The organism is Nisaea sp., from assembly GCF_039990255.1.
Taxonomy (GTDB): Bacteria; Pseudomonadota; Alphaproteobacteria; order Thalassobaculales; family Thalassobaculaceae; genus Nisaea.
Window position 1 is genome coordinate 170,127 of the sequence record NZ_JBDXGG010000022.1, and the last position, 57,671, is coordinate 227,797.

A 57,671-nucleotide genomic window follows, 5' to 3' on the forward strand; every position below is an offset into this window, starting at 1 on the left:
AGCATTTCACCAGCATGCCGTCCGACAGCTTTCGGGCATTGCCGAATTTGCTCTTCAGGTCGTCCAAGGGGGCTGCGCGCACCTGCATAGATCTTCGACGCGTTCAGCTTCGATTAATGCTTCGACCTCATTGGCGGAGCATTAATCGAGGGCGGAGCATTAATCGAGCCAGGTTTTTGCGCTTGCCATTATAACGCGTTCGGGCGTCGGGCGACAAACTCCGCAGCAGGTCGTCGATGTCGCCATGTCTGTCTTGCCGGCAGAAAGCGAGCCCTCTGCCGGCTTATAGGGTCAGCCAGTCTACTCCGTCGCTTCGGGGGCTTCTTTCGGAGCCTTCTTCCCCCCAAAGAGGGTCATCACGAAGACAAAGAAGACCGGCACGAAGAACACCGCCAGAACGGTTGCCGAAATCATACCGCCGAGCACGCCTGTGCCGATTGCATTCTGGCTGGCCGCACTTGCGCCAGTCGCGATCGCCAGCGGAAGCACACCGAAGGAAAAGGCGAAGGATGTCATCAGGATCGGCCGGAAACGCAGACGTGCCGCCTCGACCGTAGCATCCATCAATGATTGACCCTCTTCCCTGAGATCTTTGGCGAACTCGACAATCAGGATCGCGTTTTTAGCCGACAACCCGATGATGGCGATCAGGCCAACAAGGAAATAGACGTCGTTCGGCATGTCGCGGAGCATAACAGCGGCCACCGAGCCGATTGCACCGAGCGGCACTACAAGCATTACCGAAATCGGAATCGACCAGCTTTCGTAGAGGGCAGCCAGAAGCAAAAACACGAAGAGGATACTGAGCCCGATCAGGAGTGGTCCCTGTGCGCCGGACTGAATCTCCTGCAAGGATTGCCCGGTCCATTCATAACCGAAGCCGGGACCGAGATCTTCAGCGATCCGCTCAACTTCGGCGATTGCCTGGCCAGAGGAGTAGCCCGGAGCGGCCTCGCCACTGATCCGGATCGATGGATAGCCATTATAACCGACCACCTGGGCCGATCCCTTTTCCCACTCAATGTTTGCGAAGTTCCGCAGGGGTACCATGCCGCCATGGGTGTTGCGCACCGTAAGGTCCAAAATGTCCTCCGGCTGCATGCGATACCCTTGATCGGCCTGAACCGTGACGCGCTGCATACGGCCGACGTTGGGGAAGTCGTTCACATAGTCGGAGCCAAGGTGCGTCGAGATGGTGTTATTGATATCCGCGAAAGTCACACCGAAGGTGTTCGCTTTCTCACGGTCAACGACCAGGTTCACCTGAGGGGCATCTGGCAGACCCGAGATGCGGACACCGGCAAGCACCGGGCTCCGCTGGGCCGCCGCCATCAGTCGGCCTGTGCCTTCGACCAGTGCCGCGTGTCCGAGACCAGCGCGATCCTGAAGACGGAAGTCGAAGCCGCTTGAATTACCCAATCCGCGGATTGGCGGTGGCGAGAGGGCGAAGACAAAAGCATCCTTGATGCCGAACAACCGACCGTTCGTCCGTCCGGCGATTGCGTCCGCTGAGTCTTTAGAGCCCCTGACACTCCAATCCTTCAGCATCACAAAGGCAAGTCCGGCATTTTCGCCGGTGCCGGAGAAGCTGAAGCCCGACACGGCGATAATCTGTTCCACTCCGGGCTGGTCCATAAAGGCCCCCTCCACCTGCTTGACAACATCCAGCGTCCGCTCGCCGCTCGCGTCGGCGGGGGCCTGTATGCTGGCCAGCAAATAGCCCTGGTCTTCGTTAGGGATAAAGGCTGTTGGTAGCTGGATCCATGCCCAGCCGAGACCGGCCAGAAGGGCGAGGTAGATCACCATGAACCGCCCTGCACGCGAGGCGATCCGGCGAATAAAAGAACTATAGCCGTGTGCGGTTTTGTCGAAACTCCGGTTGAACCATCCGAAGAACCCGCGCTTCGCCTGAGCATGACCTGCCTCCACGGGTTTCAGGATGCTGGCGCAAAGTGCAGGGGTCAGAGAAAGGGCCAGGAACCCGGAGAACAGGATCGAGACCACCATGGTTAGACTGAATTGCTCGTAAATAACCCCGACGGCACCGGGGAAGAAGGCCATGGGAATAAAGACGGCGGTCAATACCAGCGTGATGCCGATAATTGCTCCGGTAATCTGCTTCATTGCCTTGCGCGTCGCGTCGTGTGGAGACAGGCCTTCCTCGCTCATGATGCGCTCGACATTTTCGACCACAACGATGGCATCGTCCACGAGGATACCGATCGCCAACACCATGGCGAACATGGTCAGCACATTGATTGAGAAGCCGGTCACATACATCACGGCACACGTACCCAGAAGGGCAACAGGCACCACAAGGGTGGGAATGATCGTGTAGCGGAAGCTTTGCAAGAAGAGGAACATCACGATGAAGACGAGCCCAACGGCTTCAAGCAGCGTGTGCAGCACCTTCTCGATGGAGATTTCAACGAACGGGGCTGTGTTGTAGGGAATCTTGTACTCCACGCCCTCGGGGAAATACCTGGCGAGTTCCTCCATCTTCGCTTCGATCTCGTTCGCCGTGTCGAGCGCGTTACCGCTTGGAGAAAGCTGCACGCCCATGGCCGCGGATGGATTACCGTTCAGGCGTGCCGAGGAGGTGTATGACTCGCCCCCGATCTCGATCCGGGCTACATCCTTCAACCTTACTGAAGAACCGTCGATATTGGCGCGCAAAACGATGGCGCCGAATTCCTCTGCCGTTCGGAGCTGACCTTTAACCAGTACGCCGACCGAGATTCGTTGGCCGTCGACCAATGGTTTGGCGCCGATCCGGCCAGCCGCCACCTGAGCGTTCTGAGCCTCAATTGCGCCGACGACATCGTCAGTCGTGAGGCTCAGTCCCAACATTTTGTCGGGATCCAGCCAGATGCGCATGGACTGTTCAGTGGAGAAGAGGCGTGTATTTCCGACACCCGGTATCCGGCGAATTTCGCCCTCGATGTTTCGGCTGAGATAATCGCCGAGCATGATCGCATCCATCGACCCGTCTGTGGACGCAAGTGTCATAACGAGCAGATAGCCGGTTCCGGCCCGCTCGATCCGGACACCCTGGCGGGTGACGGCTGCGGGGAGGCGTGCCTCCACGCGGCTTATCCGGTTCTGTACTTCGACTTGCGCTTCGGCGACGTCGGTGCCTGGCTCGAAGGTGACGGTTATGCTGATCTGGCCGGAGGCGTCGGATGTTGATTCGAAATAGAGCAGTCCCGGAACGCCGTTCAGCTCATCCTCCATAGGGCGCGTCACGCTGAGATACATGTCATCGGGAGTCGCGCCGGGATAATTGGTGCTCACCGTGATTTGCGGCGGAGCAACACTCGGATACTGAGCGACTGGTAGAAAGGGAATCGCGAGGGCGCCGGCCAGCATAATGAAAATGGCGACGACCCAGGCGAAGATGGGGCGGTCAATGAAGAAATGTGCCATGTTTGATATGCCTTACTGGGCGCTTGAAATGGCAGCCTGCTGCCATGGTTGCGGCGTAACCTTTGCGCCGGGCCGGATCTTCTGGAAGCCCTCGACGACGATTTGTTCGCCAACGGCGAGTCCGCTCCGGACAATCCAACGATTGCCACTGGTGGCGCCAAGCGAGATGCTGCGCAATTCCAAGATATTATCCGGTTTCACCACATATACTTGGGCGTTTCCGGCTGTATCGCGCTGTATCGCCTGTTGTGGGACGGCAACCGCATTGTGACGAATGCCTTGTTCGATGCGGACGCGGACATACATGCCGGGTAGAAGGGAGAGCTCGGAATTGGGGAATTCGCCACGCAGTATAATCTGGCCTGTGGTTGAATCGACTGTGCTTTCCTGCAGAAGGAGCCGGCCAGTCTGCGGATAGCTGGCGCCATCAGCGTACAACAGGTGAATGGTCGCGGCCCCGTCTTCGGAGACAGAGATGTTCCCGCTATCCATCGCCTTGCGGAGCGCCCGGAGCTGCTCGGCTGACTGGGTGAAGTCAGCATAGACCGGATCGATCTGCCGGATCACAGCAAGAGGATCCTCGCCGGTCGTGGAGACGAGCGCACCTTCCGTAACAAGTGCGCGGCCGATGCGGCCGCTGATCGGCGCCTTGACTGCGGTATATTGCAAATTGAGCTCTGCCGCCGCGACCCCGGCCTGAGCCGATGCGACATCTGCATCCGCTTGAGCGAGCGACGCTATTGCGTTGTCGAGTTGCTGAGCGCTCGTGACTTTGCGGGAGCGCAGCTCTTTTTGCCGATCGGCCTCAAGCCGTGCTTGTTTCTGCACAGCCTTGGCGCGTGCCATGGTCGCCTGTGCGCTGTCGGCCTGGACTTTGTAGGGGGCGGGGTCAATCCGGTAGAGCACGTCACCCCGATTTACCACATCGCCTTGCTTGAAGACGCGGCTGACGATCAGGCCGGAGATTCGAGGGCGGACCTCGGCGATGTTGAGAGGGGCGATCCGACCGGGGAGTTCATTGACTACCGGAATGTCCTCGGCTGCGGTGACGATGGTGCTGACCGGCATCGCTGGACGCGATTTCTGTGCTGTCGCCGCCTGTTTGTCTTCAGTCCCGCCAATATCGCAGGCGGTTAAGGCGGGCAGCACGACTGCAACCAGTGCCACAGCCCGGAAAGTCTTGGAAAGGGGCATAACGAACTCCTGTGAATTGACCCGGCTTCTATCTCTGAGGATGTGCTGCGGGTTTTATGGGCAAAAGGGTGGTGAACAATAAACGGGCGACTCAAGGGGAATCCGTCACCTCGTCGCACGCGCGTTCTTCAGGCTCTTGTTCAACGAGCCACCGAATTTCGGAAAGCAATTGTTTTCGTTCCTCGCTCGGCCACTTGTGAAGGCCTAGCCGTTCCAGTGCTCTTAGGCCTTCAAGAGCCAGAAGAGCAAGCATTGAGCCACGCGGGTTTTCTACTGTTTCCTTCACACGAGTAATACGCTGCGCAATCATTTCCTGCACTGGGTGACGTAAGTCTGCATCCTGTGCGACGACGGCACAGAGGCTGAGCATGACAGCGCCGTCCTCGTCCGAAGGCTCCTGCAGTTCGGAACTCAGTTGAGCGCGAATTGCAGCGTTTGGGATATGGCCGAGCCCGTTTTCGATGTGTCGAAGCTTTGCGTTTTCCGAGGCGATGCGCCGCTCGACCAGGGCTTTGATCAGCGCCTGTTTTGTCTTGTAGTCGTAAAGCACGCTTGCCTTGCTTATGCCGGCTTCAATGGCAACGGCTTCGAGAGTCAGTTTTCCAGCGCCGTCTCGGACTGCAACAGCTTGTGCCGCATCCAGCACGGCGTCACGGTCTATCGATCTGGGGCGCCCAACCATTATAATCCTGCATTGTGTTTATTTCCGACCGGTTGGAAATAAACACAATGCGACAGATGTCAAGATGAGTCCTGAAATTTTCTGTGCTGACACTTGATGCGATCAGGTTGTGTGGTCTCGCTTATGCATTTTGGCAATCGCCTCAAGTATGAAGTTGTTACTTTTGGGTTGTAGGTTTCGTGTCAATCATGATCATGTTCTCTCTTCACCAAAGTATTTGTTCTTATTTAGAATCAATGCCCTTAATAGCTGAATTAATTTAAATTATTGTATTTAGACTGACCAGCGGCCTCGTCTAATCGCGCCTGCGACTGCTAAGGTGCTTTCTAAATCGCAAAGTTCAAAAATTATATAAATCATAATTTTGAAATACTTAGGTTGCATTTTGTTCGAGGGAAACCTACGCCTCCGTGATTGATTTTATGTAAACGTTAATAATATATGGATGTCGGATGTAAGTAAAAATAGATGCGATTAAAATTAAAAATTGTTCACAACTAAATGATTTATTAAGAAATTTCTTGAATAAGCTAAATATAGAAAATTTCCCAATTATTAACCTAGGGTTTTAGAGGGGCTTTGGTGTGTCGTCAGATTTCTTGGAAAAAGAGGACCGTCTCTCGTTTTTTAAAATCGATGAAATTACGTCAACGAACGTGAACGAGTTCAGGCCCGTCGTTGAACGAAACCTTCCTGCTATCCTGGATGTTTTTTATGCTCATGTGATGACCGTGCCCAAGCTGGCGAAAATGTTTGTTTCTGAAGCGCGCATTGAGCATGCCCGTGAGGCACAAAGCCGACACTGGCTCAAACTGTTTTCAGGTAAGTTTGATTCCGACTATTTCGAATCCATTCAAACCATTGGCCGGGTCCACAATCGGCTTGGACTAGAGCCGCGTTGGTATATAGTTGGTTATGCCATTGCGTTGGGGGAGCTCCATCGGCTGGCAGTGCAGCATTGCATCAAAGGGTGGCGGGCCAACGCGGCGACGGGCAAGGCTGCGGCGCTTATCCAGGCGGTCGATAAGGTCGTCATGATTGATATCGAGCTTGCAATATCTGTCTATCTGGACGAGCAGGCGAAAGACTTTAACAAGCGACTTGAGGCGCTTTCGGACCAGTTCCAGGACTCGATTACCGGTGTCTCGACCAGCCTGCTGGAATCGGCTGGAACGTTGTCCGGAAAGTCGAGTGATATGAACTCTCTTTCAAGTACGAGTCTTGATCGAACGGCAAAGGCGACTCAAGGAGCGGAGCAGGCCAGCCGCAATGTTCCGAGCGTGGCATCGGCGGCAGAGGAAATGTCAGCGTCGATCAGCGAGATTTCTCACCAGGTTTCGGAGTTCAATTCAATTGCGGTCGAGGCCACCCAGACGGTCAACAATACAATGGAGACCGTCGAGGCTTTGAACCATGCAGCTGAAAAAATCACAGGCGTTGTCAGCCTGATTCAGGACATTGCGGAACAAACCAACCTGTTGGCACTGAATGCGACAATCGAGGCGGCCCGTGCTGGTGAAACGGGCAAAGGGTTTGCGGTGGTCGCATCCGAAGTGAAGACGCTCGCTAACCAGACATCGAATGCGACGGATGAGATTTTCGAGCAAGTCACGAATATGCAACGTGTTGCGAACCTGACGAAATCAAGTATCGAAAACATCGCGGCATCCATGTCGAAAGTCGAGGATTCTTCTTCGCCAATTTCAGCTGCGGTTGAAGAGCAGGACGCGGTCACACGCGAGATTCACAAAGTGCTGCGGAAGCGCACCATGGGGCAGCGGACGCGCTTGAAGCGATAAACCTTGTTGAGGATGGGGTCCGTCAGTCTGTGGAAATGGATTCTGAAGTCTCCAGCTCATCCGTGAATGTCACGGGTCAGGCGAGCCAATTGCAGCAGGAGAGTGAGCAATTCATCACCAAGATCCGGACGGCTGGTAAACGAACCTAACTCGAAAAACCACTCTCGGCTTTAAACGGGACAAGGTCCCAGCGAGCCACAAACGAGAGTCTGTCCTTACAGCTCGACAGGTCTGCCCTGGTGATCGGAATACCCGGGCCGTGATCGCGCTCGACGAAGATCCTTTGACCAATCCTGTGACCGCTGACGGATATCCGATCGTACCGTAGGCTCGATATGGCATGTATGATCTGTCCCGTTTACGCATGATATTAAGGGGCGGTATTCATGCTCAAAAACAGGATTGTCAACAATCCTGTTTTTGAGCATGAAGGTTTGATACAGCGTTGTTTCTGGGCGTCTCGGATTCTGGGCTGCCAAAAATGAGTCTATTTGTTCAGAATACGTTAACAAATTGGGCCCTATAGGATGGCCCTGATGTGTCTGGAGAGAGTCCTTTTCCGGAGTTTTGGCCGAAATAGAGATGCTCAATCTGGAGCGGCGAATGTTTGGAAATATCGATCATTTTTCCGTCTCCACACCTGTTTCCCGTTGTGGCGGAAGCCTGCTGCGTCGTTTTTTTGTAACCTTTGTATTCTTTGCTGCACTCGTGTCATGGACCTGTGCTGTCTCAGCGGACACGATCCGAATGACAGGAAAAACGGCCTCTGGTGCCGAACAGGATGTCACTCTTGATGAGATCGATCTAATCGGTTTTGTTGCAGAGAGGGTCTACAACCCATACGAAAAGCGCAGGGTTCCATATTCAGGTGTCTTGCTTGACCAGCTAGTCGCGAAATACGGCGATCCTTCAGTGAAATCGGTTAAGCTCACCGCAATTGATGGGTATAGAATTACTTTCGAGCAAGCTGAATGGCAGGAATTCAGAATCCTTCTGGTCACGAAGCTGCGCGGGAAGCGTTTTGACCTGGAGCAAAAAGGACCTGCCCGGATCGTGTTTCCGGATTTCACTCCGGATGAGGAAGTTCATCGCGCGAAGCTCCCTAAATGGCTTTGGATGATTCAGGAGATCAGATTCGAGTGACCTCCTACCGCCATATCATCTTTGCTTTGATCGTTATTGTCTCAGCAATAGCAGCCGGGCTGTACTTCAATCGTGAGTTCAGCCTCGTTCCGTCCAGAATTGCGGAATCCAATGAGGCAATGTGGAAAACGGACTCTATGCGTCATGTGTTCAAGGTCTCCATGCTTGCCAGCCGAGGCTATGAAGCCTTTCTTAGCTATCTTCGTACCGGCGATAAAAACCATCTGAAGAAGGCGGCGAATTTCAGCAAGGCATCGATCGGCTTTGCTTCGAGTGCGTTGACGGACGACCAGGCGCTGGCCGGTGATCTGATCCCGTTCCTTCGCCGTAATGTTGAAATCAGTGAAGCAGTTCAGAGCATTGAAGAAGCTTCCGCCATGGCTGATGAATTTCACGAGAACATGGCCCGGATCCATCGCGGTTCGGAGCATGCCGAGCAGGATATATGGCTCTCATTTCAAAAGGATTTCGTGCGCTTCCAGACGAATGAGCAGCGGGCACTTATCGCCTATCAATTCTCTGCCGGGCTTGCCATTGCGGTTCTTTTGATCGTCGGGTTTTTCTTCCTGCGGCAGCGCTCGCTGCTCAGTGTTATAGAAGCGCGTGAGCATGATCTGGAGCACATGGTAGAACTGCGGAACGAAGAGCTCCAGCTTCTGCGCAAGACACAGGCGGCGGCCGAAGCGGCAGACCGGGCGAAGACAGAATTCCTGGCGCTGATGAGCCATGAGCTGAGGACCCCGTTGAACGCCATTATCGGCTTTTCGGAAATCGTGAAGAGCGGAGACAAGCGTCTGGTTTCGGGAGAGAGAACGACGGAGTATGCCTCCGCGATACACAGCGCGAGCCTGCACCTGCTCAATGTCATCAATGACATTCTCGACCTCGCAAAAATTGAGGCGGGCGAAACCGAGCTGCACGAGACGAAAATCCAATTGATCGCCGTTATTGAAAGATCGGTGAGCCTTATCCGGCAGCGAAGCCAGGAAAAGCATCAGACAGTCAGTATTGAGATGGATCGGTCATTGCCGACGCTGATTGGCGATGAACGTCTCGTTCTTCAAATACTGATCAATCTTTTGTCCAACGCCGTTAAATTTACCGGCGAGCACGGAGAAATCGCCGTGTTCGCTTCTGCCGTGTCAAGTGGCGGACTTGACATTGGCGTGCGCGATAACGGCGTCGGGATTGCGTCCGAACATATCGACACTGTTATGCAGCCCTTTGGACAGTTGCGCCTCAATAGTGCGGTTACACATGAAGGGACGGGGCTGGGACTGCCCCTGACCGGGCGCTTTGCCGAGCTGCATGGTGCGACAGTTACTCTTGAAAGTGAGCTCTCCAAAGGTACCACTGTGACAATTCATTTCCCGCCGCATCGGATCGCCGCGTCGAATATGTCGCTCTCGTAGCATGTCGATGCGCAGTGATCGTTTTCGAGGGGCTGTCAGCCGGGCGTTGTTAACAGGTAAATATGAAAGCAGCCCGGACGAAGCCGGGCTGCTGCGACAGAGCTGATGAGGTGATCTAGCAGATTACTTCGGGCCTTCCCACTCATCCATGATGGCATGTTTCATGGCGCGCTTCTCCGAGCCGGAGGCTTTCCAGTTGTTATTTATTGCTGCACCTTCCCAGGACCCGTAGGTCGGGTTGGCGAACATAATCCACTGCTTGCCCCACATGGCCTGGTGTTTTTCGAAGGTGCCGAGCCGCTCGGAGGGCGAGCCCTTCACATTCTCATCCGTGAAGTCGCCGAGATTGTCGCCAAGTTGCAGAAGCACGCGATAGCTGGACACCACATGCTCCCGTCTTGGAGTCTTGTTGGAGGAGTTCCATTCATCCTTCTCGCCGCGCAGCAGGACCACATCCGTGTCCTCATCGACCGGGTAGCCGAATTTCTTTAGGTTCGCGCGGGTGGCTTCTTCACCGGGTGCCTTGCGGTTGGAGACGTAAATCACTTTCACGCCCTTGGACTTGGCGTATTTGGTGAATTCGAGGGAGCCGGGAATCATTCTGGAAGTCTGGCTCTCGACGAATGGTGCCCAGGTTTTTGAGCTGTAATATTTGTCTTTTTCGACGATCCAGGCCTGGTAGGGGGAATTGTCGAGCACGGTCTCGTCAATATCGAGAATTACGGCCGGTGGTTTGGACTGGTAATCGCCCGACTGCTCCAGTGCAGCGGTCCATTTTTTGTCCGCAAGCGCCTGATCGAGGCGAAGCATGGCGAGCTGATAGAGAGCATAGGCATTGGCTTTGTATTCGACAGAATTCTGCACCCAGTAGGTGGCGTTCAGTCCGTCATGGCCCTTGATATCTTCCGCGTTCGCAGTAGCGGTTGCGCTGAAAGAAAGTGCGACGGCTGTGACGCCGGCGAGTGCGGTGGTCTTCAGAAGGCGTTGCATGGTTCGACCCTTTCGTTACCCGTGGCCGGGGTAAGGGTGAGCCATTCCCCAGCATGGCTAACATGCTGTCATGAATTCGTAGCGGCGTGCTAGTGCGTTTGAACCGATGCCTTGCGGACGGAGAAAGTCGACCAAAGCAGGCCGGGTAGAGCGCTGAATATGCCAGCGACAATATGACCAATGGTTGCATGCAGCGCCTGACCCCATGTTTATGGAGGAAGTTAATGCGCTTGGAAAAGAGTGTGTTCCAGCGGATTGGATCCTCCGAGATTTACTCACAAGAACGGAGACAGATAGCGTTATGGCAAATGAGAAAACCCTGAAAAATCTGCAAACCGCGCTCGGCATGGAATTGACGGCCGCGCACCAGTATCAGCTTCATGCGCATGTCCTCGACGACTGGGGCATTGACCGACTTGCCGTCCAGATGCGTTTGGAAATGCAGGAGGAACTAGGGCATTCAGACGCGTTCATTGAGCGCATTCTGTTCCTGAACGGAAGTCCGGAACTAAAGTTCGAGAAGGCGCCAACAAGGGCCCAGTCCCTGAACGACATGTTTCAGGCCGACCTGGACGATGAGAAGGGCGCGATCAAGTTCTATACGCAAGCGGCTCGTGAAGCGTCGGAAGACGGCGATATAGGATCTCGCGTGCTTTTCGAGAAGATTGCGCTGGATGAGGAAGGGCACATGTCCTGGCTCGATCTGCAGCTCAACCTGATCGCCCGTATGGGAGAGCCTGCCTATATTGCCAAGCACATGTCGGTGCAGGGGGAAGGCGAATAACCACCTGGCACTAAGTATGGCGCTGTCTATAGCCCCGTGTCGGTGTATCGGCACGGGGCCTGTATTTTGACGAAGATTTATTGCTGCGTCGCACACATAAAATCCGCCTAAGTGCCTCAAAAAATTACCAATGCGCGTACCCAGAGCATAGATTGACAACATTTCGTGCTGGTGTGACTGTCATAAGGGCATCACCGTATTGCATTGCAATATTAATAGATGCGGAATAGCGTCGATCAGTCTGGGTTCTGGGAGAGGAACTCGGACTGCATAATTCTTGGGGGACTTCATGCGCAAAACACTTCTTCTCGCAGGCGTAGCTGTCTGCGCTTTTGCGGGATCGGCAATGGCCGATTGCCCGCCAGTTACCATGGCCGATATGAAAGGCGTAAAGGCTGGTGCCTTTCCGCAGCAATATGAACTGGCCGAATTCGAAGCCACAGCTGGCTGCAAGCTGGCCTTCGCAGGTAACCCGAAATCGGCCGATCTGAACGGCAAGATCCAGGGGAACGGTGCATTGCCATCGCTCGCCGAGCGTCTTCCTGCCGAGCCGCTGGTGGTCGTGCCTTATGCCGAAATCGGCACCTATGGCGGTGTTCTCGATGGTTTGTCGAACGCACCGGAAGCCGGCACGTCCGATCTGCTGTCCGTCCGTCACGTCAGCCTGGTGCGTTACAGTGACGATCTCGCGACGGTCGTGCCGAATGTGGCCAAGAGCTGGGAATGGAACAGCGACTTCACGAAGCTGACCATGACGCTGCGTAAGGGCCACAAATGGTCCGACGGCGCGCCGTTCACCTCCGAGGACGTCAAGTTCTGGTACGACGACATGGTGTTCGACGAGAACATCATCAAAAAGCCGAAAGATTATGTGCTGGTCGCCGGCAAGCGGATGACGGTGGAAACGCCGGACCCGCAGACCGTTGTGTTCAATCTGCCGGCGCCGAAGCCGGGCCTGCTGGCCCACTTCGCGACGCATTATTCCCAGCCCTTCATGCCGAAGCATTTCCTCGGCATGTTCCATCCGAAATACAACCCGGATGCTGACGCGAAGGCGAAAGAACTGGGCTTCGAGAGCGGCTACGCGGTGATTTCCGCCTATTACGGCAACTCGGACTGGACCGACACACCGTCGATCATGCTGTCCGATCCGGCGAAAGCGCCGAAAATGCCGAAGGGTGTTTATCCGACGCTTGAATCCCACATCGTCGTAGCTGAATCGACCGAAGGACGTCGCCTGGTGGCGAACCCTTATTTCCACATGGTCGACACGGCGGGTAACCAGCTCCCCTATATCAACGAAATTGATGAAGTGCACATCAACGAGAATGAAGTGCGCATCCTGAAAGCCGTGAATGGCGAGATCGACTACAAGTCGCAGTCCCTGCAGCTTCCGTCGGCGCCGATCATGCTGGAGAACCAGGAAAAGGGCGATTACACGGTCGACCTTAAACCGACCATCGCCATGCCGACCTTCGCTTTCAACGTCACCTCGACGGATGAGGAAAAGCGCAAGGTATTCGGTGATCTGAAGTTCCGTCAGGCCATGTCGGTGGCGATGAACCGGGCAGAGATCAACGAAGTCGCTTTCTTCGATCTCGGTCAGCCGAAGCAGTATGTGGCCTTCTCACCGACCCCGGATTTCGTCGATCCGAAATGGGAAGAACATTACGCCCAGTTTGATCCTGATCTGGCCAAGAAGCTGCTAGACGAGGTCGGCGTGGTCGACAAGGACGGCGACGGTGCGCGCGACCTGCCGAGTGGCGCTCCGCTGGTACTGAACCTGCAGTTCTCGACACAGGGCATGCCCGGTCAGGTCGCCGAGCTGGTTGCTCAGCACTGGACCAATGTCGGTGTCAAGGCAACGGTCAAGGAGGTGACCCCGGATGAGTATCGTTCGGCTCAGTCCTCCAACCAGCTTGACGTGATGATGTGGCAGAAGGGTCAGCCGCTCGCCATTGTGCTCGGCAACGCGGAGCTGTTCCAACCGCCGTTCGAGAATTACTTCGGCGGCCGCAATGGCATGCTCTGGGCCGAATATGTCGATAGCAACGGCACCAAGGGTGTCAAGCCGCCGGAATATGTCGATCAGCTGCTGGCGGATATCGATGCCTTCCAGTCCGCTCCAGTGGGCACCAAGGAATCTGCGGAGATCGGTCAGCGTCTGGTTCAGAACATGACAGAGAACCTGCTGTTCCTCGGAACGGTACAGGCGCCGAACCCGATCTATCATCGGAACGCGCTCAAGAACTTCCCGGAGTTCAAGACCTGGTCCTACGAGTATTACCGGACCTACCCCTATCGTCCGCAACAATGGTTCCTTGCTGACGAAGGCTAATGATCTTCCGCGCGGCGGGACCGGGGCATTGGCTCCGGTCCTGACCGCGTCGGTTTTAGATCGATGACCTGAGAAGATCGGTCGATCTAAGACCGACGGGGGCGGGGATATATGCTGAGATTCATACAATTTGCGTTAACGCGCGCGGCCATGGCCGTGGTCACGCTGCTACTGGTTTCTTTTATTGTCTTCACGTTGATGGAGATGGTGCCGGGGAACTGTGCCGAGCGTTATCTCGCCTTTAAGAATACCCAGGGCGAGCAGATCAGCCTTGAGAATATTCGGGCGGAGGAAATACGCCTGGGCCTCGACAAGCCCTACGTTCAACGTTGGGTCAACTGGGTCGGAAATGTTTTCCTGCGCGGCGATTTCGGCGATAGCTGCATCCTGCGGGTCAATATCAACCAGCTTCTCGGCGAGAAGATCTGGATTTCCCTCGGCATCTGTTTCACGGCACTGCTGTTTGCTTACCTGATCGCTCTGCCCGTCGGCATCATTTCGGCGACCGTGGCAAGCCCGGCCATGAACAATGGTCTGCGTCTGGTCTCCTATCTTGGCCTCGCACTGCCGAATTTCCTGCTGGCGCTGATGATCATGTTGTTCTCGACCATGGTCTTTGGCGACAGCCTGACCGGTATGTTTTCCAAAGAATTCCGGGACGCGCCCTGGTCCTATGAGCGGGTGATGGACTTCTTGTCGCGCGCATGGCTGCCGATCTTCATTCTCGGATGGTCCGCCACGGCTTTCGCCTTGCAGACCGTGCGGGCTCTGATGTCGGACGAATACGGCAAGCTCTATGTAACAGCGGCGCGGGCACGGGGTGTCACCGGCGGCAAGTTGCTTTGGCGCTATCCGGCCCGCCACGCCCTTGGGCCGATCATCAATTCCCTGGGTTTTGACCTGAACCGTGTCTTCAACGAGTTGCCCATTGTCGCGGTGATCCTGACACTGTCGGAGGCTGGGTCTCTATTGCTCGAGGGGCTGGCGCGATCGAATGATCAGCAGCTCGCGGGAGCGATCATCTTCATGCTGACGGCCTCCATTGTGTCGCTCAATTTCGTAACTGACATCCTGCTCTCGCTGATCGATCCGCGAGTGCGTAAAAGCGTGATGGGAGGCTAGGGCGATGGTCGATCAAACACTCTCAGACTCCCCCGCGAAAAGCGCTGACCAAAAGTCCAAGGAAGCCTACTTCACGGCCAGCCAGATGCAGCTCGTCTGGGCGCGTTTCAAGAAGAACAGGGCGGCCATGGTCGCCGGTGCGGTGTTGATCTTGATCATCCTAATGGGCTTCTTCGCGCCATTCCTCTCGCCCTATGATCCGACCATCGCCGGACGGGATAAGGAGTATCAGAACGGCGCGCCGCAGATCCCGATGTTCTGCGATCACAATGGCTGTTCCCTGCGCCCCTTCCTGCACACGCTGGAACGGACTCGCTCGATCAAGACAAACTTCCGCTGGGTCACGTCGATCAATACGGAGGAGCGGCGCTATGTACAGCTGCTGCCGACGGGCTGGGAATACCGGATGTTCAGTTTCGAGCTGAACCTTCCGGGCGAAGCACTGGATATCAAGATCCCGGGATTTCGTATGACCACGCATCTGTTCGGCGTGGATAAGGGCGGCATTCATATCTTCGGCACTGACCATGCGGGCAAGGACATTTTCTCCCGCACTCTGCACGCAATCTATACATCGCTTGCCGTCGGTACCATCGGTGTCTTTATCAGCTTCGTGCTGGCCCTCGTGATCGGCGGCGTATCGGGTTATTTCGGCGGTTGGATCGATGGTGTCTTGCAAATGTTCACGGATGCCATCCGAACGGTGCCGGCCATCCCTCTTTTCATGGCGTTGGCCGCGTTCGTGCCGGATGAGTGGAGCTCGGAAGCCCGGTTCTTCTTCATCTCCATTATTCTTGGCTTCATCGGATGGCCGACCTTGGCGCGGCGGGTCCGAACACATCTGCTGACCGAGCGGAACCAGGAATATGTGCTGGCCGCCAGGATGTGCGGCGCGTCCCCAAGCCATGTTATCCGGCGCCATCTGCTGCCGAGCTTCACCAGCTACATCATCGTCGATCTGGTGATCTCCTTTCCGTACATGGTGTTGTCCGAGACAGCGCTCAGTTTTATCGGCCTTGGCCTGAAAGAACCTGTCAATTCGCTCGGAGTGCTGTTGCAGAGCGTCACCAGCGCCGACGTGCTGCTGAATTATCAGTGGTACTTCATCCCGGTTATTTTCTTCGTCGGCATGGTGCTGGCCTTCGTCTTTGTCGGCGATGGGCTACGCGACGCGGCCGACCCTTATTCGGATCACAAATGATGGCGGCACCTCTTCTTTCCGTCCGCAATCTGACGGTGCAGTTCAAGACCGACGAGGGCCTGATCACGACGGTTGACAATGTCTCCTTCGATATTGCCGCCGGTGAAGTGCTCGGTTTGGTTGGCGAAAGTGGCTCCGGCAAGTCGGTGACCGCGAAGGCGCTGATGAAACTGAATGCGGGCAACACGGTCTATGGTCCGGACAGTAGCATCACGCTCAACCTGGATGACGGTCCGGTCGATATTCTCTCTCTTCAAAAGGCAAAGGACCTGAAAATCGTTCGTGGTGGCGCCATCTCGATGATTTTTCAGGAACCGATGGCGAGCTTTGCCCCGGCCATCACCATTGGCGACCAGATGGTCGAACAACTTCTGCTGCACAGCGCGATGAACAAGAATGAAGCGCGGGAGCTTTCGATCGAGATGTTGGATCGGGTCGGGATCTCCGATGCTTCCAAGCGGATTGATCAGTACGCGTTCGAGTTTTCAGGCGGTATGCGGCAACGGGCGATGATCGCCATGGCGCTCTCGACCAAGCCGAAGCTACTTATCGCAGATGAGCCGACGACAGCGCTGGACGTAACGATCCAGGCTCAGGTCATCGATCTGATGAAGGACCTGATTGGCGAGTTCGGCATGGCTATCCTCTTCATAACTCACGATCTGGGCGTTATTGCTCAAACGGCGGACCGGGTGGCGGTGATGTATCTCGGCCGCGTGATGGAAACTGGCAGCGTGCGGGAAGTGATCCGCACGCCAGCCCATCCCTATACTCAGGGCCTGCTAAACGCTCTGCCTAAACTCGAGCGTCTCGACGAGCCGTTGACGCCTGTTCCAGGTGATATCCCAAGCCCGTTAGAGCGTCCCGACGGGTGTGTGTTTCACACAAGATGTCCGAAATTTATTCCCGGGAATTGCGATGCAGACCGGCCCGGGGAGGTGAGTGTATCGGCAAGTCACCAGGCCGCCTGCGTCGCGGTAGAGTCCGTTTTGGAGGCCGCATCGTGAGTGTTCAGGAAAGCCACGTCTGGGTGAACCATCTCTCCGTTCATTTCGGTGTCGGCAAAGGCCTTCTTGGCGGCAGCACCATATTGAAAGCTGTGGACGAGGTTTCGCTTGAAATCCCGCGAGGGTCGTTCTTCGGTCTGGTCGGCGAAAGCGGCTCCGGCAAAACGACACTCGGCCGGGCGATACTAAAGGCGGCGCCGATATCGGACGGCGAAGTGCGATATCGTGACGAGGATGTCGACTTCGATGTCGGTCTGATGAGCAAGGGAGAACTGAAGGAGTACCGGCGGCGCGCCCAGCTTATATTTCAGGATCCCTATGCGGCACTCAGTCCTCGCATGACCGTGCGAGACATCATTGCCGAGCCACTGGAAGTCATGAAGCTTACAAAATCGCGTGCGGAAACGGACGAGCGTGTCCGCGAGATAGCCGCGAAATGCCGACTCAATCTGGAGCATCTGCGGCGGTTCCCGCACGCTTTCTCGGGGGGGCAGCGCCAGCGGATTTCTATCGCACGGGCTCTTGTATGTGAGCCTAAGTTCCTCGTTGCCGACGAGAGTGTGGCGGCCCTTGATGTGTCCATTCAGGCGGACATCCTCAACCTTCTGAAGTCGCTGCAGAAGGATATGGACATTACCTTCCTATTCATCAGTCACGACCTTAGTGTCGTGGCCCATACCTGCGACTATGTAGCGGTGATGTATCTGGGGGCGATTGTTGAAATGGCGCCGAGCCGGGAGCTGTTCACCGCGCCGAAGCATCCCTATACGAAAGCCTTGCTCTCAGCGATCCCGTCGCTCGATCCGGACGACCGGGGCTCGGCCCAGAAGCTGGAAGGGGAAATTCCTTCTCCTCTCAACAAGCCGTCCGGATGCCGTTTCCATACGCGATGCCCGGTCGCTGTTGAACGTTGTTCTGCCGAGGTGCCGGCTTGGCGGGAGCTTTCAACCGGGCATAAAGTTGCCTGCCACTTCGCTGAATAGTCCCATCGCCTGCCTTCTGCGCATGAGCTGATTTAAGAGCGGCGACCAATATCTGCCGTTTTGACTGCTTTTTATTGGAGTTTTGAGCCTTCTGTTAACAGGCACGAGAGTTGCATGTTATGCCCTGACATCAATTTGGTAGCATTCGCACTTGAGTTGAGACGCAGGACTGTTAAGATTCTATTAGAAATAAATTCGCGCTAATATTGGCCAAACTCGCGAGAGAATATCGCTTCAATGGCCGATTGAAGACAGAAAGTAAGTGCGGGTACACACGTGTTTGGTAGTTCAAATAAAGTATTCGAGATACTGACGCTGCGCGATGGATCGTGGTCAATAATGGCCACCGAGACATCCAAGGATAGCGCGCAAGCTGAAGCGATGAAGATCCTCTCCCAGGCCGGGATCGAGGGTGTTCGGGTCGTTTCAGATACTGGCAAGCCGGTCAACAGTCTGGGCCCGGAAGACATCCTCTTCGAGCGGATCAAGCCGAAGGGTGATGAGAAAGTCTTCATCCAGAATATCGACGATGCGCCGGTCTGCTACACGCTTGAGGATTTTTATGCGACGGATGGCCGGACAACGATCAATCGTCTGTTCCGGACCTACCTCGACAAACATAACCTGACGGCAACTGAAGCCATGCATTCGGCGCGTGAGATGAAGCGCCTGCTGGATGATGGCACGTTGCTTTTCTCGGCCGTGGCAAAAGTAGCGACTTTCCAGGCGGCGAAGTTGGAAGACACGAACGCGAATGAGCGCCGCGAGACGCTGTTCGCTTATGTCGACCAGATCAATCACCTGGCACAGAAGACCCTGCAGCGCCCGATGCCGCGTATCCGGGATGTTGGGCTCAATGAGGGCGTGGCCGAGCTGAAGGCTTCTGCCGCACCGGAAGAACTCGATTATCTGATCAGATCTGCACTCGCGACGGAACTTGTCGAAAACCGGAGTTTCGTCGGCAAACTGGGGCAGGCTGTCGATTGGGCGGTGATCGCAGAGGACCCGGCGACGATCACGGCGCTTGATATCTATATCTCCGATATCCTTCACAATGCGGATGTGTTGCGCGACATGCTGGGACATCAGCGCGATCTTGCCAGCGCGCTGATCACGATGATCTGTTTCGCGAATGGTGAGCCGATCGGTGAGGAGCCGGAAGAGCTGACAATCGAGCATCCCGCCTATACGAACATCCAGCTCAACAGGCTTATCGGTTCGGGCAAGCTTCCCGAAAGCAAGGCCATACTGGTGGATCGTGTCCGGCGCCAGCTTGAGGGCTTGAGTCCTCTCTCCAAAGGGGACCGGGAAGAGGAACGTGAAGTCTTCCACGGTTTGCTGGACAAGCTGATCCCGGACATCAACATCGTTGGCGGCCCGGACATGGCGGAGGCGGTAACCGCCCGTCAGTCGACGATCATTAACAAGGGTGGCCAGAAAGGTATGAAAGAGGCGGCGGCGTCTGTCTTGCCGACGCTGGCCGATCCCGGGCGCAAGGCCGGCTATCTTCTTTCTCTGTTGGAAAGTAAACTTGGCGTCGAAGTGCTTGGCGCAGAGATCGACAATCATCTTGATGCGCTTCTGGTCGGTTCACCCTCGGTGAATCATCTGGTGCGGGAAAAGCTGCCACCGAACAAGAAGATGGCTAAGGTCACGTCGATCTTTAACCAGATCAACAAATCCGCTCTGCCGGATAACCGTAAAGAGCAACTTACCACGCGTATCGACGAGCTGCTCGCGACCTATATCGTGGACGGCAAAATTCTCGATAAGATCGACAAGTCGGATCGGCCGCTGCATGTCCGCGCCTTCATGCTTGTAAGCATGGTGCAACCGGAAATGCTGCCGAAGGGAAAAGCGTCAAATCTGGCGCGCGAAATCATCGTCAATCATCTGAAGCGGCCGAATTTCGAGGCGGACCTGGTCTCGCAAATTCCCGATCCCAAGGATCAGGCAAATACTCTACGGAAGTTCCATGAGCAGCTGCATCGCTGCGGCTTCTTCGGGTGAGTGATCGCCGCGTGTCAGCCCATATCCATTTCGAGTTCGTCGGCGAAGTCGCCCCACTCGTCGTCACTGTCCTCGGCGGTGCGGGCCGTTTCGACGAGAGCCTCCAGAATAGCGTTATAGCGCGCCCAGGTTTCGGCATCGCCACGCGCCCGATTTGCGGCCCAGGCCGCGGCAAGCCCGGTCGCCCGGGCGGCATGAGTGCGGGCAGCCGCAGCACGCGCGGCTTCGGCGGCTGCTGCGGCGGGGACATTGTCGTCCCGGGCATAGGCGCGGGACAGGTCGCGCGCTTCGGCCCTGGCGGCGACACGGAAGTTTTCATTTCCGGTTTCAAGAAATTTGCGGACGCCAGGCGGAATGTCCCAGAGATCGGCGACGTCGAGCGCGACCTTGCGGGCGAATTCCCGGAGCAGGTCTTCGCCGTCGACACGCCACAGCACAGTGCGGGTTGCGCAGACCAGTTTGTCGTCCTGCCGCGTCGCGAGGTCTTCGCACTCGACTCGGCAAATCGTGTTTCCGGGGGCATATTTCAGGGCATCGAGGATGCGTTCCGAGGCATGCAGGCCGGAAACGCAAAGAGAGGGCGCCGCGCCATGAGCGAGTTTCTCTCCATCCGCCGGCACCGGGCGACCGTCGCGCAGCGCTTCGTCGACGAAGTGCCAGGCCAGCAATTCTCCGGAGCCGTTCTGGGTTCCGCTCGGGGATACGTTCTGTTCCATCATGTCATGTCCATCGCAATGCGTGTCATGGTTCGTCCCTATCGTCCTATAGCCGTCGGCAGAGGGCAAGCGCTTGATGGCGCGTTGCTTTCAACAAATCCAAAGTGCTCGCGTGTTCTTCGAGACAAGGAAATGGATGGGTGCTTTCGTCATGGCTTGCCCGGTCGTCTCAGGATGCAAAATTTTCATCCTCGCCGTTGGTTTTCAGGCAATTTGCCGGTAGGCAAAGCCAAGCCGATATGGAACCATGAACCCCTTGATTCGAAGATAGTTTCCACCCCTGGCAAATGGTTTCCGCATGCCTAAGGTTCTGATTGTCGATGACTCGCGTCTGGTCCGCCTGACGATCAAGACCATTCTTGATCGGGCAGAGGGATTTGAGGTCGTCGGAGAAGCCGAAAATGGCCGCGAGGGTGTTGATCTCGCAAAGGAACTGAATCCGGACGTGGTCACGCTCGATATCGAGATGCCTGTGATGAATGGGATCGAATGCCTGCGCCGGCTGCGGATAGTTTCTCCAGCAAAAGTCATTGTGCTGTCTTCGCTGACCCATCCGGCATCGCCCAAGGCTGTGGAAGCCAGGTTGGTGGGGGCCGACGCGGTGATCGGTAAACCCTCAGGTTCCGTCAGCCGGGATGTTGATGCGAGCGGTGGAAGCCTGCTCATCGATACGATCAATCGCCTGATGCAGGCCGACGCGGCAGCCGGGGAGGCGTCGGTATGAGTGCCGTGGAAAGTGTCCTCGAAACCCACAAGATTCCTGTTCTGCTTTTCCAATCTGACGGCCGCCGCTATGGCGTGAGACTATCGAGTGTCCGTGAGGTCGTCGAGATCGAGAATATGGAACCGATCGAGGGCGAGGCGGACGAGTATATTGGCGTTATGGTGCTCCGGAAGGAGCCTATACCGCTGGTGGTGGTCCGGTCCGGGGCAAACGAGCTTGAGACCGATCTGCCGATGTGCATCATCCTGCAACGCGGCCACGCGGTGATCGGCCTCGCGGTTCAGAAAATCATCGGAATCCGGAGTTTCGATCCAGCCCACCCAACAAAGGGGCTTGTGGCGAGCGACCAGCCGCAGCACGCCTATCTTGATGATGACGGCAATCTGGTCCAGGCCGTCGACCCGGACCGTTGGTTCAACGCGCAAAGTGCCCTGCCGCTGATTTCGGATCAGCGCGCCATGAAACTTGCCGACGAGCAGGAAAAAATCGTCGAACGACCGCGTCAGCGCTACATGGCGCTGACCATCCGCGATCATCTGTATGCAGTCGACTCCAGCTTGGTCGAGAGGGCGATCGACGAAGTGGAGACCACACCACTGCCCAAGCGGCCGGGTGTGAAGCTGGATTCTGTCATTGAGGTCAGCGGCACCGTAATGCCCGTTCTGCGTCTCTCGCGTGGTGGGTTCGAGGCGCAGACCATCCATATCATTGTGAATTATTACGGTCAGAAGTGGTCGATCGCGACGGAGACAGTGCTGGGTATCGTTGTTGATGAAAGCCCGGTGCGGCCGTCCGACGACGACACCCAGGCACGTGTGATTTCTCACAAGGGCGCGTTCCATGAGGTGATCGACGTGCCGGCACTGATTGCCCAGATGGTGCCGGATTTCGTCCGCTCCGGCGACGGTAGAGGATAGGCGCATGAGCGGATTCGACGACGGCGCCGGCGGCGCGATGTGGGAACTCTTCGAGCAGGAGAGCGAGGACTATCTTGGTCAGATCGAAGATATTCTTTCCGGAAGTGCGGCCGATCTCGAGAACGGGGAGACCATGAGCGCTCTGTTCCGCGCCATGCACTCCCTTAAAGGTGTTTCCGCTTCGCTTGGCCTTACCGGCATTGAGCTTGTCGCACATCACGCCGAGGATCTGCTCGATATGTTCCGGAACGGGGAAGCCCGACCGGACGAGGCGACGCGCGAACTTCTGTTGCAGACCGCCGATACGCTTGTTGCCTTGCGTGAACAGAGCATCGCTAACACAAGCGATGCGCCAGCCGACATGCAGCTCGTGGGGCAACTGACCGCGGCCAAGGCGCAGTTGAAAAGCGGTGGCGCTGTTGCGGCGCCTGCGCCGCAGGCCGCCCAGCAACAACCGGCCCCGGCTCCAGCGCCAGCCGCCCCAACCACTCCTGCTCCTGCGCCTCCACCACCACCTCCTGTCCAGGAGGCGCCAGTCGAGGCTAACGACGGTGGCGCTGCGAGGCAGATGTCGATGCAAGTCTCTCAGGCACCGGCAGATCCGTCTGAGCCTGAATTCCAGCCGGAAACGGTAGGGCCGTTTGACGAGGTGGTGCGGAGCGAGCTTGGACAGCTTGCGGAGGCGTTGGAGAATCCGACGCTGGAATCGCTCGATACACAGGCCATATCCGGCTCGGTGCTTGCGATCCGTGAGGTGGCGAACGAAGTCGGCTATCTCGGCATTTCGGATGTTCTGAGCGATATTGTAGACCTGCTTCGGGATTCAGATCCACTCGACAAGACGGAGCTGACGCGCGGGCTTTGTATTTTCGTGCATCGGCTGCGGTTGCTGTCGGAACTCGCGAGTTCGGGGCTATCGATGGAGGATGTGGACGATTCAATGTCGCCTCACATCTCTCGGGAAGCGCGTGAAGTGGTCGACCGGCTTTCAGCGGGCGGTGGCACCACGAAGGACTGGGAGCTTGTCGGCATTCTTGCCCGCGCGCTCGGCGTGCAGCGGATTTCCGCTTTGGCGCGACTTTCCAGTGAGTTGACTGCGGAGCCGGACTGGCGGGACCGCTCTGGCGCCTTGGCTGTGGTCGAGGAGATCCGCCGCGAGAGCCAGGTGATCGGGATTGAAGGCCTGAATGTAGCGTCGCTCGATATGCTGCGCGGTACCTATGATCGGCTGCGGGATCAGATGGCCCTGTTGCTCACTAACGCCGAAGCGGCGGTGGCGGAGTTGCGGACGTCTCTCGGCGACGAGGTTTTTAACAGCCTGTCGCCTGACGCACGTCAGCAGATCGCGGATTTCCTGAAGCAGCCGAACGCTAATCTCATCGAGATCCAGGCGATGCTGCCGGACGGTCCAACCTCGACGCAGCAGATCATGGGCCGGATCTATCAGGAAAAAGTGATGTCCAACCGGGTGCTGGTCGATACGCATCCGGACCTCTACCAGTTCCTCGTCGGCGTTATCGGCCCGGCGGATCCGATGATGAATGCCGTGCAGGCGATTGACGGCGCGCGTGCCGCTCTTCAGTCGTGGCAAATTCTGGCAAGCAACGAAGTGCAAAATGCAGGGGCAGCGGCCCAGATGGCTCCAGCGCAACCGGCACCCGCACAACAACCGGCGCCTGCCGCACCGACTGCTGGGGCAGAGCAAGGTGTGATGCATGTAGGCGACGACTGGACCGTCGGAGGCGGCAGTGCGCCGAGACCTGCAGCCGCACAGCAGGCAGCGCCAATTCAGACACCCGCACCGCCGCCGCAGGCTGCGCCTGTCCCGCCGCCGTCGCAATCTTCTGTTTTGGAGCCCGTTTCGGCCGACGCCAAGGTTCCGGCCGAGCGTTCTGAGGGCGGAGCGGCCGCGCGTGCCTCGGGTGGAAGTTCGCTCCGGGTGTCGTCGGAACTGGTCGATAACTATCTCGATACTGTGGCCGAGTTGCGCCTCTGCATCTCCCGGATCGAGCAGGGAGCATCTGAAGCCGGATTTGCCAGCACGATCGCTGAGTTGCGCTCTCTTGCGAAGCAGACCGGCGCGCGCAAGGCGGAGCGGTTGCGGTTCGCGGCCAGCCATATCGACGATGCGGGTAAGATTCTCGCAAGCCAGATCGCGAAAGCGGAAACCACACTGCGGATGCTGCATTCTGTGACACTGCAGCTGCGTGTGGTGCCGATAAGCATTGTGCTCGGTCGCATGCCACGTCTGGTACGCGACCTCGCGCGCAGTCTCGGTAAGCAGGTCGACCTCGATATCGAGGATGGAGACATCCAGATCGATAAATCGATGGTGGATGCCCTGATGGAACCATTGGTCCATATGATCCGAAACGCCATGGATCACGGGATTGAGTCACCGGAGGAACGGCAGAATCTAGGCAAATCCCAGAAAGCAATTCTGACACTGAAGGCGACACAGAGCGGCAATGTCGCGCAGATTATGATCGCTGACGACGGACGCGGTTTGAACACGACCCGGATCAAGGCCAAGGCCATGGAACGGAATCTGGTCTCGGATCAGGATGCTGCACGCATGTCCGAGCGGGAAATCCAGCGCTTGATCTTCGCACCCGGTTTCTCGACCGCTTCCGCAATCACGGAAACATCCGGCCGCGGGGTCGGTATGGATGTGGTTCTGACCACGATCCGTCGGCTCGGTGGCTCAATCGATATTGACAGTGTGGAGGGTGAAGGCACCAAGTTCTATCTCAGCTTCCCGGTCTCGGCCGCTCTGCAAAGGATTGTCGTGGTGACCGATGGTGAGCGGGATCTGGGTTTGCCCGAACGCTCCATCGTCGAAGTCATCGAGGTTGCCCGCAGCCAGATCCAGGAAGTCGGCGAGTTCGCAGGCATTCAGCACCGGGACGGTTTCCTGCCAGTGCGCGCGATCGAAACCATGCTCGGATGGGAAACGCCCGAAGTCGCTGCAAATCAGACGGCGTTCCCTGTGGTGATTATCGGTACGCCACAGCGCAGGGTTGGCGTCGCCGTGGCCCGGGTCAAGCGGCGTCAGGAAGTCTTTATGAAAGAGTTGCATCCGGCGTTGAACGCGGTTGATGTTCTGGCTGGCGCTACGGTCATGGGGGAGGGCCAGCCGCTGCTGGTTCTCGATCCGGAAACCCTGATTGCGATAGCCGGAGCCTAGGCGCCCTTATTTAGGCAGATTAAGCGTGACGCCGGAGATCCACCCCGCGATTTTCTGTAGCGGGAGAACTGTATCCGCCGCTTTCTCCTCGAAGGCTACTTTGGGCATGCCGTAAACGACGGAACTGGCTTCGTCCTGGGCCAGGGTCCGTGCGCCGTGACGACGCATTTCGAGCAAGCCCTCGGCGCCGTCCCGGCCCATGCCGGTGAGGATCACGCCGACGGACTTCTTGCCGAGTTCCTGCGCTGCCGATTTCATCATCACATCGACCGCGGGACAATGACCGCCGATGCGTTCGTTTTCGCCGAGAGCAGTCCAGATACCCTTGTTGCCCTTACGCAGCCGGAACTGCTGGTCACCTGGGGCTACAACCGCAAGACCCGGGCGAAGTGGCTGGCTGTCGTGGGCCAGAGTCACATCGATCGCACATGACTGATCCAGTCGCTTTGCGAAATCCTCGACATAATCTTTGGGCATATGCTGGACGATGGCGACCGGCGGGCAATTCTTATCGAGGCCCGATAGCACGGTCATCAAGGCATCGGTGCCGCCGGTAGACGCGCCAATGCAGATCACGACACCAAGATAAGGAGCTCCTAAATCTTCCGGCGGCCGTTGCATCGCTGGCTCGGAGGATGTCTGTACTCGCACTGGCGCTGGGCGCGGTGCGGCTGGCGCCTGTGCGGATCGCGGGCGATCTATGCGGGCTTGACGCAGGGCGGACTCAATACGGGAAGAGGCTGCCGTGAGTTCCGAGCGGATGTCGAGCTCGGGAATGGAAATCAGTTGCCCAGACGGAATTTTCAGTTGTGCGGCAACCGTCCGGCCTTCCGTGCTTTCTCCGGCTGTGACCAGCAGGAGCGGGCGCCCGCAGGCTTTGGTCAGCTCGAACACATTTTTGAGGCTGGGATAGTCGTTGTCTCGGGCGGCGAGCACCACGATCTCGGCTCCGGCCAAGCGCTCTGGCGTGGCGCGCGTCTGCGACACCGCGATGACTTCGGTATCACCGATAAGGGGCGTTATCGTTTCCGTCACGACCTTACGAAGCAGTGGGTCCGAAGCGACAACGAGAATACCGTTTTGTCCGCTCAAGTGGCCTTCTTCCTGAAGATCGCGGGGCGGATCTGATCCAGATAAATTCGTGCATGATCCGGGTTGTCTGTATGGCCAATGAAGAGATAACCGCCAGGCGCAAGCATCGAGCTCAGGTTCTTCACCAAGTTTTCCCGGGTCGTATCGTCGAAATAAATCATCACGTTCCGGCACAAGATCAAATGAAAGCGGCCACGTAACATTTCGAGCGGTTCGGTCAGGTTGAGCCAACGGAACATCACATCGTCGCGTACCTGCTTTACCACGCGATAGGTGTTGTCGCCGAGAAATTCTAGATATTTTTGCTGCCAGGCCATTGGCATATGGCGGAAAGCCTCAGCTCTGTACTCGCCGATGGCGCCCCGGCGCAGGGTCGCCTTGGCAATATCTGTCGCCAGGACGCCTGCATCCAGATCCTGGTAATGCGGTCCGAAATACTCCCGCATCGCCATGATGATCGAGTAGGCTTCCTCGCCCGCCGCCGCAGCCGCACTCCAGATACGAATATCTTTTGTCCGCTGCTTCTCAAGTTCCGGCAATACGGTCGAGGCTAGGAATTCAAAGTGCGCGGGTTCCCGGTAGAAGTAGCTGTGATTGGTCGAAAGGTGCTCGACCAGATTGATCAGCAGGTCCTCGCGCCCGTCGCTTCGCGCGTCACGCAAAAGGTCCGGAATGGATTCATGACCGGTCTGGCTCATGAAGGCGCGCAGGCGCGAATCCAGGAAACTTTCCGCATTTGCTGGAACGATTATCCCGAATTTATAATGCGCCAGACGGCGGAGTTCGTCGAACTCCGCCGTGACCGGATTAGTATTTTCCAAAGTCACCTGACGTAATCTTGTCGTCCTGTTCCGGGGAACGTTCTCCGTCGCTTCTTGCTTCGGATTGGGCTGGGGTTTTGCTTACCGGTTTCTGTTTGGCCGGTGCGTCACCTTCGCTCAATTTGAAGCGTGAGACGGATTCTTGCAGCTCACGGCCCCGGCCGGCGAGGGCGCCGGACGTCGCCGCCATCTGCTGTGCTGCCGCCGCATTCTGCTGAATAACAGTGTTCAGGCGATGGATGGCAACATTGATCTCGTCCGCTCCGACAGATTGCTCCTCGCTGGCGGCGGTGATGCCCTGAACCAGGTCTTTCGTCCGGGTGATTTCCGGCAGTAGATCGTTCAAAAGACGGTTCGTGTTCTCGGCTGCTTCACGTCCGTCTGCGGATGCATCCTGGATCTCGCTGGCGGCCTGCTTGCTGATTTCAGCCAAGCGGGAGACTTCGGACGCAACAACCGCGAACCCGCGTCCGTGTTCACCGGCGCGAGCCGCTTCAACGGAGGCGTTGAGGGCCAGAAGTTCGATCTTCCGGGTGATTTCCTCGACGACGAGTATCTTGTCGGAAATATCCTTCATGGCGGCGGCGGTCTGGGTCATTGCTTCGGCACAACGCCCGGCCTCACCGGCCATGCGTTCGGATGCCTTCTCTGTCTCTTCCGCGTTTTTCGCGTTCTGTCGGATACCGGCGGTCATTTCCTCCATCGCGGCAGATGTTTCCTGAACGCTCGATGCCTGATCGTTCACGCCGTCCGATACCTGCTGTGCGGTCTGGCGCAACTCGCTACTGCCGGAGGTGACACCGCCTGAAGCCGTTTTGATGGTGCCGAGCATGCCCTGCAGGTTTTGCTGCATGGCATCGATCGCTTTCAGCACGCGGCCGATTTCATCGCTTGAAGAAGTGACATTGACCGGAACGGAGAGGTCGCCGGCTGCGAACCTGTCAACGGTCCTGACCGCGTCATTCAGGCGCCGGCGAATACTGATGGCGAGCGGGATGCCGGTGATCAGGGAGAGGCTGACAGCAATGATTGCGGCGATGCTGAGGCTGCTGATCGCCAAATTCTCGGCGCTCTGGATCTCCTCGACCGATCCCTGGGACAGGACATTGACCTTGTTCAGCAACTCATGCACACGTGAACTGACGATCACCTGGGTCTCTTCAATCTTGTTCATATGAGAGCTGAGGTGCGACAGTCGGGGAATGCGCCCCCCCGCAGCTTTGATCAAGGATTTGAGCTGGGTAATAACCGTGTTGCCGGTCTTCGTGATGTGGTCGTGCGCTTCTTCTATCTCGGCCAGCAGCTTTTGGATTTCTGCATAGCGAATGCCGCGGTCTCCACCTGCTTCGACAATCGGTGAAAGTAACAGATTTACTGACGAGAGGTGCTCGTTGACGGCGGTGCCGTGTTCTACAAACTGCGCAATGTAATCGTCCGCCGCGTCGCCGCGTCCCTGTCCGGCGATCGATATAGCGATATGAAGGGCCATTTCCTGTTTGAGCTGGCTTTCGACAATCGAACCAACCAGCACAGAAACCGGTGTGTCGGTCAGGATTATCTGGTCTACCTGACTTTTAACTGCGGTCATCGTCCAGATTGAAAAACCGGCGAATGCGCAAAGCGCGGTGGCCATAAAGACAACCAGCGCCATGAGTTTCGTAGACATATTCAAAGACATTTAAGCGGCCCCCTGATGTTCTTCGAATGGCCCCGCGCAGCCCAGGCGTTCTGTCGGGCAAATCCATGTGCGAGGATTAGTATATCTTTGTGATTCCGCCTGTGCAGCCACATTGTTGATTATTCGTTGATATTTCTTGGCATTTTATCGATTTCTTCTCTGAGAAGTCGAGAACCGCGCTCTTCCGGCTCTTTCATATAGGTCTGGATACCTCTGAATTTTGCGGGTTTAGCCAAAGCTTGAAGAGTGCAGAGTTGCGCCGCAGCATCTCCATGGCGAGGGCTGGAATTCCCAAGAAGGATACGTAGTTGTCTTCCTGAAAGGGTCGCAATGTGGAGATCTGTTACCATTCGGTCAAAAAACAGGCAGTGCTTAATATTGGTGCAAATATAACGGGCCAATTCATAACTTTATATTTTTCCTTATGTCGGTTGCTTCTTCTATCAAATTGATAAAAAACGACTTTATTTGATTCATTCCTAGTGCGGGAACTGTGGCACAGCGCTTGCTGTTTGTTGTGCGGTGCAACAACAATCCTGAACCTGGGAGAATAAAAATGGGGAAGCTCACAAAGTGGAAAAGCGCCCTTGCGGCAACGGCCTTCGGGCTGGCTGCAACGGCCGGCATGGGGGCGGCGCAAGCGGCGGATACGATCAAGGTCGGTATCTTGCATTCGCTGTCCGGAACCATGGCCATCAGTGAAACCACATTGAAGGACGCTATGTTGATGCTCATTGATGAGCAGAACAAAAAAGGCGGCCTTCTCGGAATGCAGCTCGAGCCGGTGGTTGTCGATCCGGCCTCCGATTGGCCGCTTTTCGCGGAAAAGGCTCGTGAGCTGATTTCCAAGGAGGGGGTAGCCGTGACCTTCGGTTGCTGGACCTCCGTGTCCCGCAAGTCCGTACTGCCGGTATTCGAAGAGCTTAATGGAATGCTCTTCTATCCCGTACAGTATGAGGGTGAGGAATCCTCCCGGAACGTTTTCTACACCGGTGCCGCGCCGAACCAGCAGGCGATCCCGGCGGTTGACTACATGCTCGGCGAAGAGGGCGGCGAAGCGAAGCGCGTCGTCTTGCTCGGGACCGATTACGTCTATCCGCGCACGACAAACAAGATCCTGCGTTCCTATCTGAATGCCAAGGGCATCGCCGATGCCGACATCATGGAAAACTACACGCCGTTCGGTCACTCCGACTGGCAGACCATTGTCGCTCAGGTGAAGGAATTCGCCAGCCAGGGCAAGAAGACCGCTGTTGTCTCCACCATCAACGGTGATGCCAACGTGCCGTTCTATAAGGAACTGGCCAATCAGGGCATCAATGCGGAAGACATTCCGGTTGTCGCTTTCTCCGTCGGTGAGGAAGAGCTTGCTGGTCTCGATGCGGGTCCGCTGGTCGGCCACCTCGCCGCATGGAACTACTTCATGTCGGTCGATACGCCTGAGAACGATGCGTTCATCAAAGCCTGGCACGCCTTTATCAAGGATGAGAAGCGTGTGACCAACGATCCGATGGAAGCTCACTATATCGGCTTCAAGATGTGGGTGCAGGCGGTCGAACAGGCCGGGACCACCGATGTCGATGCGGTGCGCCAGGCGATGTACGGCCAGACCGTCAAGAACCTGACCGGCGGTGTCGCGGTGATGAACACCAACCACCACCTCTCCAAGCCGGTGCTGATCGGTGAAATCCTCGAGGACGGACAGTTCGAAATCGTCTCCGCCACCGATGATGTGGTGATCGGCGATGCATGGTCCGACTTCATCCCGGAAAGCGCCAAGCTGACCGCCGACTGGACCTATCCGTGGGTCTGCGGCAACTGCGAGACGCCGCGCTTCTAAAAATGTCCGGACCGGAGCGCGGGACGTCCCGCGCTCCGGAACCGTTTGAACCACGCGCAGGGATGGGAAGGAATTTTGATGTCCTTAAGGCAATGGATGCGCGGGGGCGCACTCCGGCTCTTAATGGTTTTCTGGGCACTTGCGGTTCTGGTGCCGCATTCCGGTGCGTTGGCCGCTGAAGATCTCGGGTCGCTTGTTACCGAGCTCGGTGCGGCGAGCCTTTCTAAGAAGCAAGCTGTCGTCGATCGTATGGTCGCGACAGGCGCGCCTGAGGTGGTCCCTATCCTGGAAGCTTTGGTCGGCCGTGGCCTTTATAAGCGCAAGAGCGATGACAAAATGGTTATCGGCCGGAAGGCAAGTGGCGGGAAGCTTCTCCTGATCGATCCCCTGACAGGTTCCGAACTTGGAACGGTCGGATCGCGTGAGGTGAAGCGGGTCAAAACGAACAACCGGCTCCGCTCATCTGTCAAAGCCGTTATGGGCACCCTGACTCTGATGAGCCCGGACCCGCAGCGTCGATTAGAGGCCGCGGACGGGCTTTTGAAGTCGAGCGATCAGGCCATGCTGTCATTGATCGACACGGCGCTGGCCAAGGAAACGGATGTGGCGGTCAAAAACGCGCTGCAACTGGCGAAGGCCTCCATCAAGTTGCAGTCCGCGAGTGCCGAAGAGCGCTTGGCGGCGGTGCAGTCCCTTGGTGACAGAACAGACCCGGAAAGTCGGGTCATGCTCTCCAGGTTATTGCTAAAGGACGGTGAGGTCTGGCGCGAACCTGATGAAAGAGTTCGGGCAACTGCAGAGAAAACGCTCTCTTCGATGGAGAGCAGGCTGCAAATGTGGCGCACTGTCGAACATCTCTATCAGGGTATCAGCCTTGGCTCTGTCCTGTTGCTCGCGGCCATGGGGCTGGCCATCACTTTTGGAGTGATGGGTGTCATCAACATGGCACATGGCGAGATGGTCATGCTCGGCGCCTACACAACCTTTGTCGTTCAGGAAGTGTTCCGATCCCTGGCGCCGGGCCTCTTTGACTGGTCGCTCGCGGTGGCTCTGCCAGCCGCCTTCCTGGTGTCGGCGCTTGTCGGCATCGCCATGGAACGGGGATGTATCCGGTTCCTCTATGGTCGGCCGCTTGAAACGCTGCTGGCGACCTGGGGAATCAGCCTCGTGTTGCAACAGACCGTGCGCTCTATCTTCGGGCCGACCAACCGGGAGGTTGGCGCGCCGGAATGGATGCAGGGTGCTATGGAATCCGTCGCTGGTATCACGCTGACCTATAATCGGCTCTGGATTATCCTGTTTTCGCTCTGTGTGCTCGGCGCCGTCCTACTGGTCCTCAAGAAGACGGCGTTCGGTTTGCAGATGCGGGCGGTCACGCAGAACCGCGAAATGGCGCGGGCCATGGGCATTCCGACCGGCCGGGTCGATGCCATGACCTTCGGTCTTGGCTCGGGCATTGCCGGTATCGCGGGGGTCGCCCTCAGCCAGATCGATAATGTCAGTCCCAATCTCGGACAGGCGTACATCGTGGACAGCTTCATGGTTGTGGTGTTCGGCGGTGTCGGCAATCTCTGGGGCGCTTTTGCCGGAGCAATGTCGCTCGGTGTCGTGAACAAGCTCCTGGAGCCATGGGCCGGCGCAGTGCTGGGCAAGATCCTGGTGCTGGTGGCGATCATTCTTTTTATTCAGAAACGGCCTCGTGGATTGTTTGCGCTGCGCGGCCGTGCCGTGGAGTCCTGAGCCATGTCGCTGTTGCAACGCCTCTATGCGCCGCAATCCCAGGAACCCGGAAAGGGCCGATTGGCGAGCGCCATTCTGCTCACCATTCTGGCCGCAATCGCGATCCTGGTGCCGATCCTTAATCTGACGCTCCCGGCGGACTCGGCTCTTCATGTACCGACTTATCTGGTCAGTCTGCTCGGCAAGTACCTCTGCTTTGCCATGCTGGCGCTCTCAATCGATCTTATCTGGGGATTCTGCGGCATTCTCAGTCTCGGTCACGGTGCCTTTTTCGGTCTCGGCGGCTATGCCATGGGTATGTATATGATGCGGCAGATCGGCGACCGGGGCGTCTACGGTAATGCGGAGTTGCCTGACTTCATGGTCTTCCTGAACTGGAAGGAATTGCCCTGGTACTGGTACGGCTTCGACTTCTTCCCATTCGCCGTGGTGATGGCGTTGTTCGTTCCGGGGCTGTTGGCCTTTGTGTTTGGCTGGTTGACCTTCCGTTCACGGGTCAGCGGGGTCTATCTCTCGATCATCACCCAAGCGATGACCTACGCGATGATGCTGGCTTTCTTCCGTAACGATATGGGTTTCGGCGGCAACAACGGTCTGACTGATTTCAAGGATCTGCTGGGTTTCGATCTGCAATCGGATAACACGCGGGCTGTGCTGCTGGCGTCGACATGTGCCGCCCTGGCCGGGTGTTATCTGATGTGCCGCAGCATCGTCGCCTCCAAGCTCGGTCGTCTGATCACAGCGATCCGTGACGACGAGGCACGGGTCCGTTTTCTTGGGTACCGGGTGGAGAATTTCAAACTCTTCGTCTTCGTGCTCTCCGCGATGATCGCTGGCCTTGCGGGCGCGCTCTACGTGCCGCAGGTTGGCATCATCAATCCGGGCGAGTTCGCTCCGGCCAATTCCATTGAGGCCGTGATCTGGGTTGCTATCGGAGGTCGCGGCACGCTGTACGGCGCGATCGCTGGCGGCGTGCTGGTCAATTACGCCAAGACCGTGCTCACAGGGGTTATCCCGGAAATCTGGCTGTTCGCGCTCGGTGGCATGTTTATCGCCGTCACTCTGTTTTTCCCGAAAGGCCTCGTCGGCAGCCTGCCTGCCGCGATTGACTGGGTGAAGCGGCGGATGGGCAAACGGAATCCTCCTGCATCCTCACCCCTTGCAGAGGAGCCCGGGCAATGAGCGTTTCCGGAAGGTCCTCATATTCAGAGTCCCAGCTCTATGTCGACGGGGTGACGGTCAGCTTCGATGGCTTCAAGGCGTTGAACAACCTGAGTTTCGTCGTCGAGCCGGGTGAGATGCGGGCGATCATCGGGCCGAACGGTGCCGGCAAGACAACGATGATGGACGTCATCACCGGCAAGACGAAGCCGGACGAGGGATGGGTGATTTTCAAAGGCGATATCGATCTCGGAAAACGGGACGAGGCGGCGGTCGTCGCGCTCGGTATCGGCCGGAAGTTCCAGCGCCCGAGTGTGTTCGAGAACCATTCGGTATTCGACAATCTGGAGCTCGCCATCAAGTCGGACCGGGGCACTTTCGCCTGCCTGTTCGATAGGCTGGACACGGATCGCAGATCGAAGATCGAAAGCACGCTGGAGCGGATTGGCCTTACCGGTGAGCGCGATCAGATGGCGGGCAAGCTTTCGCACGGTCAAAAGCAGTGGCTCGAGATCGGCATGTTGCTGGTACAAGACCCAGAGCTTCTGTTTCTCGATGAGCCTGTGGCCGGAATGACCGATGCCGAGACCGAGGCAACGGTCGAGCTATTGCGGGATTTACGAGGGGAGCGCTCCATTGTGGTTATTGAACATGACATGGCATTTGTTCACGCGCTCGGCGTGAAGGTCACGGTTCTGCATGAGGGGTCGGTGCTGGCCGAAGGGTCCATGGATCAGGTGCAGAATGATCCTCATGTCATTGAAGTCTATCTGGGGCGCTGAGATGCTGAAAGTTTCGGGACTGCATCTCCACTATGGCGCCAGCCATGCGCTGCGGGGCATTGATCTTGTTGCGGAGCGTGGCAAGATCACCTGCGTTCTTGGGCGAAACGGGGTCGGCAAGACCAGCTTGATGCGGGCGGTGACCGGCTTGGAAAGTCCCAGTGCAGGCAGCATCCTCTGGGACGATATCGATCTGTTGGCGCTGCCAGTGCACCGACGGGCTTCTGCTGGTGTTGCCTTCGTACCTCAAGGGCGGGAAATTTTTCCGTTGCTGACGGTCGAAGAAAATCTGAAATCCGGGTTTGCCGCCTTACCCCGCGCGAAGCGTTCGATCCCGGACGAGATTTTCGATCTATTCCCGGTGCTGAAGAAAATGATGAAGCGGCGCGGCGGTGATCTCTCCGGCGGTCAGCAACAGCAACTCGCCATCGCACGCGCATTGGTGCTGCGCCCGAGCCTGCTGGTTCTCGATGAGCCCACTGAGGGTATCCAGCCATCAATCATCAAGGATATCGAACGGATCATAGCCCTGTTGGCCGCGCGCGGGGATATGGCGGTAATCTTGGTTGAGCAATATTTTGAGTTTGCTCGCGATCTGGCAGATGAAATCGCGGTGATGGACCGTGGGGAGATTGTGCTCTCGGGGGCGAAAACGGCGCTCGCGGAAGACGATGTCCGCGGCCATCTGACGGTCTGAAAGAGGTCAGTCTGTGGCGTCCATATCCTGCGTCAGCGACGTGTCTTGACCAACTCGCGGCAGAATGACCGTCACGCATGTGCCCATACCTACTTCGCTGTCGATCATGAAGGTGCCGCCGAGGAAATGTGTCAGGGACCGGACAATGGACAGTCCCAGACCGGTGCCTTCCTTCGCCACATGGGGATGGATGGATGAGTGAGAGAACGGCTCCGCGATTGTCGGCAGCCGGTCTTTTGAAATTCCGACACCGCTGTCTTCAATTCGGAAAATAATCTCGCTTCCGTCAGCTTCCGCTGTACAGCGGATTTTCCCGCCGGCAGGGGTAAATTTCACGGCATTGGACAGCAAATTCAGGAGGATTTGCCGAACCGAACGCTCATCCGCGATCATCAGGTCAGATGCCATTTCGACTGAAGTTGAGATCGCAATAGCCTTGTCCTTCGCCAGACCTTCCACTTGCGAGATGCTATGTGTGAAGACAGCGCCGATGCCGACTTCTTCAAGCGTCAGGGTGCGCTTGCCAGCTTCGATGGCGGAGATGTCTAGAATATCGTTCACCAACTCCAGCATATGCTGGCCGCTTTCATGAATGGCTCCGGAATACTCTGTCAGGCGTTCCACTGCCATAGCTCTGGTGTTTGGTAGCGTGAGCAGGGAACTGAAGCCGATGATGGCATTCAATGGCGTCCGGAACTCGTGGCTCATCGTCGCCAGGAATTCCGATTTGGTCCGGTTCGCGTTTTCTGCTCTTTGCAAGGCTTCGTTTCGGGCTTCGGCAATGAGTCGCTCGTTGGTAACGTCAGCGCCGGTTCCGCGATATCCGATAAAGGTTCCAGCTTCATCGTAGAACGGCCTGCCATTTATGCTGACGGTTTTGCGAACGCCAGGCTGTGACTCTATATCGTACCGGAAATCGCGGAACTGCCGGCGTTGTTCGATGATCTCATTGAAACCTTTCCATTTCGCCGTGTTGGCGTCCTCGGAGGCGGTTTCCTCTAGAGTTCGGCCGTAGATCTCTCCACTACGTTTGTTAAGGGTTTTGGTGAAGCTGGCGGAAATGTAGCTGATGCCTCCGTCACGATCGGTTTCCCAAAACCAGTCCGACGAGATTTCAGCAAAGTCCTGGAACCGTTTCTGGCTCCTGAACAGCTCGCTGGCTGTGAGGTCCCTCACTTCGGTATTGCGGGTGATATCGCGCATAAGGCGGGCGCCGCTGGCTGCGATTTCCCGGTATTCCAGAAAATCGTAATCGCTGGCTTTTGGCAGCGGGCTCTGCTTTGGGGCGTCTGCATTCAGATGCCGATAGGCGTCGGCTAGCTTTAGCAGAGGCCGGGTCACATAACGTTGTGAGATAAAGAACAGTATAGCGGCGAGCGCAGCAATGCCGGCCATCATGGAAAGAAGAGCCACGACGAGACGTTTCTCCCACTCCTCCGATACCTGCCAAGAGGACGCTTGAATCCGAAGAAACCCTACCGTGACGCCTGGTTCGGCCGGATCGCGGAGTTCAACAGCTTCAGCATGCGTGATTGTGGGAAAGAGGGTCGGACCCCAGCGGTCTTCCTCGGGCGTCAGTGTGCGTTCTTCGCTGATGAGAACGGCGCCGGTTTGGTCCATTAGTTCGACGGATATGATTGCTTCGAAATGCAGCAGGCCGGTGGCGATTTGCGTGGCCAACTCAAGGTCCTGGCTAACGACGGCAAAAGACGCGGTCTTCTCAAACGCCTGTAATGCCTTTTCCGTTGTTTCGAACAAGCTTGACCGCAGTCCGAAATACTCAAGAACAGACTCGCCGATGCCAATGGTCAGCCCAAGAAATGCAGCAACGATGAAAACCAACCGGGCTTGATGACCACTGACGCTTTTTACGTTGGAGGGGCGTATCGGGTTGGTGCTCATGTCCTGACCTTACATAAGACGGGCAGGTATGGCTTAAAGCGCAGTAAAGGGGCATTTCCGAAACTGGGCGACCGTCGTTGTTTCATGTTTTTATTCATGCTTTGGAACAGATGGCACTCCTTCTCCGCTGAAGGCCTGAGATCAGCTGAATGTCTGCAAGTGTCTACGTAATGGGTTGAAAACTCAAGATTGGTGGAGATTGCTTATTGGAAATAGGCGATCCAGCCTGGATATCGTAGATGTCGAGCTTAGCACTGCTGTCTTCCAGCTCTTTTGCACACCCCCAGGCGATCGATAGATCGTTCGCGATGCCGATGATCAGTGCTGTTGTACCTTCGTCCGAGAACATCGGGTCACTTTGAGTAATCGGAGATGTCTAAATATGTTGCGGCGCACAAAATGTGATCAGGTCGCCGGCGGCAGGCTTCAGCAAGCGTTGTCTGGTGACGCGAAATCTGTTGGGATCGATCATGCTTCAGATTTATACCATCCCTGTCAGTCTCTATTCCGCTAAGTTGCGGATTTTGCTGCGGCACAAGCAGCTCGCTTGGGAAGAAGTACTGCCGCCGGGTGGCTATGGATCGATCGAATACAGACAGATCGTTCCCGCCGGAAATCTGCCTGCGCTGAGGGACGGGAGCCTGTTACTAGCCGACTCCGAGGCCATCGCCGAATACCTCAATGAAGTGCATCCCGAGCCCCCGATGCTGCCGGACACAGCGGCCAGCCGGGCAACCGTTCGGGAGCGCTCCCGTTATCATGACACGCGGCTCGAGCCTGCCGTTCGGGCCTTGTTTCAGTATATCCCTGAATGCAAACGGGGCGGCTTCGAAGCAAGGCATCATATGGGCGTTCTGGTGGACCGGCTGGAGAGCCTTGGACATTTGCTGGAGAAGGCGCCCCCATCCTCCACGCTTACTTTGGGGGATTGCGGTTTTCCAGTGACGCTATGCTGGCTTGACCTGCTCATACCGCTGCTTGGTCTTCATGTCGATATTCCGGTGCGGGTACTGGAATATCGCGATAGCCTTCATCACCATAAGGCTGTCGTTGAGGAGATGGCGGATTATCGCCCAAAGCTTGAGGCATGGATAAAGCAACGGGCGGTGGAAGAAGCGTCTTTGCCCAACATTTGAGCAGGATTGGGTGTTTTGCCCGTGGCGTGGGCGGCTATCAGTAACCTGTCAGTGAGGGGAGCCTGGCTGTGTTTTCTAACTATCTGAAAACAAACATCTAAAATTCCTAACAGGAACAGAGTACGCTTTGGCACGGCGCTTGCGATTATTTTCGCAAAAAAGGGGAGATGTATTGAGTCTAGCGCTCGCTTGTACCGATGAAACCGTGCCGCTGGACCGCACGACGGGAACTGCACGCCTTTCTGTGAAACGCGGTGACGGGCGCTCGGTCACCTCGGACCTCTACTCTGCCCAGCCGTTGCGGATCTTGCTGCCGCGCCCTGGCGTCGGAGAGCCCATGACCGCCGTTCTGGCAAACCTCTCTGGCGGGATTGTCGGCGGAGATCTTTATGAGACGGATATCGATGTCGGCTCAGGCGCCAGCTTGACACTGACGGCCCAGGCGGCTGAGAAAGTCTACAAATCTTCCGGCGTGGAGGCTGAAAACCGTCTGACAATGCGGGTTGCTGCAGGAGGCGTCCTGGAATGGCTGCCGCAGGGCACAATCCTGTTCGATCGCGCTTTGTTCCGTCAACGGGTCCGGTTCGATCTGGATTCTGACAGCACGCTCTTCGCCGGAGCCATTTCCATCCTTGGCCGGAGCGCGATGGGAGAGACATTTGCGTCCGGGCGCTATCGCGAGCATTGGGACCTGAAGCGGGACGGGCGCCTTGTCTGGGCTGACCGTTTCGAGTTGGCGGACCCATCCGGCAACGCTGCGGCTTCCTCCGGGCTTCGTGGAGTGAGCAGTTTCGCGACGGCGTTGTTTGCCCGGCCTGATGCCGCAGACGATCTTGACTGGGCGCGGGACGTTCAGGCCCAAGCAGCGCAGACTGAGGCAGCGGGCGATATCCGCTGCGGCGTGACGGCCATAGATAGCAATCTTCTCGCGATGCGCTGGCTTGGGTCTGATGCCATGCGGCTGCGCAACGCGGTTGGCACTTTCTGGAGCGCCGCAAGGGTGCGCTGGCTCGGACTGCCGGCGCGGATGCCTGTTATTTGGCGAATTTGATGTGGATGCCTGAGGGGAGGCCGGGGTGAACCTGACACCGAGAGAAAAAGACAAGCTGATGGTTTCCGTCGCGGCCATGGTCGCGCGTGGCCGGCTGGCGCGGGGCGTGAAGCTGAACTACCCGGAATCGATCGCACTGATCACCGATTACGTGGTCGAGGGTGCGCGCGATGGCCGTTCCGTTGCCGATCTGATGGCGGCTGGTGCCAGTGTCGTAAAACGCTCCGACGTGATGGAAGGGATCGCCGAGATGATCCATGAAGTTCAGGTTGAAGCCACTTTTCCGGACGGGACCAAGTTGGTCACCGTCCACGATCCGATCCGCTAGGAGGGCGCCATGATCCCGGGAGAAATCATCGCGGCTGAAGGCGAGATCGTTCTGAACGAAGGCGCCGAGGCCATCACCATCGAGGTCGCGAACACCGGCGACCGGCCGGTACAGGTCGGCTCACACTATCATTTCGCGGAGACCAATCCGGGTCTCTCGTTCGATCGCGACGCAGCGCGTGGCATGCGGCTGGACATCCCGTCTGGCACGGCTGTCCGGTTCGAGCCGGGGCAGACAAGGACGGTCGATCTGGTCCCGTTCAAAGGCGACCGGAAAGTCTACGGTTTCAATCAGGCGGTGATGGGGCCGCTCGGTGGGGGAGGAGCCTGATATGCCTTACAGGATCTCACGACAGGACTATGCTGGCATGTTCGGTCCGACCGTTGGTGACAAGGTCCGGCTCGCCGATACCGATTTGTTCATAGAAGTTGAGGAGGACCGCACCTTCTACGGCGAGGAAGTGAAGTTCGGCGGCGGCAAGGTGATCCGTGACGGTATGGGCCAGTCCCAGACCACCCGCGCGGACGGGGCTGTCGATACAGTCATCACGAATGCGCTGATCCTCGATCATTGGGGCGTGGTGAAAGCCGATGTAGGGCTGAAGGATGGCCGCATTTTCGCCATCGGAAAGGCCGGAAATCCCGATGTGCAGAGCGGGGTGAATATCATTGTCGGACCCGGCACCGAAGCCATTGCGGGCGAAGGCAAGATCATCACCGCCGGTGGTATCGACCCGCACATCCACTTCATCTGCCCGCAACAGATCGAAGAGGCGCTGAATTCCGGCGTCACCACCATGATGGGCGGCGGAACAGGTCCGGCAACGGGCACGAATGCGACAACCTGCACGCCGGGGCCCTGGCATATCGAGCGCATGCTCCAGGCAGCCGAATCCTTTCCGATGAACCTCGGTTTCTTCGGGAAAGGCAATGCAAGCCAACCGGAAGGCCTGCGTGAGCAGGTGCTGGCCGGTGTCTGCGGTCTGAAACTGCACGAGGACTGGGGGACGACGCCGGCGGCTATCGACAATTGCCTCTCCGTCGCCGACGAGATGGACGTTCAGGTGCTGATCCATACGGATACGCTGAACGAGTCCGGTTTCGTCGAGAATACGGTGGACGCGTTCAAGGGCCGCACCATTCACGCGTTCCATACCGAGGGTGCAGGCGGCGGTCATGCGCCGGATATCATCAAGGTCTGCGGGCTCTCCAACGTGATCCCGTCCTCCACCAACCCGACGCGGCCTTTCACGGTGAACACCATCGATGAGCATCTCGACATGCTGATGGTCTGCCATCACCTGTCGAAAAGCATTCAGGAAGACGTCGCCTTCGCCGAAAGCCGGATTCGGCGCGAAACTATCGCCGCCGAGGATATCCTGCATGACCGGGGCGCCTTCTCGATCATCTCGTCCGACAGCCAGGCCATGGGCCGGGTCGGCGAGGTGCTGATCCGAACCTGGCAGACCGCCGACAAGATGAAGAAGCAATTCGGCGCGCTGCCGGAGGAGAAGGGCAATAACGATAATTTCCGTGCCCGGCGCTACATCGCGAAATACACGATTAATCCGGCAATCGCGCAGGGCATCGACACGCATGTGGGTTCCGTCGAAGTCGGCAAGCTGGCGGATCTGGTGGTCTGGTCGCCGGCCTTTTTCGGAGTGAAGCCCGACATGGTACTCAAATGTGGCACCATCGCTACCGCGATCATGGGCGATCCGAATGCTTCTATTCCGACGCCGCAGCCGCAGCATTACCGGCCGATGTTCGGCAGCTTCGGACGCTCCCTGACGAAGAGTGCGGTCACGTTCATCAGCGAAGCCGCCTTCGAAGCTAATATCGGAAGCCATTTTGGATTGCAGAAAGAGACCCTGCCGGTACGCAATACCAGAGCTGGTATCTCGAAAAAATCAATGATCCTAAACGATGTACTGCCTGATATTTCGGTCGATCCGGAAACCTACGAAGTCCGGGCCGATGGCGAACTGCTGACGTGCGAGCCGGCAGCGGAGCTGTCCATGACTCAACGCTACTTTATGTATTGAGGCTCTGATGGTGGATAGAGACCCCACCGTTAGAGACTTTGGCCGGGCGGTTGCGCACGCACCGTCCGGGCATTGGGACTCCGGCGGCGAAATCGACCGAGTAACATTGGCTTTCGATGACCGTCATCGCCGCCGTATCCGTCTGGAAACGGATAGCGGGTCGACACTGTTGCTGGATCTGCCCCGCGCTGTCGCCCTTTCTGACGGTGACGGTCTGTCTCTGGAAGAAGGCGGTTGGATCCGTGTAATGGCGGCGCCGGAAGCGGTGATGGAAGTTCGTGCAACAGACAGGCACCACCTGCTGCGGATTGCCTGGCATATCGGCAACCGGCACCTGCCTGCTCAGATTTTGGAAGATGCGATCCTGCTGCGGCCGGATCATGTGATTGCGGACATGCTGCGCGGGCTCGGCGCCACTGTGACGGAGACGGAGCAGCCGTTCCAGCCGGAAGGCGGAGCATATGATCATGCCCATGGCCACGACCACAATCACGATGATCACTGTCACGATGCGGGGCATTCCCACCATCACCACCATGACTGACGTTTCGGCAACCCGGGCGGCGTTACGCCTGCAATCCTGGCTTTCCCCATCTTTTCCGATCGGAGCCTACAGCTATAGCCATGGGGTCGAAGCCGCGATCGAAGGCGGGCTTGTCTCTGATGCGGAGACGTTGCGGGACTGGATTGACGGTCTGTTGAAGTTCGGCTCCGGCGCCAGCGATGCGATCCTTTTGTCCGAGGCTTGGCGGCATGCCTCGGGTGGCGATGAAAAGGCTCTCTACGTGCTTACGGAATTCGCAACGGCTCTGATCCCGACTGCCGAGTTACGACTGGAAGCTTCCTCTCAGGGGACGGCCTTTATCAAGACTGTCTCTGCCGCCTGGGGAGAGATTGAGCAGATCGCATTGCCGCCGGCTCCACCATTGCCGGTGGCTTATGGCGCCATCACAGCAGCGGCTGACATTGCGCTGGATCTGGCCGGGCCACTCTATTTGCAGGCTTTTGTTCATAATCTTGTTTCAGCCGCCGTGCGGGCTGTGCCGCTTGGTCAGACTGATGGACAACGGGTCATCGCAGCGCTGGAAGTCAGTGTCGATGAGGTCTGGTGTGCGTCTGAAGGGCGCAGCATCGACGATATCGGCACGGCGGCACTGATGGCGGAATGGAGTTCGATGCAGCATGAGGCCATGGACGGCCGGCTGTTCAGATCATAAGGGAGAAAAAGATGGCTACGGGACCGCTTCGGGTCGGCATTGGCGGGCCGGTCGGCTCAGGGAAAACCGCACTCTGTGAGATGCTGTGCCGGGAAATGAGCGCGGATACGGATATGTTCGTGATCACCAACGATATCTATACCAAGGAAGACCAGAAAATTTTAACCCGCACGGGGGCCATTGCCGCAGAGCGGATCATGGGGGTGGAAACCGGTGGCTGCCCGCACACGGCGATCCGTGAGGATGCTTCCATCAACCTTGCCGCCATCGACACGATGGTCTCGTCGTTTTCCTCTGCGGAATTGGCGCTGATCGAGTCCGGCGGGGATAATCTTGCAGCAACCTTCAGTCCGGAACTGGCGGACCTTACGATTTACGTAATCGACGTTGCCGCTGGAGAGAAGATCCCGCGTAAGGGCGGGCCGGGGATTACCCGGTCAGATCTGCTGGTCATCAACAAGACGGATCTGGCACCTCTGGTCGGGGCCGATTTAGGGGTGATGGCGGAAGACACCAAACGTCAGCGCGGAGACAGGCCGTTTGTCTTCACGCAATTGAAGAACGGCGAGGGTATTGCCGAGATCGCGGCCTTCATCCGGGAAAAGGGAGGGCTGGAAGGCAAGCGTGGCGCGGCCTGATCCGGTGAGCAGGATCAGTCCTTTTCCTTCCGGAAATACAGGTAGAAGAGGGCGCCGATGAAGACGAAGGTCGCCACGTTGCCGAGCATGTCGGGGATATGGAATTCGTTCACTTCGGGAGCTCCGTTTTCAACGCCTTCAGAAAGCAGACCAACAAAAGCAGGACGATAAAGACGAAAGGCAAGGCGCCGAGCGCGATTATCGATTTCACGGCGTCAATGCTGCCGGAAAGAATCATCACTAATCCAAGCGCGCCGAGCACTACCCCCCAGGCCAGCTTCACCTTGCGGTCCGGATTCAGGTTTCCGCCGGTCGAAAACATGCCTAGGACGAAGGCGGCGCTAACCACGCTTGTTACGATAAAGAGGAAAGCCGCTACAATGGTGGCAATGCTTGTAATGGTCGTGAGCGGTAAACTCTGCAGAAGGAAAAAGCTTGTGTAGGCCGGGTCTTTCTCGGTCACGGCGAGGATACCTGTGGGGCGGCGCAGAATATCGTAGAAGCCGGCGGCACCGAACGTTCCGAACCACGCCATGGAAAAGAGTGTCGGGACCAGTATCACGCCGACGACGAACTCCCGGATCGTCCGGCCGCGTGATATGCGCGCAATGAAGACGCCGACGAATGGCGCCCAGGCCAGCCACCAGACCATGTAGGTCAGGGTCCAGTCATGGAACCAATGACCAACCCTCTTGTCGAAGAATGTGTAGGTGACGAAGCCTTGCGCAAGGACATCGCTGACATAGGTCCCGATCTGCTCGACGATAGCGCTCATGATGTAATGGGTGGGGCCGGCGAGGAGAACGAAGATCATGAGCGCACCGGCGATTAACATCGCGGCCTCCGACATCAGGGACATGCCCCGATCAAGAGGCAGCAGCAGCGGCAGAACATAGGCGGTGCAGAGGACAGCAAAAACGGGGAGTGTGAGGCTCAGTCCTACCGGCTCGATTCCAAGGATGCTTTCGATGCCGCCCTGGACCTGGAAGACACCCATAGCCATCGAGCCACCCAGCCCAATGGCTATGGCAATGATGGCCATCACGTCGCTGAGCCAGCCAATGCTTCGTGTCCAGTGGCGCCTGCCAAAGACCAACTCGATCGGGGTGCTGAGCAGGGTCGGACAGTCACGGCGGAAGCTGAAATAGGCGATGATCATTCCCATTATCGCGTATATCGCCCAAGCATGGAGGCCCCAGTGAAAGTTGGTCGCGAAGAGAGCTGCTGTCGCCGCGTCTCCCTCGCCGGTGTAATCGCGCGCGATCAGATAATGCGTGATCGGCTCTGCCGAGCCCCAGTAGAGCAATCCGACGCCCATACCGGCGGCAAAGAGCATTGAGATCCATTCGGGTGTTGAAAACTCTGGTTTATCGTCGTCCTTGCCGAGAACGATCCGGCCATATGGTGAGAAAGCGAGGCCGACTGCCGTAATCAGCAGGACACTGACCGTAAGCATGACGAACCAGCCACGGCTGGTGAAATAGAACCCGACCACACTCTGGGCCAGATCAGCGAGGCCTCTTGTGTCGGCGATGCCCCAGACCGCAATCCCGCCGGTGATGAACAGCGCGAGTAAGAGCTTAGCGCTGGATTTAGCCGCCTTCTCGTTCCGGCTCGCCGCGTTGCTCATGTCCGTCCTCGCTGGGGTCCTGTAGCGGGGCTATGCTATCGGTTCTCCGGCGGAGCTGCCATGAAGTTGGTAACACCAGCCGGGCCTGCGTTTTGGCACAGCCTAAATTATTTCTATTTATTTGATTGTCATTGTGCCGCGACATCGATAGGGAACGCCGCTTCGCTGCGTTTTGGTATGGATGCGTTTCCGGTGAGGTTAAGGTAATGGGTCGTTTCGGGTCGGCGTTTTTCGCCGCTCTTCTGGTGCTTTGGGTCTGCAGTGCGTTCAATCAGACAGCACGGATGGTCGAACCGATAGAAGATCGGGAACCTAAAGATCGGGAACCTATTAGTGAAGGCCGCCCAGTCGAGCGCATAGAGTTTGTTGCCTTCAAAGATCTGGCTCAGCTGACAACAGCACTCAATTACACCGCTGCGACTTGGAAAGCGGGGCAAACCGATGTGCCGCGGCTGGTTTTGCTTCAGGTTCCTGAACGGTTTGCGGAAGTGACGTTCAAGGAAGTGACCGTCGAGCAGAAAAAGCAGATTTTTTTCCGCATGATCCTGCCGTTGATCCTGATGGCGAACGAGGAGGTTACGTCCGACCGCGAAGCGTTGATGCATTTGAAGAGCAGACTGGAAACGACGCGTGTCCCGTATGAGGGGGATCTGGACGAACTGCGCTCTTTAGCCAATAAATACCGGTTGTCTGAGGATAGTGACGTGATTTCGGTAACCAAACTCCTGAAAACGCTCACGCGCCGCATCGATATCGTGCCGCCGTCGCTGGCACTTGCCCAGGCGGCGACGGAGAGTGCATGGGGAACCTCGCGCTTTGCGGTTGAGGGAAATGCCTTGTTCGGGCAATGGACCTTCGGCGGCAAGGGCATGGTCCCGGAGGAACAAAGAGCTGAAAAAGGTGACCACAAGGTCGCTTCGTTCCGCTCGCCACTACATTCCGTTCGCAGTTACCTTCGAAACCTGAACACGAATCGTGCTTATCGTGAATTTCGCGAAGACCGAGCCGCTGCGCGTGCGGAGGGCAAACCTTTCTCGGGCGAAGCGCTGGCCTCTGCCTTGTCGCGCTACTCAGAGCGCGGCCAGGACTACATCAAAGAGATCCGCCAGATCATCGTAGGGAATGATCTCTCAGCACTTGATCGGAGCAAACTGGTTGAGGGGCCGGTCTATGAGCTGATGCCGGTTTGGCGGGCGGGAAGCTGAGTCTTTCTCGTTCTCTTTGGCTTTAGGGCTGGGAGACATCTTGTCGTCAGAGCAGCTTCAGAGATTGTCGAAATGATGCCGTGCAAGCAATTCGGTGAGCATCTGTCCGGCCTGCTGCCGGTGGGCGAAGTGAACATCCCTTGCGCCTGACATATCTCTCTTAAGGAGACAGTCGAGGAGCGCGCGATGGTCCACTGTCGATTGTGTTGGCCGCGGGCGCAGGCTGAGGGTCGCCATGCGGGCCCGGTGAACCTGAGCCCTATAGCGCGCGGTCGCTTCGATCAGGCGCTTGTTTCCCGACGCTTCGACAAGTAGTGCATGGAATTCATCGTCGGCCTCCGCCCACGCGACCAGATTGTCATTGGCCAGGGCCTGTTCCATTCGAGTCGTCGCATTATCCATGGCCTCGGCCTGCTGAGCGCTCAGACCGCGCTCCGCCGCGAGTTGCGCTGCCAGCGGCTCAAGCGCGGTCAGCAACTGGTAGATTTCGGTCATGTCCTCGGCGGATACCGGCAATATTTGGACGCCGCGCCGCGGCCGAACGATCACCAGACCGTCGCGTTCCAGCCGAAGCGCGGCCTCTCGCACCGGTGTTCGGCTTACGCCGATCCGTTCCGCGAGTTCTGCCTCGAGATAAGACGCAGAGGGTTTCAGCCGACCATCAAGGATCATTGCCTTGATCGCGTCATATGCCTTCGCCCCGGCGCTCGGATGTTTGTCGTCGGTCATTTGTGTTTCTGCTTTTGTAGACTAATTTGCTGCCGTTGTTCGGCGGACCGATAGGCGGATTCTTCGATACGGATATTCTGCAGATAGTCTTTTGCAAGGGTTTCGAGGGGGGTGTCGCTTAGCAAATGTGAAATGACATGCTGCTGGAAGCGGAAAACACAGTCGCCGCCGAAGTCGCGGTCCTCTAAGTCGTAGGGAATTTCTACTGAACCGGTTGCGCCGCGAGACCGGCATGCGAGTTGTCCATGACCGTCGAGGGTAATCGTGGCGTTCTCGCCTTCAAGCGTGAACTCGCCCATGGTGAGGCGATGGTTTTCCGCCGCGTGATCGAGAGTTCGGTTTGCATCCAGCGTTGCCCGCAGGCCGTTCGGCCAGCTCAGGATCATCAAGCCGGCATCTTCGCCTTTTATCGCAGGGTTGGCGCGCCAGAGGTCCGCATAGATCGTTTCCGGCTCGCCGAACAGGAAACGGAAAACGTCGATCCAATGAATGCCGGTTTCATGGACCAGGAAACGCTCCATGTCGCGGAAATAGGGTTGCCGTGACAGATAGGCGTCGGCGCCGCCGCCATCTCCCGGTCTCAATCTGAAACATGCCTGGCGGACAGCTCCGAGGCGACCATTGTCGATCTCGTCCCGGATTGCTCTGTACCATGGCATGAACCGGAAATTCTCATGCACGATCAATGTCGTGCCTGCCTGTTCCGCCGCCCTGGTCAAATCCTCCGCTTCCGTCAGTGATCGACAGAAAGGTTTCTGGCAGATGATGGTTCGAATTCTACCCAATAAGGGGCGAATGAGATCGGCCTGATGCGCTGGCGGAACCGCGACATCGAGGATGTCAGGAGGTCCTGCCGCAAGAAGCGCGTGAATATCGGGATGCAGCACGAGGTCCGGATAGAGTGTGGAGAGTTCGCCGCGCCTCGTTTCTGACAGGTCCGCAACACCGATCAGTTCGGTATTCTCTATCCGGCGCCACGCATTGATATGGAAGCGGCCGAAATAGCCGCCGCCGATCATACCGACCTTAAGACTCATGCGCTTATCCTACTCAATACTGCGTCTGCCATTTGCTCGGTTCCCGCGTCGCCGCCAAGGTCGCGGGTGAGGGGCATGCCACCGTCGAGTATTTCGGAGACAGCGCCCTCTATCATCTGAGCCCCTTCCGTAAGCGCATTGTCGTCATGCTCGCCGGCGAGCCATTCCAGCATCATTGCGGCAGACAGGAACATTGCGAGCGGGTTTGCAAGGCCCTGTCCGGCAATGTCTGGCGCGCTTCCGTGGCAAGGCTGGAAGACCGCATTTTCGTCCCCGATATCGGCGGACGGCGCTAGTCCGAGAGAGCCCATTATGCCAGCGCCGAGATCGGAGAGTATATCGCCGAACATGTTCTCGGTGACGACGACATCGAACTCCCAGGGCTTCTGCACCATCCACATGGCGAAGGCATCGACGTAGGCGCTATCAGCGGCAATATCAGGAAAAGCCTTGGCGCGTTCCTCGAAGATCGAGCGGAAGAACCAGAAAGACCGGAATACGTTCGCCTTGTCGACGCATGTTACGCGCCCAGGTTTGCCGCGCTTTGCGGCGCGCAGTCCCGCGAGACGGAAGGCAAAGTCGAACAGTTTCTCACTGGTAGCGCGGGTGATCCGCAGGGTTTCGGTCGCGTAACTGTCATCGACGACCTTGCCCTCATGCATGTGTGCGAACAGTCCTTCGGTCGATTCACGGATCAGCACGAAATCGGTCTCGAAGGCGCGCGGGTCGGCGAGCGGCGATGGCTGGCCTTTATACAGTTTCACCGGGCGTACACCTGCATAGAGGCCGAGGGCGAAGCGGAGATCGATTTGTGGAGTGATCTCTGTTCCGTCCTGTTTTCGGATGTTCGGCAGACCCATGGCGGAGAGCAAAATAGCATCGGCGCTGCGGGCCGCATTGATGGAAGCGGCAGGCAAGGCCTCGCCTGTTTCCGCGTAGTGTTGCGCGCCGGCCGGCAGTGTGTCGAATTCAAGCTTGCGGCCAATTCGCTTCGCTACCACATCAAGAACGGTTCGCGTCGGGGCCATGATTTCAGGCCCGATACCGTCTCCGTCAAACAGGGCGATGCGATAGATGCGGTTGCTATTCATATCGTACAGTTCTCACAAATGAAAATAACGTATGCATTGATGTGTACGTTGTCGGTTATCTGTGCCTTGAAGGCAACTTCCAAAAACGCAGCACAGCGTTCGTGCATTTGTGCTTAATCAATGGTGCTGCCCCAGCAATTGAACGAGATTTCGTTGCGTGTTCCCCTTTTCACGTTTGGGGTCATCGAGTACGGCGCAAATTCAGATGAGGATAAAATGACCAGCCACGCATATTGCTGGGATGAGGCAGGTGTTGCAGGCACTGTGAGTATCGGCGGCGCTTTACTGGAAACCTATTCGTTGGGTCCACCACCGGGACAGGCGCCGACGCTCGTATTGCTTCATGAAGGCCTTGGTTGTGTCGATCTCTGGCGTGATTTTCCCAAAGAGCTCTTCGCTGAAACGGGATGTGGTGTGTTTGCATATTCCCGGGCGGGATATGGACGCTCGGACGCTTGCTCTCTGCCGCGGCCGCTCGATTACATGACCCGAGAGGCCAAGTTCGTCTTGCCGGAGCTTTTAGATGCGATTGGCTTCACGAACGGTGCACTGATTGGCCATAGTGATGGCGCATCGATTGCGGCCATTCATGCTGGCTCGCAAGGCGATCCGCGGGTTCGGGGGGTGATTTTAATCGCGCCGCATTTCTTCACCGAGGCAATGGGCCTGAACGCCATCGCGGAGGCACGAACGGCTTATTCGGATGGAGACCTTCGCACGCGTCTCGGCAGATATCACGAACATGTCGATGCCGCCTTTCGGGGCTGGAACGATGCCTGGCTCGATCCGGGCTTCAAAGCATGGGATATCCAGAATTATCTCGATGAAGTTACGGTACCTGTTCTGTGCCTCCAGGGAGACAGCGACCAGTACGGCACAAGGGCACAGGTCGATGTGGTGGCGCGGCGCGCACGCGGACGGGTGACGGTTCGAATGATTCCGGGATGTCGTCATTCACCTCATCTGGAAGTTCCGGAAAAAGTGCAAACCGAAATTGCCGCATTCCTTGACGGCATTCTCGGCAAGACGGTCGAACTCGAAACGGGAGACGACGATGCTTGATGGGTTCATGACGGAGGTGATGACGGCCAATGGCACCGAGATCTTTGTGCGGTCTGCCGGCAACGGCGATCCGGTGTTGCTTATCCACGGGTTTCCGCAGACGGGTGATTGCTGGCACAAAATTGCTCCTGCGTTGGCGGAAAAGTTCACCGTAATTGTCCCGGATTTGCGCGGATATGGCGCGAGTGGCAAACCCGCACCGTCGCCGGACCATGCGGTGCACAGCAAGCGGGAAATGGCACGCGATCTTGTCGAAGTGATGGGCGCGCTTGGTCACCAGAGTTTCTCTGTCGTCGGGCATGATCGGGGAGCGCGGGTTGGTTTTCGTCTCTGTATGGATCACCCGGAACGGGCCAAGCGGTTTTGTTCGCTCGACGTGATTCCGACCCTCGATATGTGGGAGAAAATGGATCTGTCGGGCGCTGTCGGTGGCTTTCACTGGTCTTACCTGGCGCAACCCTCGCCGGTACCGGAGACCATGATCGGTAACGACCCGGACTTCTTCTATCGGTATCTGATGCGCAAATGGGCGGCTCCTGACTTTGTTTTCGAGCCTGGTGCGATGGAGGCTTATCTTAAGGCAATGCGGGATCCGGCCGTAATTGAAGGAACATGTGAGGATTATCGAGCTGGAGCCACCATCGATGTGACGCACGACAGAGCCGACCGTGACGAAGGCCGGACGCTTTCCTGTCCACTCCTGTTTATGTTTGGTGCGGTGCGCGGTTTTGGCGGACCCGGTGGCCCAGCCGATCCGCTCGATACGTGGCGGGAATGGAGCAGCAGTAAGGTGGAAGGCGGTCCGGCTCCATCGGGTCATTTTCTGCCGGAAGAAGCGCCGGAGTTTGTCCTGACCAAATTGATTCCGTTCTTGCTGCAAACGGATTGAACACGCCACTTGTTCTGATCGGATGGCGGTGAAGCACCTGAATCCGTGAGTGAGTGACACCTTCTATAGGGGGGGCCGTATGGAATTCGGAGTGATGAAAAGTTAGGGGACTTCTACGGAGGATGTGACGTCGAATTGAGGAGCCGCGTCTTCTGGGTTTGTTGAATTACTCGAGCGGGAAACGCGCCGGTCGACTTGTACCCTGCTTCACTTCGGCGTTGGCACTTTCCAGGTAGATGTCGCCATGGCTGCAAGTTTACCGTCTTCGCCAAACAGGCGCGACTCAAGGAAGCAAAGCGAACGCCCGCGCCGTAGTACACGGCCTTCGCAGGTTGCAACGCCGCCGGTCAGCGGTCGCATATACTGAACTTTCATCTCAAGCGTAGCGCCGCCGGTACCCGTGACATTTTTCAGCAGGTGGCCCATGGAGATATCCATCACCGTGGCGATGGCGCCGCCATGAAGGCTGCCTTGGGGATTGAAGAGGAACTCTTCGACGGGGAAGCGGACCCGGCAAAGCTCTTCTTCATATTCGAAACCGAGATCAAACAGCCGCGCCAGAAAGAAGGTCTCGAACTCCTGACGGTAGGTTGCAAGTGCGGTATCGAACCGGGCACGTGCGCGCTCTTCATTCATTATATAGAATCCTCTTTAATGGCAGTCTTCGGGCGGGCACCGGCGATATCCAGTTTGCGACGATCTGTACCAGCGATGTGGCCTCCAATACAGGCTGTATCGATGAACATGTCGCAATTGGGTGGGCGTGCGTTTCAGGCGCTCCGATCTATCTCGGAACACCGTCTGTGCAAACCGACTTTCAACTTGAATAGGGTTAACGCCAATCGGCTTTGCGATTGATTCTCCCTGAATCGATTGGTCTTGGCTGTTCATATCGACGAAAAACGCCGTTCCAGTGCGGTTTTTTGCCGCTTTTCAGCCACGCTTTTTGGCTGTGTCGATTATATTAAATTTAACGTGGGTTTTCGTAAGGCTTTGATTTTGCGTAATATTTAATTTGGTTCGGGCAAGTGTCGAAAATTAGCGGCGAATCTCGTGAGAAAACTCGTATTTCTGAGCAATTCCGGGGCTTGCAGCGGGAACGAGAATCTCAGAGACTTCGGCCATCATCAACGGGAGACCAGTTCATGAATAAATCCGAACTCAGCGCAGCGGTTGCTACCAAGACCGGCCTTACCCAGGCTCAGGCCGAAGCAGCGGTCAATGGTGTGATCGACGCTGTGACCGATACGCTGAAGAGCGGCGGCGATGTCCGTCTTGTCGGCTTTGGCACCTTCTCCGTTTCCGAGCGGGCCGCGACCACCGGCCGTAACCCGCGGACCGGCGAAACCATCAATATTGCCGCGTCCAAGCAGGCGAAGTTCAAGGCCGGCCAGGCCCTGAAAACCTCTGTTAACGGCGGCTGATTCTTCCTTCGATCCGGGCGCGGCGTTTGCCGCGCCCGGATCGTTTAGGGCCAAATGATGAACCGCCTGTGAGGCGGTTTTTTTGTGCCTGAGATTTGGACGCCTGAACTGTTAGTCCTTGAATGGTTCTTCCTCTCCGTCCGGAACTGAAACGCGGAAGACATTCAGGTTTGCAGAGATCATCGCGTAATAGCCGGCAAGGGTGACAAGATCCGCCATGCCCCGGTCGCCAATCCGCGTATGGGTGTCTTCATAGGTCTCGTCCGTAACATCGCCTGTCCGCATCAGTTCAGCGACAAATCTCTGAACGGACCCGAGGTCCGGATTGCTCGCTGGTGCTTCGCCACTCTTGATTGCGGCAATCTCATCCGGGGTCATGCCTTCCTTCAGAGCAATCTGCTCGTGTGCCCACCATTCGTATTGCGAACGCCAGTGTTTCGCCACGGTAAGGATCGCAGCCTCTCGCATTGCGCCGGACAGCGAAGACTCGAACCGCAATTTCACGCCAAGCGCTTGCGCGGCTTCACCAGTCTCCGGCGTGTGCAGCCAGGCATTGAACGGGCCGCGCAGGGCGCCGTCCGACTCCATCATGTCTATGCCCGGGCCGGACTTGAAGCGGACACCCCCGGTAATTGCTTCGTAGAGACCGAATTGGACGGGATCGAGATTGTTCGGGGTGAGCTTGGGCAAACGGTCCAAAGGAAGGCTCCTTGATGAAGGCTATGACAGGAAGATCGTGGTCGAGTAGCAAGGACGGCGGGGATCGAGGTGAAGCATAATGGCTTGCTGTCTGTTTTCAGCCAATACCTGTCCGACGGAGACGATCTTCACTTGAAAATACAGGCAAGTATCAATTCGTTCCGATAAGAGGACGGGAAGGGCGGCGAGCAAAGACCGCCCTATAAGCATATGCGGCGGTCCTCACCGCCGCGCCGGGAGATGATTGTCGTGCCAGGTGCAGAGGGACGATCCGGACGCCGGGCTGGCGGTGGACGCAGACGCGGCGGTGACAGCTCGATCCTGGACCGGCAACGGCCCTTCAAGCAGATCGTCAATCCATTCCCGCCTCTGGCACCCATGACGCCAGAGCAACTCGAAAAGGTGCACCTGAACGGGATGCGCATTATCGAGGAAATCGGTATTGAGGTCATGAGCGCCGATGCGCGGCGCAGATTGCGGGAGGCGGGCGCCGAGACGGACGAAGGCACCGGCATTGTGCGCATGGACCGGGCGCTGGTCATGGACCTCGTCGGCAAAGCTCCCGAGACTTTTACCCTGACACCATGGAATCCTGAACGGGCTGTCACCATCGGCGGCAACGTGATCAATTTCGGCATGGTTTCCGGTCCTCCCAATGTGCATGACGCCGTGCGCGGTCGCCGTCCCGGAAATTTCAGAGACTACAAGGACCTGATGAAGCTTGCACAGAGCTTCAACGTCATCACCATGTTCGGCAACCAGACCCTGGCACCGACCGATTTGGCCGCGAATACCCGGCATCTCGACACCTACCTCGCCAACTTGATCATGACCGATAAAGTGTTCAGCGGCATGTCCATCGGTAGCGGCCGGGTGCGTGATCTGATGGAAATGCAAGCCATCGCGCGGGGCCTCTCGGTCGAGGATCTGGCGGCAAGCCCATCGGCCATCACCAACATCAACGTCAACTCACCGCGTAAGCTCGACAAGGAAATGTCCGATGCGGCAATGACCTTGGCAGAGAGGGGGCAGGCGGTTGTCGTTACGCCTTTCACGCTGATGGGTGCGATGACGCCGGTTACGATCCCGGCTGCGCTGGCACAGCAGAATGCGGAAGCGTTGCTGACGATCGCACTGATCCAGGCGGTGCGGCCCGGCGCGCCGGTGATCTATGGGTGCTTCACCTCGAATGTGGACATGCGCACCGGCGCCCCCGCCTTCGGGACGCCTGAGAATGCCTGGGCGAACCTCGCCGGAGGTCAGCTTGCCCGGCATTACGGGTTGCCGTATCGGACCAGCTCATGCAACGCGTCCAATGTCGCCGATGCGCAAGCGGTTTACGAGACAGAGATGGCGCTTTGGGGCGCGGTCATGGGGCATGGCAACTTGATCTATCATGCGGCCGGATGGCTCGAAGGCGGGCTCGTCGCGTCTTTCGAGAAACTGATCCTTGATGTCGAGATCCTTCAGAATATGGCGGCCTTTCTGGAGCCTGTGAATTTCTCCGATGCGGAGTTCGCTTTCGAGGCGATCCGCGATACCGAGCCCGGCGGTCATTTCTTTGGCGCCGCCCATACCATGGATCGGTTCAAGACAGCTTTCTATGAGCCGTTGGTGAGTGACTGGCAGAACCATGAGAACTGGGAGCTTGCCGGCGGCCTGGATGCAAGCACACGGGCTACGGAGATGTGGCAGCAGGCGCTTGAGCGTTATCAGGAACCGCCGCTACCGCAGGACCGCCGCGAGGCGCTGGAAGCCTATGTCGCGCAGCGCAAGGAAGAGATCGGCTCGGGTGAGCCTTAGGATACAGCCAAAGCGGAGGCGGCGATGGCCATACAATTCTCAGTCTCGGTTCCTAAGATCAACCCCGCGCGGCGTCCCGGAAGCCGTCACGCTCTTCGCCCCGACAACACTCCGGACGATAATGATCGAACCGAGATTGGCCCAACCGCGCTTGCTTATTCGGAATGGCAGGCGGCGGGGCTAGATTGCCCCGACCTGCAGGCAATGCGGCTACAGCGCTGGCAACGGCTGACCGATGCCGTCGTGGCGCGGGATTATGCCGGCCTCTTGATGTACGACCCGCTCTCTATCCGCTATGCCACGGACACGACGAACATGCAGCTCTGGGCGTCGCACAATCCGTTTCGGGCCTGCCTGCTGCTCGCGGACGGGCATATGGTTCTTTGGGAATATGGCGGCCTCGACCACCTCTCCGCGTTCAATCCATTGGTGCGGGAGGTCCGGAAGGGCGCTTCCTTCTTCTATTTCTCGACCGGTGACCGGACAGAGGAGAAAGCTGATCTCTTCGCCGAGCAGATCGACGATTTGCTGCGGGAACACACACCGGGCAACCGCCGGCTTGCGGTCGACAAAATTCAAATCGCAGGACTCCGCGCTCTCGACCATCTTGGTATCGAAGTGATGGATGGCGAAGAAGTGACGGAGCGGACCCGCGCGGTGAAGGGCGCGGAAGAAATCAAAGCCATGCGGTGTGCTATGCATGCCTGTGAACAGTCCATCGCCGAAATGCGGGCTGCGGCTCGGCCGGGGATGACGGAGAATGATCTCTGGGCTGAACTGCATAAAGAGAATATCCGCCGCGGCGGGGAATGGATCGAGACCCGCATCCTTTCCTCTGGTCCACGCACCAATCCGTGGTTCAGGGAATGCGGCCCTCGCGTCATCGGCAATAATGAGTTGGTCAGCTGGGACAGCGATCTAATCGGCTGCTACGGCATGTGTGCTGATATCTCTCGTTCCTGGTTCATCGGCGACGGTCAGCCGACGGAGGAGCAGAAGCGGCTTCACGCCATCGCTGTTGAGCACATCATGACCAATCGGGAACTCTTGAAGCCGGGAGTGAGCTTTCGGGAACTTTCCCTTGGCGGCCACCTGCTGCCGGAGGAATTTATAGCCCAGCGCTATGGCTCGAAGTTCCATGGGGTCGGGCTCTGCGACGAATGGCCGGCTATTCCCTATCCGGAGGATCTGGAGACTAAGGGATATGACGGTGTACTGGAGTCAGGAATGATGCTCTGCGTCGAGGTTTATCTAGGCGCCGTCGGCGCACCGGACGGGATCAAGCTGGAGAATCAGGTACTCATCACTGAGAACGGCTACGAGGATTTGACGAACTGCCCGTTCGACGAGAAACTGATGGGGTGATATTTCTTTACCTGTTTCCTCATTTTCAGTGAGTCTTTTCATGTCCACGCTTGCTGACGAGAACGTTCTGATCGGCGGGTGCCGCATCGCCTACGCGGCCTTCGGTTCGGGCAAGCCGGTGGTGCTCATTCATGGCACGCCGTCCTCTTCCTACATCTGGCGGAATGTGACGCCTCGCCTGATCGAGGCAGGATACCGGGTGCACCTGTTTGATCTGCTCGGTTATGGCGCCTCCGAACGTCCGCTCGATCCTGCTGTGGACACTTCTGTTTCCGGACAGGTTCCGGTCCTGGAAAGCCTGATGGATCATTGGGGGCTCAAGAGCGCACATATCGTCGCCCATGATATTGGGGGCGCTGTGGCCCAGCGCTTCTGCATATTTCATCCGGAGCGGGCGCGGACGCTCACCCTGATCGACAGTGTGAGCTTTGATAGCTGGCCTTCCCGCCGGACCAATGAGCAGATGAAGGCGGGGGTCGATGCCCTGATCAAGAAACCGGATGTCGAGCACCGGGAGCATTTTCGGGAATGGCTGTTGAGCACGGTCGTTCATAAGGAACGGCTCGCGGCCGGAGCGCTCGATATCTATCTCGATCTGATTACCGGTCCGGTCGGGCAGGCCAGTCTATTTCAGCATCAGGTGGCCCATTACGACCACAAGCATACTTCTGGCATAACAGACCGGCTCTTCGAACTTGGCAGGATTCCGGTGCAGATACTCTGGGGCGCGGATGACTGCTGGCAGGTGGTGGACTGGGCTCACAAGCTGCACGCGGCCATTCCGGGCTCGTGCCTCCATGTGCTTCCGGAATGCGGTCATTTCGCCATGGAAGACCAGCCGGAACGTATTGGCGAACTGGTGATCGCTTTCATCGCCGACCATCCACTTGTCATTCCCGCGCACGCTGAAACCCAGGGGCCGTAAATCGCTATCCGTCTTCACTGGATGCCTATTTGCATGGGGATGACGATATA

General features: G+C 57.3%; 50 protein-coding genes (1 of these 50 only partly in view). 33 read left to right on the top strand and 17 right to left on the bottom strand.

All coding sequences use genetic code 11. The features are described 5' to 3' along the window. From ABJ076_RS20150 to ABJ076_RS20165, 4 genes are all read right to left on the bottom strand, one after another. Window positions 1-82, bottom strand: partial view of a hypothetical protein gene (locus tag ABJ076_RS20150; RefSeq protein ID WP_348198165.1) — the 5' portion only. Its footprint begins 65 nt before the window's first position; 82 of the gene's 147 nt are visible here — the first part of the coding sequence; its start codon is at window positions 80-82; its stop codon lies off the left edge, out of view. Between the two features lie 218 nt (window positions 83-300). Continuing rightward, window positions 301-3,426, bottom strand: coding sequence for an efflux RND transporter permease subunit (locus ABJ076_RS20155; protein WP_348193041.1), 3,126 nt, complete (start codon window positions 3,424-3,426; stop codon window positions 301-303). 12 nt (window positions 3,427-3,438) lie between these two features. Then, the gene (locus tag ABJ076_RS20160; protein ID WP_348193044.1) at window positions 3,439-4,620 is read right to left on the bottom strand and encodes an efflux RND transporter periplasmic adaptor subunit; all 1,182 of its coding nucleotides are present in this window, start codon (window positions 4,618-4,620) and stop codon (window positions 3,439-3,441) included. Between the two features lie 91 nt (window positions 4,621-4,711). Further along, window positions 4,712-5,266, bottom strand: coding sequence for a TetR/AcrR family transcriptional regulator (locus ABJ076_RS20165; RefSeq protein WP_348202648.1), 555 nt, complete (start codon window positions 5,264-5,266; stop codon window positions 4,712-4,714). A 620-nt stretch (window positions 5,267-5,886) separates the two neighbouring features. Between ABJ076_RS20165 and ABJ076_RS20170 the strand changes: the two genes are divergently transcribed. From ABJ076_RS20170 to ABJ076_RS20180, 3 genes are all read left to right on the top strand, one after another. Next, window positions 5,887-7,101 (top strand): globin-coupled sensor protein, encoded by a 1,215-nt coding sequence (locus tag ABJ076_RS20170; protein ID WP_348193050.1) that lies wholly within the window; start codon window positions 5,887-5,889, stop codon window positions 7,099-7,101. A 603-nt stretch (window positions 7,102-7,704) separates the two neighbouring features. Further along, on the top strand, window positions 7,705-8,244 hold the full coding sequence (locus ABJ076_RS20175) for a hypothetical protein (protein WP_348193053.1): 540 nt from the start codon (window positions 7,705-7,707) through the stop codon (window positions 8,242-8,244). Then, window positions 8,208-9,656 (top strand): HAMP domain-containing sensor histidine kinase, encoded by a 1,449-nt coding sequence (locus ABJ076_RS20180; protein ID WP_348193056.1) that lies wholly within the window; start codon window positions 8,208-8,210, stop codon window positions 9,654-9,656. Before ABJ076_RS20175 ends, ABJ076_RS20180 begins: the two co-directional genes overlap by 37 nt. A 123-nt stretch (window positions 9,657-9,779) precedes the next feature. Here ABJ076_RS20180 and ABJ076_RS20185 read toward each other — a convergent pair whose 3' ends face one another. Continuing rightward, on the bottom strand, window positions 9,780-10,646 hold the full coding sequence (locus ABJ076_RS20185; protein WP_348193058.1) for a 5'-nucleotidase, lipoprotein e(P4) family: 867 nt from the start codon (window positions 10,644-10,646) through the stop codon (window positions 9,780-9,782). Between the two features lie 301 nt (window positions 10,647-10,947). On the opposite strand from ABJ076_RS20185, the gene ABJ076_RS20190 reads away from it, so the two are divergent. The 7 genes from ABJ076_RS20190 to ABJ076_RS20220 all read left to right on the top strand — a co-directional run bounded on the left by ABJ076_RS20190 (window position 10,948) and on the right by ABJ076_RS20220 (window position 20,091). Beyond that, window positions 10,948-11,430 carry a bacterioferritin gene (locus ABJ076_RS20190; protein WP_348193061.1) on the top strand — a complete coding sequence of 161 codons (483 nt, stop codon included), beginning with the start codon at window positions 10,948-10,950 and terminating at the stop codon, window positions 11,428-11,430. A 289-nt stretch (window positions 11,431-11,719) separates the two neighbouring features. Next, on the top strand, window positions 11,720-13,768 hold the full coding sequence (locus ABJ076_RS20195; RefSeq protein WP_348193064.1) for an ABC transporter substrate-binding protein: 2,049 nt from the start codon (window positions 11,720-11,722) through the stop codon (window positions 13,766-13,768). Between the two features lie 111 nt (window positions 13,769-13,879). Continuing rightward, the gene (locus ABJ076_RS20200) at window positions 13,880-14,890 is read left to right on the top strand and encodes an ABC transporter permease (protein WP_348193067.1); all 1,011 of its coding nucleotides are present in this window, start codon (window positions 13,880-13,882) and stop codon (window positions 14,888-14,890) included. A 4-nt stretch (window positions 14,891-14,894) separates the two neighbouring features. Further along, a complete protein-coding gene (locus ABJ076_RS20205; RefSeq protein WP_348193070.1) occupies window positions 14,895-16,091 on the top strand; it encodes an ABC transporter permease in 1,197 nt (398 codons plus the stop codon). Further along, entirely contained in the window at window positions 16,091-17,098 is a 1,008-nt protein-coding gene (locus ABJ076_RS20210; protein ID WP_348199033.1) for an ABC transporter ATP-binding protein, read from the top strand. Before ABJ076_RS20205 ends, ABJ076_RS20210 begins: the two co-directional genes overlap by 1 nt. Further along, window positions 17,095-18,081 carry an oligopeptide/dipeptide ABC transporter ATP-binding protein gene (locus ABJ076_RS20215; protein ID WP_348193075.1) on the top strand — a complete coding sequence of 329 codons (987 nt, stop codon included), beginning with the start codon at window positions 17,095-17,097 and terminating at the stop codon, window positions 18,079-18,081. Before ABJ076_RS20210 ends, ABJ076_RS20215 begins: the two co-directional genes overlap by 4 nt. Window positions 18,082-18,420: 339 nt before the next feature. Continuing rightward, entirely contained in the window at window positions 18,421-20,091 is a 1,671-nt protein-coding gene (locus ABJ076_RS20220; RefSeq protein ID WP_348193078.1) for a hypothetical protein, read from the top strand. A gap of 14 nt (window positions 20,092-20,105) precedes the next feature. Here the strand turns inward: ABJ076_RS20220 and ABJ076_RS20225 are convergent, their stop codons facing one another. Beyond that, window positions 20,106-20,810 (bottom strand): hypothetical protein, encoded by a 705-nt coding sequence (locus ABJ076_RS20225; protein ID WP_348193080.1) that lies wholly within the window; start codon window positions 20,808-20,810, stop codon window positions 20,106-20,108. A 295-nt stretch (window positions 20,811-21,105) separates the two neighbouring features. Here ABJ076_RS20225 and ABJ076_RS20230 point away from each other — a divergent pair, with 295 nt between their 5' ends. The 3 genes from ABJ076_RS20230 to ABJ076_RS20240 are packed head-to-tail and all read left to right on the top strand — an operon-like array spanning window position 21,106 to window position 25,635. Then, window positions 21,106-21,531 carry a response regulator gene (locus tag ABJ076_RS20230; protein WP_348193083.1) on the top strand — a complete coding sequence of 142 codons (426 nt, stop codon included), beginning with the start codon at window positions 21,106-21,108 and terminating at the stop codon, window positions 21,529-21,531. Then, the gene (locus ABJ076_RS20235) at window positions 21,528-22,448 is read left to right on the top strand and encodes a chemotaxis protein CheW (RefSeq protein WP_348193086.1); all 921 of its coding nucleotides are present in this window, start codon (window positions 21,528-21,530) and stop codon (window positions 22,446-22,448) included. The genes ABJ076_RS20230 and ABJ076_RS20235 overlap by 4 nt, the downstream gene beginning before the upstream one ends. A 4-nt stretch (window positions 22,449-22,452) precedes the next feature. Beyond that, window positions 22,453-25,635 carry a chemotaxis protein CheW gene (locus ABJ076_RS20240; RefSeq protein WP_348193089.1) on the top strand — a complete coding sequence of 1,061 codons (3,183 nt, stop codon included), beginning with the start codon at window positions 22,453-22,455 and terminating at the stop codon, window positions 25,633-25,635. Window positions 25,636-25,641: 6 nt separating this feature from the next. Here the strand turns inward: ABJ076_RS20240 and ABJ076_RS20245 are convergent, their stop codons facing one another. From ABJ076_RS20245 to ABJ076_RS20255, 3 genes are read right to left on the bottom strand one after another with little or no spacing between them, the layout of a single operon-like run. Next, a complete protein-coding gene (locus ABJ076_RS20245) occupies window positions 25,642-26,727 on the bottom strand; it encodes a chemotaxis protein CheB (RefSeq protein ID WP_348193091.1) in 1,086 nt (361 codons plus the stop codon). Continuing rightward, the gene (locus ABJ076_RS20250; RefSeq protein ID WP_348193094.1) at window positions 26,724-27,554 is read right to left on the bottom strand and encodes a protein-glutamate O-methyltransferase CheR; all 831 of its coding nucleotides are present in this window, start codon (window positions 27,552-27,554) and stop codon (window positions 26,724-26,726) included. The genes ABJ076_RS20245 and ABJ076_RS20250 overlap by 4 nt, the downstream gene beginning before the upstream one ends. Then, window positions 27,535-29,226, bottom strand: coding sequence for a methyl-accepting chemotaxis protein (locus ABJ076_RS20255; protein ID WP_348193096.1), 1,692 nt, complete (start codon window positions 29,224-29,226; stop codon window positions 27,535-27,537). Before ABJ076_RS20255 ends, ABJ076_RS20250 begins: the two co-directional genes overlap by 20 nt. Window positions 29,227-29,851: 625 nt before the next feature. Here ABJ076_RS20255 and urtA point away from each other — a divergent pair. From urtA to urtE, 5 genes are all read left to right on the top strand, one after another. Further along, a complete protein-coding gene (gene urtA, locus ABJ076_RS20260; protein ID WP_348193509.1) occupies window positions 29,852-31,066 on the top strand; it encodes an urea ABC transporter substrate-binding protein in 1,215 nt (404 codons plus the stop codon). A 78-nt stretch (window positions 31,067-31,144) separates the two neighbouring features. Continuing rightward, the gene (urtB, locus tag ABJ076_RS20265) at window positions 31,145-32,806 is read left to right on the top strand and encodes an urea ABC transporter permease subunit UrtB (protein WP_348193099.1); all 1,662 of its coding nucleotides are present in this window, start codon (window positions 31,145-31,147) and stop codon (window positions 32,804-32,806) included. Window positions 32,807-32,809: 3 nt separating this feature from the next. Beyond that, window positions 32,810-33,988, top strand: coding sequence for an urea ABC transporter permease subunit UrtC (urtC, locus tag ABJ076_RS20270; protein ID WP_348193102.1), 1,179 nt, complete (start codon window positions 32,810-32,812; stop codon window positions 33,986-33,988). After that, window positions 33,985-34,749: an urea ABC transporter ATP-binding protein UrtD gene (gene urtD / locus ABJ076_RS20275; protein WP_348193104.1), complete on the top strand. Its 765-nt coding sequence runs from the start codon at window positions 33,985-33,987 to the stop codon at window positions 34,747-34,749. The genes urtC and urtD overlap by 4 nt, the downstream gene beginning before the upstream one ends. 1 nt (window position 34,750) lies before the next feature. Beyond that, window positions 34,751-35,446 carry an urea ABC transporter ATP-binding subunit UrtE gene (gene urtE, locus ABJ076_RS20280; RefSeq protein WP_348193106.1) on the top strand — a complete coding sequence of 232 codons (696 nt, stop codon included), beginning with the start codon at window positions 34,751-34,753 and terminating at the stop codon, window positions 35,444-35,446. 6 nt (window positions 35,447-35,452) lie between these two features. On the opposite strand, the gene ABJ076_RS20285 is transcribed toward urtE, so the two are convergent. Both ABJ076_RS20285 and ABJ076_RS20290 read right to left on the bottom strand, forming a co-directional pair. Further along, window positions 35,453-37,348 (bottom strand): ATP-binding protein, encoded by a 1,896-nt coding sequence (locus ABJ076_RS20285; RefSeq protein WP_348193109.1) that lies wholly within the window; start codon window positions 37,346-37,348, stop codon window positions 35,453-35,455. Between the two features lie 163 nt (window positions 37,349-37,511). Continuing rightward, window positions 37,512-37,697, bottom strand: coding sequence for a hypothetical protein (locus ABJ076_RS20290; RefSeq protein ID WP_348193112.1), 186 nt, complete (start codon window positions 37,695-37,697; stop codon window positions 37,512-37,514). A gap of 121 nt (window positions 37,698-37,818) precedes the next feature. Between ABJ076_RS20290 and ABJ076_RS20295 the strand changes: the two genes are divergently transcribed. The 8 genes from ABJ076_RS20295 to ureG all read left to right on the top strand — a co-directional run bounded on the left by ABJ076_RS20295 (window position 37,819) and on the right by ureG (window position 43,762). Continuing rightward, entirely contained in the window at window positions 37,819-38,484 is a 666-nt protein-coding gene (locus ABJ076_RS20295; protein ID WP_348193114.1) for a glutathione S-transferase N-terminal domain-containing protein, read from the top strand. A 172-nt stretch (window positions 38,485-38,656) separates the two neighbouring features. After that, window positions 38,657-39,535, top strand: a complete 879-nt coding sequence (locus ABJ076_RS20300) for an urease accessory protein UreD (RefSeq protein ID WP_348193117.1) — start codon at window positions 38,657-38,659, stop codon at window positions 39,533-39,535. A gap of 25 nt (window positions 39,536-39,560) precedes the next feature. After that, on the top strand, window positions 39,561-39,863 hold the full coding sequence (locus ABJ076_RS20305; protein WP_348193120.1) for an urease subunit gamma: 303 nt from the start codon (window positions 39,561-39,563) through the stop codon (window positions 39,861-39,863). Between the two features lie 9 nt (window positions 39,864-39,872). After that, window positions 39,873-40,193, top strand: coding sequence for an urease subunit beta (locus ABJ076_RS20310; RefSeq protein ID WP_348193123.1), 321 nt, complete (start codon window positions 39,873-39,875; stop codon window positions 40,191-40,193). Between the two features lies 1 nt (window position 40,194). Next, window positions 40,195-41,907 carry an urease subunit alpha gene (gene ureC, locus ABJ076_RS20315; RefSeq protein ID WP_348193125.1) on the top strand — a complete coding sequence of 571 codons (1,713 nt, stop codon included), beginning with the start codon at window positions 40,195-40,197 and terminating at the stop codon, window positions 41,905-41,907. Window positions 41,908-41,914: 7 nt separating this feature from the next. Then, entirely contained in the window at window positions 41,915-42,451 is a 537-nt protein-coding gene (gene ureE, locus ABJ076_RS20320) for an urease accessory protein UreE (RefSeq protein WP_348193128.1), read from the top strand. Continuing rightward, window positions 42,375-43,124 carry an urease accessory UreF family protein gene (locus tag ABJ076_RS20325; protein ID WP_348193131.1) on the top strand — a complete coding sequence of 250 codons (750 nt, stop codon included), beginning with the start codon at window positions 42,375-42,377 and terminating at the stop codon, window positions 43,122-43,124. The genes ureE and ABJ076_RS20325 overlap by 77 nt, the downstream gene beginning before the upstream one ends. A gap of 11 nt (window positions 43,125-43,135) precedes the next feature. Continuing rightward, the gene (gene ureG, locus ABJ076_RS20330; protein WP_348198257.1) at window positions 43,136-43,762 is read left to right on the top strand and encodes an urease accessory protein UreG; all 627 of its coding nucleotides are present in this window, start codon (window positions 43,136-43,138) and stop codon (window positions 43,760-43,762) included. A gap of 109 nt (window positions 43,763-43,871) precedes the next feature. On the opposite strand, the gene ABJ076_RS20335 is transcribed toward ureG, so the two are convergent. Continuing rightward, window positions 43,872-45,392 carry a BCCT family transporter gene (locus ABJ076_RS20335; protein WP_348193136.1) on the bottom strand — a complete coding sequence of 507 codons (1,521 nt, stop codon included), beginning with the start codon at window positions 45,390-45,392 and terminating at the stop codon, window positions 43,872-43,874. A gap of 206 nt (window positions 45,393-45,598) precedes the next feature. Between ABJ076_RS20335 and ABJ076_RS20340 the strand changes: the two genes are divergently transcribed. Continuing rightward, entirely contained in the window at window positions 45,599-46,597 is a 999-nt protein-coding gene (locus ABJ076_RS20340; RefSeq protein WP_348193138.1) for a glucosaminidase domain-containing protein, read from the top strand. Between the two features lie 57 nt (window positions 46,598-46,654). Here ABJ076_RS20340 and ABJ076_RS20345 read toward each other — a convergent pair whose 3' ends face one another. Genes ABJ076_RS20345 through ABJ076_RS20355 form a run of 3 tightly spaced genes read right to left on the bottom strand, consistent with a single transcriptional unit; the run spans window position 46,655 to window position 49,454 of the window. After that, window positions 46,655-47,326: a GntR family transcriptional regulator gene (locus ABJ076_RS20345; RefSeq protein ID WP_348193141.1), complete on the bottom strand. Its 672-nt coding sequence runs from the start codon at window positions 47,324-47,326 to the stop codon at window positions 46,655-46,657. Beyond that, on the bottom strand, window positions 47,323-48,363 hold the full coding sequence (locus ABJ076_RS20350; protein WP_348193143.1) for a Gfo/Idh/MocA family oxidoreductase: 1,041 nt from the start codon (window positions 48,361-48,363) through the stop codon (window positions 47,323-47,325). Before ABJ076_RS20350 ends, ABJ076_RS20345 begins: the two co-directional genes overlap by 4 nt. Beyond that, window positions 48,360-49,454, bottom strand: coding sequence for an isocitrate/isopropylmalate dehydrogenase family protein (locus tag ABJ076_RS20355; RefSeq protein ID WP_348193146.1), 1,095 nt, complete (start codon window positions 49,452-49,454; stop codon window positions 48,360-48,362). Before ABJ076_RS20355 ends, ABJ076_RS20350 begins: the two co-directional genes overlap by 4 nt. A gap of 216 nt (window positions 49,455-49,670) precedes the next feature. Here ABJ076_RS20355 and ABJ076_RS20360 point away from each other — a divergent pair, with 216 nt between their 5' ends. After that, window positions 49,671-50,516: an alpha/beta hydrolase gene (locus ABJ076_RS20360; RefSeq protein ID WP_348193149.1), complete on the top strand. Its 846-nt coding sequence runs from the start codon at window positions 49,671-49,673 to the stop codon at window positions 50,514-50,516. Next, window positions 50,509-51,405, top strand: a complete 897-nt coding sequence (locus ABJ076_RS20365) for an alpha/beta hydrolase (RefSeq protein WP_348193152.1) — start codon at window positions 50,509-50,511, stop codon at window positions 51,403-51,405. Before ABJ076_RS20360 ends, ABJ076_RS20365 begins: the two co-directional genes overlap by 8 nt. A gap of 207 nt (window positions 51,406-51,612) precedes the next feature. On the opposite strand, the gene ABJ076_RS20370 is transcribed toward ABJ076_RS20365, so the two are convergent. After that, complete coding sequence (locus tag ABJ076_RS20370; protein WP_348193155.1) at window positions 51,613-52,041, bottom strand: PaaI family thioesterase; 429 nt, start codon at window positions 52,039-52,041, stop codon at window positions 51,613-51,615. 452 nt (window positions 52,042-52,493) lie between these two features. On the opposite strand from ABJ076_RS20370, the gene ABJ076_RS20375 reads away from it, so the two are divergent. Then, window positions 52,494-52,829, top strand: a complete 336-nt coding sequence (locus ABJ076_RS20375; protein ID WP_348193157.1) for an HU family DNA-binding protein — start codon at window positions 52,494-52,496, stop codon at window positions 52,827-52,829. Between the two features lie 111 nt (window positions 52,830-52,940). Here the strand turns inward: ABJ076_RS20375 and ABJ076_RS20380 are convergent, their stop codons facing one another. Beyond that, window positions 52,941-53,528 (bottom strand): carboxymuconolactone decarboxylase family protein, encoded by a 588-nt coding sequence (locus ABJ076_RS20380; protein WP_348193160.1) that lies wholly within the window; start codon window positions 53,526-53,528, stop codon window positions 52,941-52,943. Between the two features lie 249 nt (window positions 53,529-53,777). Between ABJ076_RS20380 and ABJ076_RS20385 the strand changes: the two genes are divergently transcribed. Genes ABJ076_RS20385 through ABJ076_RS20395 form a run of 3 tightly spaced genes read left to right on the top strand, consistent with a single transcriptional unit; the run spans window position 53,778 to window position 57,621 of the window. Then, complete coding sequence (locus ABJ076_RS20385) at window positions 53,778-55,331, top strand: trimethylamine methyltransferase family protein (protein ID WP_348193162.1); 1,554 nt, start codon at window positions 53,778-53,780, stop codon at window positions 55,329-55,331. Between the two features lie 24 nt (window positions 55,332-55,355). Then, complete coding sequence (gene dddP, locus ABJ076_RS20390; protein ID WP_348193165.1) at window positions 55,356-56,696, top strand: dimethylsulfonioproprionate lyase DddP; 1,341 nt, start codon at window positions 55,356-55,358, stop codon at window positions 56,694-56,696. A gap of 40 nt (window positions 56,697-56,736) precedes the next feature. After that, window positions 56,737-57,621: an alpha/beta hydrolase gene (locus ABJ076_RS20395; protein ID WP_348193168.1), complete on the top strand. Its 885-nt coding sequence runs from the start codon at window positions 56,737-56,739 to the stop codon at window positions 57,619-57,621. Window positions 57,622-57,671: the final 50 nt, after the last annotated feature.

Excerpts from the sequence above, each read along its gene's own strand:
- ABJ076_RS20155 (WP_348193041.1), bottom strand. The coding sequence starts at position 3,426 with ATGGCACATTTCTTCATTGACCGCCCCATCTTCGCCTGGGTCGTCGCC.
- ABJ076_RS20160 (WP_348193044.1), bottom strand. The coding sequence starts at position 4,620 with ATGCCCCTTTCCAAGACTTTCCGGGCTGTGGCACTGGTTGCAGTCGTG.
- ABJ076_RS20175 (WP_348193053.1), top strand. The coding sequence starts at position 7,705 with ATGTTTGGAAATATCGATCATTTTTCCGTCTCCACACCTGTTTCCCGT.
- ABJ076_RS20180 (WP_348193056.1), top strand. The coding sequence starts at position 8,208 with ATGGCTTTGGATGATTCAGGAGATCAGATTCGAGTGACCTCCTACCGC.
- ABJ076_RS20185 (WP_348193058.1), bottom strand. The coding sequence starts at position 10,646 with ATGCAACGCCTTCTGAAGACCACCGCACTCGCCGGCGTCACAGCCGTC.
- ABJ076_RS20190 (WP_348193061.1), top strand. The coding sequence starts at position 10,948 with ATGGCAAATGAGAAAACCCTGAAAAATCTGCAAACCGCGCTCGGCATG.
- ABJ076_RS20195 (WP_348193064.1), top strand. The coding sequence starts at position 11,720 with ATGCGCAAAACACTTCTTCTCGCAGGCGTAGCTGTCTGCGCTTTTGCG.
- ABJ076_RS20200 (WP_348193067.1), top strand. The coding sequence starts at position 13,880 with ATGCTGAGATTCATACAATTTGCGTTAACGCGCGCGGCCATGGCCGTG.
- ABJ076_RS20205 (WP_348193070.1), top strand. The coding sequence starts at position 14,895 with ATGGTCGATCAAACACTCTCAGACTCCCCCGCGAAAAGCGCTGACCAA.
- ABJ076_RS20210 (WP_348199033.1), top strand. The coding sequence starts at position 16,091 with ATGGCGGCACCTCTTCTTTCCGTCCGCAATCTGACGGTGCAGTTCAAG.
- ABJ076_RS20220 (WP_348193078.1), top strand. The coding sequence starts at position 18,421 with ATGGCCACCGAGACATCCAAGGATAGCGCGCAAGCTGAAGCGATGAAG.
- ABJ076_RS20225 (WP_348193080.1), bottom strand. The coding sequence starts at position 20,810 with ATGATGGAACAGAACGTATCCCCGAGCGGAACCCAGAACGGCTCCGGA.
- ABJ076_RS20230 (WP_348193083.1), top strand. The coding sequence starts at position 21,106 with ATGCCTAAGGTTCTGATTGTCGATGACTCGCGTCTGGTCCGCCTGACG.
- ABJ076_RS20235 (WP_348193086.1), top strand. The coding sequence starts at position 21,528 with ATGAGTGCCGTGGAAAGTGTCCTCGAAACCCACAAGATTCCTGTTCTG.
- ABJ076_RS20240 (WP_348193089.1), top strand. The coding sequence starts at position 22,453 with ATGAGCGGATTCGACGACGGCGCCGGCGGCGCGATGTGGGAACTCTTC.
- ABJ076_RS20255 (WP_348193096.1), bottom strand. The coding sequence starts at position 29,226 with ATGTCTTTGAATATGTCTACGAAACTCATGGCGCTGGTTGTCTTTATG.
- urtA (WP_348193509.1), top strand. The coding sequence starts at position 29,852 with ATGGGGGCGGCGCAAGCGGCGGATACGATCAAGGTCGGTATCTTGCAT.
- urtB (WP_348193099.1), top strand. The coding sequence starts at position 31,145 with ATGTCCTTAAGGCAATGGATGCGCGGGGGCGCACTCCGGCTCTTAATG.
- urtC (WP_348193102.1), top strand. The coding sequence starts at position 32,810 with ATGTCGCTGTTGCAACGCCTCTATGCGCCGCAATCCCAGGAACCCGGA.
- urtD (WP_348193104.1), top strand. The coding sequence starts at position 33,985 with ATGAGCGTTTCCGGAAGGTCCTCATATTCAGAGTCCCAGCTCTATGTC.
- urtE (WP_348193106.1), top strand. The coding sequence starts at position 34,751 with ATGCTGAAAGTTTCGGGACTGCATCTCCACTATGGCGCCAGCCATGCG.
- ABJ076_RS20285 (WP_348193109.1), bottom strand. The coding sequence starts at position 37,348 with ATGAGCACCAACCCGATACGCCCCTCCAACGTAAAAAGCGTCAGTGGT.
- ABJ076_RS20290 (WP_348193112.1), bottom strand. The coding sequence starts at position 37,697 with ATGTTCTCGGACGAAGGTACAACAGCACTGATCATCGGCATCGCGAAC.
- ABJ076_RS20295 (WP_348193114.1), top strand. The coding sequence starts at position 37,819 with ATGCTTCAGATTTATACCATCCCTGTCAGTCTCTATTCCGCTAAGTTG.
- ABJ076_RS20310 (WP_348193123.1), top strand. The coding sequence starts at position 39,873 with ATGATCCCGGGAGAAATCATCGCGGCTGAAGGCGAGATCGTTCTGAAC.
- ureC (WP_348193125.1), top strand. The coding sequence starts at position 40,195 with ATGCCTTACAGGATCTCACGACAGGACTATGCTGGCATGTTCGGTCCG.
- ureE (WP_348193128.1), top strand. The coding sequence starts at position 41,915 with ATGGTGGATAGAGACCCCACCGTTAGAGACTTTGGCCGGGCGGTTGCG.
- ABJ076_RS20325 (WP_348193131.1), top strand. The coding sequence starts at position 42,375 with ATGCCCATGGCCACGACCACAATCACGATGATCACTGTCACGATGCGG.
- ureG (WP_348198257.1), top strand. The coding sequence starts at position 43,136 with ATGGCTACGGGACCGCTTCGGGTCGGCATTGGCGGGCCGGTCGGCTCA.
- ABJ076_RS20335 (WP_348193136.1), bottom strand. The coding sequence starts at position 45,392 with ATGAGCAACGCGGCGAGCCGGAACGAGAAGGCGGCTAAATCCAGCGCT.
- ABJ076_RS20340 (WP_348193138.1), top strand. The coding sequence starts at position 45,599 with ATGGGTCGTTTCGGGTCGGCGTTTTTCGCCGCTCTTCTGGTGCTTTGG.
- ABJ076_RS20345 (WP_348193141.1), bottom strand. The coding sequence starts at position 47,326 with ATGACCGACGACAAACATCCGAGCGCCGGGGCGAAGGCATATGACGCG.
- ABJ076_RS20350 (WP_348193143.1), bottom strand. The coding sequence starts at position 48,363 with ATGAGTCTTAAGGTCGGTATGATCGGCGGCGGCTATTTCGGCCGCTTC.
- ABJ076_RS20355 (WP_348193146.1), bottom strand. The coding sequence starts at position 49,454 with ATGAATAGCAACCGCATCTATCGCATCGCCCTGTTTGACGGAGACGGT.
- ABJ076_RS20360 (WP_348193149.1), top strand. The coding sequence starts at position 49,671 with ATGACCAGCCACGCATATTGCTGGGATGAGGCAGGTGTTGCAGGCACT.
- ABJ076_RS20365 (WP_348193152.1), top strand. The coding sequence starts at position 50,509 with ATGCTTGATGGGTTCATGACGGAGGTGATGACGGCCAATGGCACCGAG.
- ABJ076_RS20370 (WP_348193155.1), bottom strand. The coding sequence starts at position 52,041 with ATGAATGAAGAGCGCGCACGTGCCCGGTTCGATACCGCACTTGCAACC.
- dddP (WP_348193165.1), top strand. The coding sequence starts at position 55,356 with ATGGCCATACAATTCTCAGTCTCGGTTCCTAAGATCAACCCCGCGCGG.
- ABJ076_RS20395 (WP_348193168.1), top strand. The coding sequence starts at position 56,737 with ATGTCCACGCTTGCTGACGAGAACGTTCTGATCGGCGGGTGCCGCATC.